Origin of the sequence: Plantibacter sp. MMLR14_011 (assembly GCF_001865025.1) — a bacterium.
In the GTDB taxonomy this organism is placed as follows: Bacteria; Actinomycetota; Actinomycetes; order Actinomycetales; family Microbacteriaceae; genus Plantibacter; species Plantibacter flavus_A.
Genome location: NZ_MJGW01000008.1, coordinates 272712 through 330382, shown reverse-complemented (window position 1 = coordinate 330382; position 57671 = coordinate 272712). Strand labels below are relative to the sequence as shown.

Annotated in this window: 47 protein-coding genes and 1 tRNA gene (2 of these 48 cut by a window edge); 15 read left to right on the top strand and 33 right to left on the bottom strand. The window is 68.4% G+C overall.

All coding sequences use genetic code 11. The features are described from left to right. On the bottom strand, window positions 1–764 hold the 5' portion of the coding sequence (glgA, locus tag BIU99_RS05965) for a glycogen synthase (RefSeq protein WP_071260213.1). 418 nt of this gene lie to the left of the window's left edge; 764 of the gene's 1182 nt are visible here — the first part of the coding sequence; the start codon lies at window positions 762–764; the stop codon falls past the left edge of the window. A 45-nt stretch (window positions 765–809) separates the two neighbouring features. On the opposite strand from glgA, the gene BIU99_RS05960 reads away from it, so the two are divergent. Together BIU99_RS05960 and serB are read left to right on the top strand one after the other, a co-directional pair. After that, window positions 810–2054 carry a glucose-1-phosphate adenylyltransferase gene (locus tag BIU99_RS05960; protein ID WP_064296946.1) on the top strand — a complete coding sequence of 415 codons (1245 nt, stop codon included), beginning with the start codon at window positions 810–812 and terminating at the stop codon, window positions 2052–2054. A 17-nt stretch (window positions 2055–2071) separates the two neighbouring features. Beyond that, window positions 2072–2746 (top strand): phosphoserine phosphatase SerB, encoded by a 675-nt coding sequence (serB, locus tag BIU99_RS05955; RefSeq protein ID WP_071260211.1) that lies wholly within the window; start codon window positions 2072–2074, stop codon window positions 2744–2746. Window positions 2747–2805: 59 nt separating this feature from the next. Here serB and fabG read toward each other — a convergent pair whose 3' ends face one another. After that, window positions 2806–3516, bottom strand: coding sequence for a 3-oxoacyl-ACP reductase FabG (fabG, locus tag BIU99_RS05950; RefSeq protein WP_064296944.1), 711 nt, complete (start codon window positions 3514–3516; stop codon window positions 2806–2808). A 161-nt stretch (window positions 3517–3677) separates the two neighbouring features. On the opposite strand from fabG, the gene BIU99_RS05945 reads away from it, so the two are divergent. From BIU99_RS05945 to BIU99_RS05935, 3 genes are read left to right on the top strand one after another with little or no spacing between them, the layout of a single operon-like run. Further along, the gene (locus BIU99_RS05945) at window positions 3678–3986 is read left to right on the top strand and encodes a DUF3099 domain-containing protein (protein ID WP_064296943.1); all 309 of its coding nucleotides are present in this window, start codon (window positions 3678–3680) and stop codon (window positions 3984–3986) included. After that, on the top strand, window positions 3983–4207 hold the full coding sequence (locus BIU99_RS05940; protein WP_064296942.1) for a hypothetical protein: 225 nt from the start codon (window positions 3983–3985) through the stop codon (window positions 4205–4207). Before BIU99_RS05945 ends, BIU99_RS05940 begins: the two co-directional genes overlap by 4 nt. Beyond that, a complete protein-coding gene (locus tag BIU99_RS05935) occupies window positions 4204–5052 on the top strand; it encodes an SURF1 family protein (RefSeq protein ID WP_071260209.1) in 849 nt (282 codons plus the stop codon). The genes BIU99_RS05940 and BIU99_RS05935 overlap by 4 nt, the downstream gene beginning before the upstream one ends. Before the next feature lie 80 nt (window positions 5053–5132). Here the strand turns inward: BIU99_RS05935 and abc-f are convergent, their stop codons facing one another. From abc-f to sufB, 7 genes are all read right to left on the bottom strand, one after another. Continuing rightward, window positions 5133–6731 (bottom strand): ribosomal protection-like ABC-F family protein, encoded by a 1599-nt coding sequence (gene abc-f / locus BIU99_RS05930; RefSeq protein ID WP_056005615.1) that lies wholly within the window; start codon window positions 6729–6731, stop codon window positions 5133–5135. Window positions 6732–6862: 131 nt separating this feature from the next. Beyond that, a complete protein-coding gene (locus tag BIU99_RS05925) occupies window positions 6863–8029 on the bottom strand; it encodes a MalY/PatB family protein (RefSeq protein ID WP_071260207.1) in 1167 nt (388 codons plus the stop codon). Window positions 8030–8122: 93 nt separating this feature from the next. Next, window positions 8123–8452, bottom strand: coding sequence for a metal-sulfur cluster assembly factor (locus BIU99_RS05920; protein WP_056005622.1), 330 nt, complete (start codon window positions 8450–8452; stop codon window positions 8123–8125). 28 nt (window positions 8453–8480) lie between these two features. Continuing rightward, a complete protein-coding gene (gene sufC / locus BIU99_RS05915) occupies window positions 8481–9257 on the bottom strand; it encodes a Fe-S cluster assembly ATPase SufC (protein ID WP_064296938.1) in 777 nt (258 codons plus the stop codon). Window positions 9258–9261: 4 nt separating this feature from the next. Next, window positions 9262–9585 carry a non-heme iron oxygenase ferredoxin subunit gene (locus BIU99_RS05910; protein WP_064296937.1) on the bottom strand — a complete coding sequence of 108 codons (324 nt, stop codon included), beginning with the start codon at window positions 9583–9585 and terminating at the stop codon, window positions 9262–9264. Beyond that, window positions 9585–10793 carry a Fe-S cluster assembly protein SufD gene (gene sufD / locus BIU99_RS05905; RefSeq protein WP_071260205.1) on the bottom strand — a complete coding sequence of 403 codons (1209 nt, stop codon included), beginning with the start codon at window positions 10791–10793 and terminating at the stop codon, window positions 9585–9587. The genes BIU99_RS05910 and sufD overlap by 1 nt, the downstream gene beginning before the upstream one ends. Beyond that, entirely contained in the window at window positions 10793–12211 is a 1419-nt protein-coding gene (gene sufB / locus BIU99_RS05900) for a Fe-S cluster assembly protein SufB (RefSeq protein WP_056005633.1), read from the bottom strand. Before sufB ends, sufD begins: the two co-directional genes overlap by 1 nt. 307 nt (window positions 12212–12518) lie before the next feature. On the opposite strand from sufB, the gene BIU99_RS05895 reads away from it, so the two are divergent. Beyond that, window positions 12519–13490, top strand: a complete 972-nt coding sequence (locus BIU99_RS05895; protein ID WP_071260375.1) for a heme A synthase — start codon at window positions 12519–12521, stop codon at window positions 13488–13490. A gap of 67 nt (window positions 13491–13557) precedes the next feature. On the opposite strand, the gene BIU99_RS05890 is transcribed toward BIU99_RS05895, so the two are convergent. Continuing rightward, window positions 13558–16107: an RNA helicase gene (locus BIU99_RS05890; protein ID WP_071260203.1), complete on the bottom strand. Its 2550-nt coding sequence runs from the start codon at window positions 16105–16107 to the stop codon at window positions 13558–13560. A gap of 4 nt (window positions 16108–16111) precedes the next feature. Next, the gene (locus BIU99_RS05885; RefSeq protein ID WP_064296933.1) at window positions 16112–17032 is read right to left on the bottom strand and encodes a heme o synthase; all 921 of its coding nucleotides are present in this window, start codon (window positions 17030–17032) and stop codon (window positions 16112–16114) included. A 377-nt stretch (window positions 17033–17409) separates the two neighbouring features. On the opposite strand from BIU99_RS05885, the gene tkt reads away from it, so the two are divergent. From tkt to pgl, 6 genes are read left to right on the top strand one after another with little or no spacing between them, the layout of a single operon-like run. Beyond that, window positions 17410–19500: a transketolase gene (gene tkt, locus BIU99_RS05880; RefSeq protein ID WP_064296932.1), complete on the top strand. Its 2091-nt coding sequence runs from the start codon at window positions 17410–17412 to the stop codon at window positions 19498–19500. Between the two features lie 24 nt (window positions 19501–19524). Beyond that, window positions 19525–20634 (top strand): transaldolase, encoded by a 1110-nt coding sequence (tal, locus tag BIU99_RS05875; protein ID WP_071260200.1) that lies wholly within the window; start codon window positions 19525–19527, stop codon window positions 20632–20634. Continuing rightward, complete coding sequence (locus BIU99_RS05870; RefSeq protein WP_071260198.1) at window positions 20631–22244, top strand: glucose-6-phosphate isomerase; 1614 nt, start codon at window positions 20631–20633, stop codon at window positions 22242–22244. Before tal ends, BIU99_RS05870 begins: the two co-directional genes overlap by 4 nt. 23 nt (window positions 22245–22267) lie before the next feature. Continuing rightward, complete coding sequence (gene zwf, locus BIU99_RS05865) at window positions 22268–23812, top strand: glucose-6-phosphate dehydrogenase (protein WP_064296929.1); 1545 nt, start codon at window positions 22268–22270, stop codon at window positions 23810–23812. Next, window positions 23809–24771, top strand: a complete 963-nt coding sequence (locus BIU99_RS05860) for a glucose-6-phosphate dehydrogenase assembly protein OpcA (RefSeq protein WP_064296928.1) — start codon at window positions 23809–23811, stop codon at window positions 24769–24771. Before zwf ends, BIU99_RS05860 begins: the two co-directional genes overlap by 4 nt. Beyond that, a complete protein-coding gene (gene pgl / locus BIU99_RS05855; RefSeq protein ID WP_064296927.1) occupies window positions 24771–25559 on the top strand; it encodes a 6-phosphogluconolactonase in 789 nt (262 codons plus the stop codon). The genes BIU99_RS05860 and pgl overlap by 1 nt, the downstream gene beginning before the upstream one ends. Window positions 25560–25642: 83 nt before the next feature. Here the strand turns inward: pgl and BIU99_RS05850 are convergent, their stop codons facing one another. From BIU99_RS05850 to polA, 16 genes are all read right to left on the bottom strand, one after another. Next, window positions 25643–26005 carry an RNA polymerase-binding protein RbpA gene (locus BIU99_RS05850; RefSeq protein ID WP_064296926.1) on the bottom strand — a complete coding sequence of 121 codons (363 nt, stop codon included), beginning with the start codon at window positions 26003–26005 and terminating at the stop codon, window positions 25643–25645. A gap of 86 nt (window positions 26006–26091) precedes the next feature. Then, window positions 26092–26340, bottom strand: a complete 249-nt coding sequence (gene secG, locus BIU99_RS05845) for a preprotein translocase subunit SecG (protein ID WP_056005661.1) — start codon at window positions 26338–26340, stop codon at window positions 26092–26094. Between the two features lie 135 nt (window positions 26341–26475). Next, window positions 26476–27279 (bottom strand): triose-phosphate isomerase, encoded by an 804-nt coding sequence (tpiA, locus tag BIU99_RS05840; protein WP_071260196.1) that lies wholly within the window; start codon window positions 27277–27279, stop codon window positions 26476–26478. Then, window positions 27267–28484, bottom strand: coding sequence for a phosphoglycerate kinase (gene pgk / locus BIU99_RS05835; RefSeq protein WP_064296924.1), 1218 nt, complete (start codon window positions 28482–28484; stop codon window positions 27267–27269). Before pgk ends, tpiA begins: the two co-directional genes overlap by 13 nt. Window positions 28485–28620: 136 nt before the next feature. After that, window positions 28621–29628 (bottom strand): type I glyceraldehyde-3-phosphate dehydrogenase, encoded by a 1008-nt coding sequence (gap, locus tag BIU99_RS05830; protein ID WP_064296923.1) that lies wholly within the window; start codon window positions 29626–29628, stop codon window positions 28621–28623. Between the two features lie 124 nt (window positions 29629–29752). Then, window positions 29753–30379, bottom strand: a complete 627-nt coding sequence (locus BIU99_RS05825) for a superoxide dismutase (RefSeq protein ID WP_064296922.1) — start codon at window positions 30377–30379, stop codon at window positions 29753–29755. Window positions 30380–30534: 155 nt separating this feature from the next. Next, a complete protein-coding gene (whiA, locus tag BIU99_RS05820; RefSeq protein ID WP_064296921.1) occupies window positions 30535–31512 on the bottom strand; it encodes a DNA-binding protein WhiA in 978 nt (325 codons plus the stop codon). 124 nt (window positions 31513–31636) lie between these two features. After that, complete coding sequence (gene rapZ / locus BIU99_RS05815; RefSeq protein ID WP_064296920.1) at window positions 31637–32518, bottom strand: RNase adapter RapZ; 882 nt, start codon at window positions 32516–32518, stop codon at window positions 31637–31639. A 34-nt stretch (window positions 32519–32552) separates the two neighbouring features. After that, window positions 32553–34478 (bottom strand): excinuclease ABC subunit UvrC, encoded by a 1926-nt coding sequence (uvrC, locus tag BIU99_RS05810; RefSeq protein WP_079002525.1) that lies wholly within the window; start codon window positions 34476–34478, stop codon window positions 32553–32555. 1 nt (window position 34479) lies between these two features. Further along, window positions 34480–37371, bottom strand: coding sequence for an excinuclease ABC subunit UvrA (gene uvrA, locus BIU99_RS05805; RefSeq protein ID WP_064296919.1), 2892 nt, complete (start codon window positions 37369–37371; stop codon window positions 34480–34482). A gap of 79 nt (window positions 37372–37450) precedes the next feature. After that, complete coding sequence (uvrB, locus tag BIU99_RS05800; protein WP_064296918.1) at window positions 37451–39517, bottom strand: excinuclease ABC subunit UvrB; 2067 nt, start codon at window positions 39515–39517, stop codon at window positions 37451–37453. A gap of 69 nt (window positions 39518–39586) precedes the next feature. Further along, a complete protein-coding gene (coaE, locus tag BIU99_RS05795; protein ID WP_071260194.1) occupies window positions 39587–40216 on the bottom strand; it encodes a dephospho-CoA kinase in 630 nt (209 codons plus the stop codon). Window positions 40217–40337: 121 nt separating this feature from the next. After that, window positions 40338–41795: a 30S ribosomal protein S1 gene (gene rpsA / locus BIU99_RS05790; protein WP_071260192.1), complete on the bottom strand. Its 1458-nt coding sequence runs from the start codon at window positions 41793–41795 to the stop codon at window positions 40338–40340. A 174-nt stretch (window positions 41796–41969) separates the two neighbouring features. Further along, window positions 41970–42956, bottom strand: coding sequence for an epimerase (locus tag BIU99_RS05785; protein ID WP_071260189.1), 987 nt, complete (start codon window positions 42954–42956; stop codon window positions 41970–41972). Beyond that, window positions 42953–44629: a DUF885 domain-containing protein gene (locus BIU99_RS05780; RefSeq protein ID WP_071260186.1), complete on the bottom strand. Its 1677-nt coding sequence runs from the start codon at window positions 44627–44629 to the stop codon at window positions 42953–42955. The genes BIU99_RS05785 and BIU99_RS05780 overlap by 4 nt, the downstream gene beginning before the upstream one ends. A gap of 57 nt (window positions 44630–44686) precedes the next feature. Then, entirely contained in the window at window positions 44687–47347 is a 2661-nt protein-coding gene (polA, locus tag BIU99_RS05775; RefSeq protein ID WP_071260184.1) for a DNA polymerase I, read from the bottom strand. Between the two features lie 55 nt (window positions 47348–47402). Here polA and BIU99_RS05770 point away from each other — a divergent pair, with 55 nt between their 5' ends. Further along, window positions 47403–47825 (top strand): hotdog fold thioesterase, encoded by a 423-nt coding sequence (locus tag BIU99_RS05770; protein ID WP_071260373.1) that lies wholly within the window; start codon window positions 47403–47405, stop codon window positions 47823–47825. A gap of 74 nt (window positions 47826–47899) precedes the next feature. Here BIU99_RS05770 and BIU99_RS05765 read toward each other — a convergent pair whose 3' ends face one another. Continuing rightward, on the bottom strand, window positions 47900–48505 hold the full coding sequence (locus BIU99_RS05765) for an ANTAR domain-containing response regulator (RefSeq protein WP_064296913.1): 606 nt from the start codon (window positions 48503–48505) through the stop codon (window positions 47900–47902). Between the two features lie 54 nt (window positions 48506–48559). Between BIU99_RS05765 and BIU99_RS05760 the strand changes: the two genes are divergently transcribed. Continuing rightward, window positions 48560–48643, top strand: a tRNA-Leu gene (locus BIU99_RS05760). 60 nt (window positions 48644–48703) lie between these two features. Next, window positions 48704–48976 carry a hypothetical protein gene (locus BIU99_RS05755; protein ID WP_124769355.1) on the top strand — a complete coding sequence of 91 codons (273 nt, stop codon included), beginning with the start codon at window positions 48704–48706 and terminating at the stop codon, window positions 48974–48976. On the opposite strand, the gene BIU99_RS05750 is transcribed toward BIU99_RS05755, so the two are convergent. The 5 genes from BIU99_RS05750 to gltB form a co-directional block, all read right to left on the bottom strand. Then, on the bottom strand, window positions 48977–49639 hold the full coding sequence (locus BIU99_RS05750; protein WP_071260372.1) for a histidine phosphatase family protein: 663 nt from the start codon (window positions 49637–49639) through the stop codon (window positions 48977–48979). 60 nt (window positions 49640–49699) lie between these two features. Next, window positions 49700–51040, bottom strand: a complete 1341-nt coding sequence (locus BIU99_RS05745; protein WP_083397211.1) for a CoA transferase — start codon at window positions 51038–51040, stop codon at window positions 49700–49702. A gap of 114 nt (window positions 51041–51154) precedes the next feature. Beyond that, on the bottom strand, window positions 51155–52570 hold the full coding sequence (pyk, locus tag BIU99_RS05740; protein WP_064296910.1) for a pyruvate kinase: 1416 nt from the start codon (window positions 52568–52570) through the stop codon (window positions 51155–51157). Between the two features lie 92 nt (window positions 52571–52662). Beyond that, window positions 52663–54120, bottom strand: a complete 1458-nt coding sequence (locus tag BIU99_RS05735) for a glutamate synthase subunit beta (protein ID WP_064296909.1) — start codon at window positions 54118–54120, stop codon at window positions 52663–52665. Continuing rightward, on the bottom strand, window positions 54113–57671 hold the 3' portion of the coding sequence (gltB, locus tag BIU99_RS05730; protein WP_071260179.1) for a glutamate synthase large subunit. 1004 nt of this gene lie beyond the right edge of the window; the window shows 3559 of its 4563 coding nt (coding positions 1005–4563); its start codon lies off the right edge, out of view; it ends in the stop codon at window positions 54113–54115. Before gltB ends, BIU99_RS05735 begins: the two co-directional genes overlap by 8 nt.

The window sequence follows — 57671 nt, the reverse complement described above, 5'->3', positions numbered from 1 at the left end:
TCGCGCTGCAGCTCCTCGACGAGCCCCTTGACCTCGGTGAGGATCTCGGGGGTGTCGGGAGCGCCGGCGCACAGGATGAGCTGCACGTCGGGCGGCAGCAGGCGGGCCGCGCGGAGCAGGTACGGCAGCCCCTTCTGACGGGTGATCCGACCGACGAAGACGACGGAGGGACGGGACGGGTCGATGCCGAGCGACCGCAGCAGCTCGTCGTCCACGCGTGGCTGCCAGTCGGTCAGGTCGATGCCGTTGTAGATGACCTGCACCTTGGCCGGGTCGAGGCTCGGGTACGACCGCAGGATGTCGCGGCGCATGCCGTCGCTGACCGCCACGACGGCCGCGGCGCCTTCGTAGGCGGACTGCTCGATCCAACTGGACACGCGGTACCCGCCGCCGAGCTGCTCGGCCTTCCACGGGCGGAGCGGCTCCAGACTGTGCGCGGTCACGACGTGCGGGATGCCGTGCAGCAGCGACGCGAGGTGACCGGCACCGTTCGCGTACCAGGTGTGCGAGTGCACGAGGTCGGCTCCGGCGACGTCCTGGGCGATCAGGAGGTCCGTCCCGAGTGTCGTGAGGGCGCCGTTCGCCCCCTGGAGCTCGGCCGGGACACCGTAGGCGACGGTGTCGGCCTCGTCGCGTGGAGCGCCGAAGCAGCGCACGGTCACGTCGATGTCGCTACGGAGGGATTTCACCAGCTCCGACACGTGGACGCCTGCGCCGCCGTAGATCTCCGGCGGGTACTCCTTTGTCACAAGATCAACTCGCATGTCTAGACGCTAGTACAGGTCTCGTCCGGCATCTATTGTGAAGCCATGGCCGCCTCAAAGAAGATCTTCGGAATCGTCCTCGCTGGTGGGGAAGGGAAGCGGTTGATGCCGCTGACCGCAGACCGCGCGAAACCGGCCGTACCGTTCGGCGGGCAGTACCGTCTGATCGATTTCGCGCTGTCGAACCTCATCAACTCCGGACTCACCCAGATCGTCGTCCTCACCCAGTACAAGTCCCACAGCCTCGACCGCCACGTCTCGCAGACCTGGCGGTTGTCCGGCCTGCTCGACTCCTATGTCGCGTCCGTGCCGGCGCAGCAGCGTCTCGGGAAGCGCTGGTTCAGCGGATCCGCCGACGCGATCCTGCAGAGCCTCAACCTGATCCGCGACGAGAAGCCCGACATCGTCGTGGTCGTCGGCGCCGACCACGTCTACCGCATGGACTTCGCGCAGATGATCGAGGCGCACATCGCCTCGGGCAAGAAGGCGACGGTCGCCGCGATCCGTCAGCCCATCTCCCTCGCCGACCAGTTCGGCGTCATCGACGTCGACGCGGACGACCCGACGACCATCGCCCGCTTCCTCGAGAAGCCGCTCGACGCGCCGGGCCTGCCCGACTCCCCCGGTGAAGTGCTCGCCTCGATGGGCAACTACGTCTTCGACGCCGACGCCCTCATGCAGGCGGTCATCGACGACGGCGAGGTGACGAGCTCGAACCACGACATGGGTGGCGACATCGTCCCGTACTTCGTCGATCGCGGCGAGGCGGGCGTCTACGACCTCCAGCGGAACGATGTACCCGGATCGACGGATCGCGATCGCTACTACTGGCGCGACGTGGGGACGATCGAGTCGTTCTACGAAGCCCACCAGGACCTCATCTCGACCCTCCCGATCTTCAACCTGTACAACCGGGACTGGCCGATCTTCAGTTCTCAGCTGAACTCGCCGCCGGCGAAGTTCGTGCGGGACGCGAAGGGCAACCTCGGCCAGACCATCGACTCGATCGTCTCCCTCGGTTCGCTGCTGTCCGGTGCCCACATCGAGCGCAGTGTCCTCGGGCCATGGGCGCTCGTGGAATCCGGCGCCCACGTCTCCGACTCGGTCGTGTTCGACAAGGTCCACATCGAACCGGACGCCGTCGTCAAGCGGGCTATCCTGGACAAGGATGTGGTGGTCACCTCCGGCGCGAGCGTCGGTGTCGACCACGACCGTGACCGCGCTCGCGGCTTCACCGTCACCGAATCCGGTCTCACCGTGGTTGGCAAGGGAGTACGCGTCGTTCCATGAGTACCGAGCGTTCGGCAGTGGCGGATCCAGAAGCAGCACTCCCCCCACAGGCCGGACGAGGCGTCCGGTTCCTCGCGGTCCTCGACGCCGACTCGACGCTCATCGAGAACGAGGTGATCGAGCTCCTCGCCGAGGAGGTCGGCAGCCTCCCCGAGGTCGCCGCCATCACCGAGCGTGCCATGCGCGGTGACCTCGACTTCGCCGACAGCCTCCGGGCCCGGGTCGCGACGCTCGCGGGCCTGCCCGTCGACCGGATCCCGGTGATCGCCGAACGGATCCGGACGACGACCGGCCTGGAGACGCTGATCGGCCGGCTGCATGCGCACGGGTCACGGATCGGTGTCGTGTCCGGCGGGTTCCATGAACTGCTCGACCCGCTCGCCGAGGCACTCGGCCTCGACCATGTGCGGGCGAACCGCCTCGAGACGGCCGACGGTCGGTTGACGGGAGGCCTCAGCGGTCCCATCATCGACGCGGCGGCGAAGGCGGCCGCACTGCAGGAGTGGGCCGACGCGGACGGCGTGCCGTTGGCACGGACGATCGCGATCGGCGACGGAGCCAACGACCTCGAGATGATGGCCGTCGCCGGGCTCTCGGTCGCGTTCAACGCGAAGCCGATCGTCCGCCGCCATGCCGACGTCGTCGCCGGGCGGGTCGACCTCGCCGGCGTCCTCCCGCTCCTCGGGCTCTGATCCGCGCGTCGGGGGTCAGCGCCCGAGGTCGGGTTCTGCTCGGTGCGGTGCTGCCCGGGTCAGTGACCCATGCCGAGGCCGCCGTCGACCGGGATCACGGCGCCGGAGATGTAGCCCGCGTCGTCACCGGCGATCCACGTGACGACCTTCGCGACCTCGTTCGCACTCGCGAAACGCGCTGCCGGGATGCTCTTCTTGTACTCGGCCTGGGTCTCGGCGGGCAGTTCGGCGGTCATGTCGGTCTCGATGAACCCCGGGGCGATCACGTTCGCCGTGATCCCGCGCGCGCCGAGCTCGCGCGTGATGGATCGCGCCATGCCGATGAGGCCGCTCTTCGAGGCCGCGTAGTTGACCTGGCCGGCCGACCCGTAGAGGCCCACGACGCTGGAGATGAGCACGATGCGTCCGAAGCGTGCCTTGAGCATGCCCTTGGACGCGCGCTTGACGACGCGGAAGGAGCCGCCGAGGTTCGTGTCGACCACCTGGTCGAAGTCGTCCTCGCTCATCCTCATGAGCAGGGTGTCCTTCGTGATGCCCGCATTCGCGACGAGCACCTCGACCGGCCCGAGCTCCGACTCGATCTCGCTGAACGCCGCGTCGACGGAGGCTGCATCGGTGACGTCCGCGCGGACCGTCAACGTGCCCGCTGGGCCCTCGCCGGATCGAGCGGTGACGGCGACGCGGTGACCCTGCGCGACGAACTCCTCGGCGATGGCGAAGCCGATCCCCCGGTTGCCTCCGGTGACGAGTACGGTGCGTGGTGCGGTCATGGTCGATTCCTCTCCTGCGGCGATACCGGCCGACTCGTGCGGCGGCCGTCGGGGCGCACGGCGTTCCGGCCGCGGACCCGTACCAGCATATGGGGGTCCTCCGGTTCTCCCGGTGATTTGGGGGCTTCGCCCACCCGCCGAGCGCGTAGGCTGGTCGTGGCATGAAGCAGCAGAGCATCACCTCCCTCCCACCGGCTCCCGAACAGGAGCGCCGGCAGCGGTTCATCAAGTACTCGATCACCATGGGTGTCCGGTTGCTTTGCCTCGCTGCGCTCCCGTTCGTCCAGGGCGGTTGGATGTTCGCGGTCGCGGCCGGTGCCATCTTCCTGCCGTACGTCGCCGTCATCATCGCGAACGCCGGATCGCTGCCGTCGCAGGGGGCCATCGAGCGCCCCACCGGTGTCGTCGTGTCCCAGCGGCCGATCATCGTCGACGACTCGGTTCCGCCTCGTCCCACCGACCAGGCATGATCGGGTTCGGTGCCGAGCCCGACGGCGTGATCTGCTCACGGGCCGGCTGCCGCGCGGCGGCGAGCTGGCGGATCGAGTGGCGCAATCCGAAGATCCACGCGGAGGACCGCGTGAAGGTCTGGACCGCCTGCGACGAACACGTCGACTTCCTGGAGGCCTTCCTCGAAGCCCGCTCCTTCCCCCTCGAGCGGCGTCCGTTGACATCGGCGGTCGGCTCATGAGCGCGGGTTGGCGGTTCGCCTTCAGCCGCCGTTGGCTCGGCTACCTCGGCGTTGCGATCGTGTTCGCGATCGTGTGCGTCCTGCTCTCCAACTGGCAGCTCGCTCGGGCGAGCGAGAAGGAGGAGGAGGTCCAGCGCATCGAGACCAACTGGGACGCGACCCCGATCCCGCTCGACGAAGCGCTGCCGTCGCTCGACTCGTTCAGCGTGGCCGACGAATGGCACCCGGTGTCGATGAGTGGCACCTACCTGCCTGACGAGCAGCTGCTGGTGCGGAACCGTCCCAGGAACAACCAGGCCGGCTTCAACGTCCTCACGCCGCTCCGACTCGCCGACGGAGACGTGTTCATCGTCGACCGTGGCTGGGTCGCCGCGAACGATTCACTCGAAGCACCCGAGTCGGTCCCGGCGCCTCCGAGCGGAGAGGTCTCGGTCGTCGTCCGCATCCGACCCGGCGAACCGACGCTCCCGGGCCGCGGGGCCGCCGACGGACAGGTGGCCACGATCAACCTCCCGCAGATCGCCGAGCTCCGCGGCGAGACGCTCTACTCCGGTGCGTACGGCATGCTCCTCTCGGAGAGCCCGGCGCCGGCCGAAGCGGCGCCGCTCGGTCCGATCAAGCCCGAGCCGAACGAGGGGATGCACCTCTCGTACGCGCTGCAATGGGTGGTCTTCGCGCTGATGGGCTTCATCTTCCTCGCCTATGCCATCCGTCAGGAGTACCGCATCCTGAATTCCGACGACCCGAAGGAGCAGCGGCGTGCGGCTGCACGCGCCGAACGGCTCGCCGCGAAGGCACGGTCCGACGCCGACATCGAGGATGAGATCCTCGAAGCGAGTCGCTGACGCGAGTGCGACGAGCCGTCGACGGACGGGGCGTACCCGGCCGGTGATGCTCACGGACCCAGCGCGCTGGCCCGCTGGCGCTAGGCCAGGCTGACGAGGTCCTGGTAGTCCTTGTTCCAGTGGTCCTCGACGCCGTCGGGCAGGATGAGCACCCGCTCGGGGTTGAGCGCCTCGACGGCGCCCTCATCGTGACTCACGAGCACGACGGCACCCTCGTAGTGGGCGAGCGCGTCGAGGATCTCCAGACGGCTGGCCGGGTCGAGGTTGTTGGTCGGTTCGTCCAGGAGGAGCATGTTCGCGCCCGAGACGACGATCATCGCGAGAGCGAGTCTCGTCTTCTCGCCGCCTGACAGCACGCCCGCGAGCTTGTTGGAGTCGTCGCCGGTGAACAGGAACGAGCCGAGGACCTTGCGCGCTTCCATCTCGGTGATGTTCGGCGACGAGGAGACCATGTTCTCGAGCACGCTGCGCTTCACGTCGATCGTCTCGTGCTCCTGCGCGTAGTAGCCGATCCGCAGGCCGTGCCCGGGCTCGAGCTGGCCGGTGTCGGGCTGGTCCACTCCGGCGAGGATCCGCAGGAGGGTCGTCTTGCCCGCACCGTTGAATCCGAGGATGACGACCTTCGAGCCACGGTCGATCGCGAGGTCGACGGCCGTGAAGATCTCGAGCGAGCCGTAGCTCTTCGACAGGTTGCTCGCCATGAGCGGCGTCCGGCCACAGGGCGCCGGGGTCGGGAACCGCAGCTTGGCCACGCGGTCTTGCGCGCGGACCTCCTCGAGCCCGGAGAGCATCCGTTCGGCGCGAGCCACCATCTGGTGGGCTGCGGCCGCCTTGCTGGCCTTCGCACCGAACTTGGCCGCCTGGAGCTGGAGCGCCGTCGCCTTCTTCTCGACGTTGGTGCGCTCCTTCTTCCGGCGCTCCTCGTCGGCCTCGCGCTGACGCTGGTAGTTCTTCCAGTTCATGTTGTAGATGTCGATGACGGTGCGGTTCGCATCGAGGTAGAAGACCCGGTTGACGGTCTCGCCGACGAGCTCGATGTCGTGCGAGATCACGATGAACCCGCCCTTGTACTGCTTGAGGAACTCACGCAGCCAGACGACGGAGTCGGCGTCGAGGTGGTTGGTCGGCTCGTCGAGGATGAGCGTCTCGGCGTCGGAGAAGAGGATGCGCGCGAGTTCGATGCGGCGGCGCTGTCCGCCCGACAGCGTCTTCAGCTGCTGATCGAGGATGCGATCGGGCAGGTTCAGGTTCGACGCGATCGAGGCCGCCTCGGCCTCCGCGGCGTACCCGCCGAGCGCGTTGAACCGGTCGGTGAGGTTGCCGTACTTCTTCATGGCGGCTTCCGCCACCTTCGGGTCGTCGCTCGCCATGGCCATGCTCGACTCGTGCATGCCGAGTGCGAGCTGGCCGAGACCACGCGCATCGAGGATGCGGGTGCGGGCGAGGTCCTCCGGGTTGCCGGAGCGTGGGTCCTGCGGCAGGTACCCGATCTCGCCACCGCGATCGATCTTGCCGTTCGTCGGGAGGGTCTCCCCCGCCAGCGTCTTGGTCAGGGTCGTCTTCCCGGCACCGTTACGGCCGACGAGGCCGATCTTGTCGCCGGCGGACACGCGGAAGTTCACGTGCTCCATGAGCACGCGTGCCCCCACGCGGATCTCGAGGTCGTGCACACTCAGCACAGGCATAGTCCATTTCTTCGGGTGCGTTTCGACAACGCGGAGGGTGGGGGTCAGCCTCCCAGTATAAATCGTGAATCCGATGCTCAGCACCGCGGCCGTTCCGGCAGGGTCCCGGCGCGGCCGGACGTCCGTCAACGCAGGGCGGAGATCCGTCCGACCGCCTCGGTGAGGAGCTCGGGCGAGCAGGCCAGGTTGAGCCGTGCGTGGCCGACGCCTCCGGGCCCGAACGGGGCTCCCTCCTGCAGGGCCACGCGTGCTTCGCGCAGGATGCGCCGCGCCGGGGGCTCCGTCCAACCGAGCCCGATGCAGTCCAGCCAAGCGAGGTACCCGGCGGCGGGCGGTCGGTAGCCGACCTCGGGCAGCTCGGCACCCAGCAGCTCACCGAGCAGCCGCCGGTTGCCGTCGATCAACGCGAGGAGCCCGTCCAACCAGGGCTCTCCCGCCTCGAAGGCGGCGACCGAAGCCAGCACACCGAACTGGCCCGTCCGCCAGAACACCTCGACCGGCATCCCCGCGACCACGCTCCGCGGTCCGGGTGCGGCGGTGACCATCACCGCGCACTTCAGGCCGGCGAGGTTCCAGGCCTTGCTCGCCGACAGCACGGCGTACCCGTGTTCGGCGGCCTCGTCGGACACGCTGAGATAGGGGACGAACCGCTCGCCCGGTTGGGTGAGCGGAGCGTGGATCTCATCACTCACGACCGTGACCCCGTAGCGCGCTGCCAGTGCGGCGACCGAGCGCAGTTCGTCGATCGTGTGCGGCCGACCGATCGGGTTGTGCGGGTTGCAGAGCAGGAAGGCCTTCGCGCCGTCGCGGAACGCGGCTTCGACACCGTCCAGGTCGAGCCGCCAGCCTCCGGCGGGATCGTCGGCGCGGCTGGACCCGAGCAAGGGGACGTCCACCACGACTCCCCCGGCCTCGGTGACGAGGTCGAAGAACGGCGGGTAGACCGGCGAGGTGATCACGACGCCCTCGCCGGGCGAGATGACGCGACGCATGATCTCGACGATGCCCATGCTGACGTCGGCGGTGGTGAACACGGAGCCGGGATCCACGTCCCATCCCCAGCGTCGCGCTGCGAAGTCGGCGAACGCCTGTGGGAGCCGTGTGCGGCTCGCGACATACCCGGCGTCACCGCGGTCGATCGCCGCGTGCAGGGCATCGCGGATCACGGGTGCCAGGGGGACGTCCATCTCGGCGACGAACATGGGCAGGACGTCGTCGGGGTACTCGGACCACTTCTCGCTCGTCCGGCTGCGCAGGACGTCGATGGGGTCTGCGGACACGATCTCGGTCATGCCTCGACCCTATCCGGGATCAGCCGGACGACGCCGCCGGGAACAGGACGACGGACGGCTGCATTGCAGCCGTCCGTCGTCGTGGAGGTTCGATCAGATCGAGAAGCCGAGGGCACGCATCATGTCGCGCCCGTCGTCCGTGATGCGCTCCGGGCCCCACGGCGGCATCCACACCCAGTTGATGCGGAAGGCGTCGACGATGCCGTCGAGCGCTTGACCCGTCTGCTCCTCGAGGACGTCCGTGAGCGGACATCCGGCGGAGGTCAGGGTCATGTGGATGATGAGCGCGTCGTTCTCGTCATCCCAACCCAGGTCGTAGATGAGACCGAGGTCGACCACGTTCACCCCGAGCTCGGGGTCCATGACGTCCTTGAGCGCCTCTTCGACCTCGTCGAATCGTTGCGGACTGAGCGTTGTTACCATGTCGTTATCTTAGACCGCTGGCGCGGCTTCAGGCACCTTCCGGGGCGACGACGGCGTCCACGAGGAAACGGTCGTAGCCTTCGTTCTCGAGGCGGTCGGCGAGCTCGGGACCGCCCTGCTCAGCGATTTTGCCGGCGACGAAGACGTGCACGAAGTCCGGCTTGATGTAGCGGAGGATGCGCGTGTAGTGCGTGATGAGCAGGACACCGAGGCCCGTGTTCTCCTTGGCGCGGTTGACGCCCTCGGACACGATCTTGAGGGCGTCGACGTCGAGGCCGGAGTCGGTCTCGTCGAGGACTGCGAACTGCGGCTTCAGCAGCTCGAGCTGGAGGATCTCGTGACGCTTCTTCTCGCCACCGGAGAAGCCCTCGTTGACGTTGCGTTCCGCGAAGGCAGGCTCCATGCGCAGGTTCTTCATCGACTCGCGGACGTCCTTGATCCAGCCGCGGATCGCGGGCGCCTCGCCGTCGACGGCGGTCTTCGCCGTGCGGAGGAAGTTCGTGACCGTGACTCCGGGGATCTCGACGGGGTACTGCATCGCGAGGAAGAGTCCGGCACGGGCGCGCTCGTCGACGCTCATCGCGAGGACGTCCTCGCCGTCCAGCGTGATGGATCCGCTGTCGACGGTGTACTTCGGGTGGCCGGCGATCGTGTACGCGAGCGTGGACTTGCCCGAACCGTTCGGACCCATGATGGCGTGCGTCTCGCCCGTCCGGATGGTGAGGTCGACGCCACGCAGGATCGGCTTGGTGCCCTGCTCGGTTTCGACGCTGACGTGCAGGTCGCGGATTTCGAGGACTGACATGGTGCTAGATCTCTTTCGTTGCGGTCGGGTCGATGTAGATGTCGCCGTCGATGAGCTCGACGGTGTAGACGGGGACCGGCTCGTAGGCCGGAAGGGTGAGCGGCTTGCCCGTCGTGAGCGAGAACTGTGAGCCGTGTGCCCAGCATTCGAGGTTGCCGTCCTCGACGAAGCCTTCGGACAGCGAGATGTCGCCGTGGGTGCAGACGTCGCCGATCGCGAACAGTTCGTCCGACGCGTCGCGCACGAGGGCGATCGGCACGCCGTCCACCACGACCCGCTTGGCCTGGTTGACGGCGAGCTCGTCGAACGAGCACACCTTCGTCGCCATCAGTGCTGCGCTCCGCCGGTGCCCTGTCCGTCAGCGCCGAGCAATTCGGCCTCGATGGCTGCCGAGAGGCGCTCCTGCAGCTCGGTGTCACCGATCTGCTGGATGATCTCCACGAGGAAGCCGCGGACGACGAGTCGTCGTGCCTCGTCCTCAGGGATGCCTCGAGCCTGCAGGTAGAAGAGCTGCTCGTCGTCGAAGCGTCCGGTCGCGCTCGCGTGACCGGCACCGGCGATGTCGCCGGTCTCGATCTCGAGGTTCGGCACGGAGTCGGCACGGGTGCCGTCGGAGAGGACCAGGTTGCGGTTCTGCTCGTAGCTGTCGGTGCCGATGGCACGGTTGCTGATGAGGACGTCGCCGATCCACACGGACCGCGCACCCTCGCCCTGCAGTGCGCCCTTGTAGGTCACGCGCCCGCGGGTGTTCGGTGCGTCGTGGTGCATGTAGACCTGCTGCTCGAGGTGCTGACCCGCGTCGGAGAAGTACACGCCGAGCGAGTCGAGGTCCGAGCCCTGACCGGCGAGGTGCAGGGTCGGGTTCACCCGGACGACCTTGCCGCCGAGCGACACCACGACGTGCTTGAGGTGGGCGTCACGACCGATGGACGCGAAGTGGCTGGCGAGGTGCACGGCGTCGTCGTCCCACCACTGCACGGTCACGACGGTCACGTCGGCCTGCTCGCCGACGACGATCTCGACGTTCTCGGTGAGGCGGGCGTCGCCCGCGTTCTCGATGATGACGAGGCCGCGGCTGAACGGCGCGGCGGTGATGACGGTGTGCGCAGCGCGGGCGCCGTCGCCGAGTCCGCTCCGCTCGAGGCGCAGGGTCTTGGACTCCTCACCCGTGACCGAGATCGCCAGTGCCTGGTCGAAGCTCGACCAGGCGTTCGCGGAGGCGCGCTCCTCCGGCACGCCGGCGGAGCCGACGCGCGCGTCGTCGCGACTGATCCACTCGACGCTGAATCCGTCGACGTTGTCGTGCGTGATCGGGGTGGGAGAGCCGTCGAGCTCCCCCGCGGTGAGGTCGGTGAACTGCGCGACCGGGCTGAGCTTCCAGACCGCCTCGCGTCCCGTCACCGCTGGGAAGTCGGCGACATCATAGGAGCTGAAGCGCTCCGAACGGGTCTGCACCGGGATGACGCGTCCTGCGCCGTCGCTGTGAGCCGTGATGCCGTGCTGTCCTTCGGTCTGAGTCGGTGCTGCAGTCGTCATTAACCGACGGATCCTTCCATGCCCATCTCGATGAGCTTGTTGAGTTCGAGTGCGTACTCCATAGGCAGTTCGCGTGCGATCGGCTCGATGAAGCCGCGGACGATCATCGCCATGGCCTCGTCCTCCGGCATGCCGCGGCTCATGAGGTAGAAGAGCTGCTCCTCGCTGACCTTGGACACCGTCGCCTCGTGTCCGAGCTGGACGTCGTCCACACGGATGTCGATCGCCGGGTACGTGTCGCTCCGGGAGATGGTGTCGACCAGGAGCGCGTCGCAGCGCACGGTGTTGGCCGAGTGATGGGCGTTGGCGTCCACCCGGACCTCGCCGCGGTAGCCCGCGCGTCCGCCGCCTCGGGCGATCGACTTGGAGACGATGGACGACTGCGTGTACGGAGCCATGTGGATCATCTTCGCGCCGGCGTCCTGGTGCTGGCCGGGACCGGCGAAGGCGACGGACAGTGTCTCGCCCTTGGCGTGCTCGCCCATGAGGTAGATGGACGGGTACTTCATCGTGACCTTGGATCCGATGTTGCCGTCGATCCACTCCATGGTCGCTCCCTCGGCGGCCGTGGCGCGCTTCGTGACCAGGTTGTAGACGTTGTTCGACCAGTTCTGGATCGTCGTGTAGCGGACGCGGGCGTTCTTCTTGACGATGATCTCGACGACCGCGGAGTGCAGCGAGTCCGACTTGTAGATCGGCGCGGTGCAACCCTCGATGTAGTGCACGTAGCTGCCCTCGTCGGCGATGATCAGCGTGCGCTCGAACTGACCCATGTTCTCGGTGTTGATCCGGAAGTAGGCCTGCAGCGGGATCTCGACGTGGACGCCGGGCGGCACGTAGACGAAGGAGCCACCCGACCATACGGCGGTGTTCAGCGCGGCGAACTTGTTGTCGCCGGACGGGATGACCGTGCCGAAGTACTCCTCGAAGAACTCGGGGTGCTCGCGCAACGCGGTGTCGGTGTCCATGAAGATGACACCCTGCGCCTCGAGCTCCTCGTTGATCTGGTGGTAGACCACCTCGGACTCGTACTGCGCGGCGACGCCGGAGACGAGGCGCTGGCGCTCCGCCTCGGGGATGCCGAGCTTCTCGTAGGTGTTCTTGATGTCGTCCGGCAGGTCCTCCCAGGTCTGAGCCTGCTTCTCGGTGGACCGGACGAAGTACTTGATGTTCTCGAAGTCGATCTCGGAGAGGTCGGCGCCCCACGTCGGCATGGGCTTGCGCTCGAACAGCTGCAGGGCCTTGAGGCGGCGCTGCAGCATCCAGTCCGGTTCGCTCTTCAGTGCGGAGATGTCGGCAACGACCTCCGTGGAGATGCCGCGGCGCGCTGAAGCGCCGGCGACGTCGCCGTCGTGCCATCCGAACTCGTATTGGCCGAGTCCGGCGAGCTCCGGGCGATCGATCAGGATGTCTGACATGTGTCCCTCTTTCCTCCCTGGAGACAACCACCGGCTGGAGGTCGTCATTCCCTCCCATGGCACGCGCCTGATCGGAGCGGATTGGGGAGGGGATGTGCGGGCGGCTTCTTCGCGAACCTACAATGTTCATGAACCATGGCGCTTCTCGCGCGCACCGTGAACCTCATAATCCTACAGCTTCCTGTGGGTTGTGGGTGAGGACGGTGGATACCGCAGCCGTGGCCACCGCGAACCGAAGGATCGACCCGTGTCACACGACTCCAAGACCGCCGGTCGACCGACGCCGGCACCGTCCCTTCCCGACCGGCTGCGTGCCACCCGGTTCTGGCAGTGGTTGCCGACGACGATCGACAAGCGCGTGCGTGTCGTCGCCTGGCTCTCCTTCGCCTTCCAGCTCGTCCTCATCGGGACCGGGGGCGCCGTCCGCCTGACGGCCTCCGGGCTCGGATGCCCGACGTGGCCGCGCTGCACGGACGACTCCTTCGTCAACACGCCGGAGATGGGCATCCACGGGTTCATCGAGTTCGGCAACCGACTCCTGACCTTCGTCCTCGCGGCCATCGTGATCGCCGCGTTCCTCGCGGTGATCCGCATGCGTCGGCAGCGCCCCGACCTCTTCCGACTGACCCTGCTCCAGGGCCTGTCGATCCCCGCGCAGGCGGTCCTCGGCGGCATCACCGTCCTCACCGGGCTGAACCCGTACGTGGTCGGGCTGCACTTCGTCATCTCGATCGTCCTGGTCGCCCTCGCGACGATGCTCGTCCATCGGGTCTACCGCGGCCCTCGCGGTGCGGTGAAGGTCATGCCCGGCTGGTACCTCGGCGTCGTCCACCTGACGAGCCTCTTCGTCGCCGTCACCGTCGTGTTCGGCATCCTGACGACGGGCTCGGGCCCGCACGCCGGCGACAACTCGAAGGAGGTGCCGGCGCCGCGCAACGGGTTCGACCCCGAGTTCCTCCAGCATCTCCACAGCTGGCCCGCCTACGCGACGCTCGCCGGCACCATCGTGCTGCTCGTCGGCGTGATCGCGCTCGGCGCCCGTCGCGGGTCGCGCGGGGTGCGCATCGCGGTCTCCACCCTGCTGGCGGTCGAAGTGGTGCAGATCGTCGTGGGGCTCACCCAGGCCCGCCTCGGACTCCCCGAGGTGCTCGTGGGGCTGCACATGGTGCTCGCCGGGTTGCTCGTCGCCGCGATGACCTGGGTCGTGCTGCAGCAGCGGATCCCGGTCCGGACCGCGTCACGCGTCGAGGAGTCGGCATCCCTCAGCGTCTCCCGCTGATGGCTCAGCTTCGCTCCTGCTGACTGGTCAGCGGGCCTGCTGACGGCTCACTGCACCTGCTGACGACTCAGAGCATCCCGACCGCGGTCACGCGGACGACCGCGGTCCCGGTCTCGTCGGAGGCGTCGAGGTCGATGACCGCGCTGATCCCCCAGTCATGGTCGCCGGCCGGATCGGCGAACACCTGACGCACCCGCCAGACACCGCCCGTGTCGCCGACGGGGCGCTCGTCCTCGTCGTCGACGACCAGCAGCGCCGGGCTCCGTGCTGCAGCACCAGTCGGGAGTTCACCGTGCTCCTCGAAGTACGGATCCATGGCGTCCGCCCAGGTGTCTGCGTCGAATCCAGCCGACGCGTCGAGCTCGCCGAGCGCGTCGTAGTGCTCCAGCGACGCGAGCTGGACCCGGCGGAAGAGTTCGTTCCGGACGAGGACGGTGAACGCCCGGCGGTTGGCGAGGACGCTCCGTGGCGTGGGTGGGAGTGACCGACTCGTCTCCGCATGGCGTTCGGGGTCCGGGTGGGACAGTTCCTCCCACTCGTCGAGCAGACTCGAGTCGACCTGTCGGACGAGTTCTCCGAGCCACTCGATGAGGTCCTGGAGCTCCTCGTCCTTGAATTCGTCCGGCACGCTCTGCCGGATCGCCCGGAAGGCGTCGGAGAGGTATCGCAGGACGAGTCCCTCGGACCTCGAGAGACTGTAGAACGAGACGAACTCGCTGAAGTTCAGTGCGCGCTCGATGAAGTCGCGGACGACCGCCTTCGGGCGGAGCTCGAGGTCGAGTGCCCACGGCTGCGCGGCGGTGTAGCTCGTGAACGCCGCCTCGAGGAGTTCCGCCAGCGGTCTCGGGTGGGTGACCGCCTCGAGGAGCTCCATGCGCTGGTCGTATTCGATCCCCTCGGCCTTCATCGCCTGCACGGCCTCGCCCCTGGCGAGGTGCTGCTGGGCCATGACGATCTGGCGCGGATCGTCGAGCGTCGACTCGACGACCGAGATGACGTCGAGGGCGAAGCCGGGCTCCGCGGGGTCCAAGAGCTCGAACGCGGCGAGGGCGAAGGGCGACAGCGGAGCGTTGAGCGCGAAGTTCGGCTGCAGCTCGACCGTGAGGCCGATGACGACCTCACCCGTCTCGGGGTCGATCGTCTGGGTGATGACGCCTGCCGTGCGGAGGGTGCGGTAGATCTCGAGCGCGCGCCTGGCCAGGGCGAAGCGTCTCGCCCGAGGCTCGTGGTTGTCGAAGACGAGGGAGCGGATGGTGCCGAAGCTGTCACCGCCGCGTGCGATGACGCTGAGCATCATCGCGTGGGTGAGCTGCATGTGGCTGGTCAGTGTCTCAGGCTCGGCCGCGACGAGACGCTGGAAGCTCGGCTCCCCCCAGGACACGAACCCCTCCGGCGCCTTCTTCCGGATGATCTTCCGGCGCTTCTTCGGGTCGTCGCCGGCCTTCTCGATGAGCTTGAGGTTCTCGGTCTCGTGCTCGGGGGCCTGGACGACGACGGTGCCCGCAGTGTCGTAGCCGGCCCGACCCGCACGACCGGCGATCTGGTGGAACTCCCGGGCGTTCACCTGGCGCATCTTCGTGCCGTCGTACTTCGTGAGCGCCGTGAACAGGACCGTGCGGATCGGGACGTTGATCCCGACGCCGAGGGTGTCCGTCCCGCAGATGACGCGGAGGAGACCACGTTGGGCCAGCTGCTCCACGAGGCGTCGGTACTTCGGCAGCATGCCGGCGTGGTGCACGCCGATCCCGCTGCGGACGAGCCGGGACAGCGTCGTGCCGAACGCGGTGCTGAACCGGAAGTCGCCGATGGCGTCGGCGATCTCGTCGCGTTGCTCGCGGGTGACGACCTTGAGGCTGGTCAACGCCTGTGCCCGCTCGAGCGCCGCCGCCTGCGCGAAGTGGACGATGTAGATCGGAGCCTGTCCCGTGTGGAGGAGGTCTTCCACGGTCTCGTGGATCGGTGTGGTCGCGTAGGAGAAATGGAGCGGCACCGGTCGTTCGACGCCGGTCACGATGGCGGTCTCACGGCCGGTCCGGCGCTCGAGGTCGCGCGCGAGGTCGCCGACGTCGCCGAGGGTCGCGGACATGAGGATGAACTGCGTGTCCGGGAGGGTGAGGAGCGGCACCTGCCACGCCCACCCGCGATCGGGGTCGGCGTAGAAGTGGAACTCGTCCATCACGACCTGGTCGATGCCGGCGTCTTCGCCGTGCCGGAGCGCCAGGTTGGCGACGATCTCCGCGGTGCAGCAGACGATCGGCGCGTCGGCGTTCACCGAGGAGTCCCCGGTGACCATCCCGACGTTCTCCGCGCCGAACATCTCGACGAGTGCGAAGAACTTCTCGCTGACGAGCGCCTTGATCGGGGCCGTGTAGTAGCTGCGGCGACCGGAGCTCAGCGCCGCGAAGTGTGCGCCGGCGGCGACGAGGCTCTTGCCGGTGCCCGTCGGGGTGGAGAGGATGACGTTGGCGCCGTCGACGATGCCGATGAGCGCCTCCTCCTGCGCCGGGTACAGGCTGAGTCCGCCGGCCTCGGCCCAGGAGACGAACCGGTCGAAGACGATGTCGGGGCTCTCCCCCGTCGCAGCGATCAGCCGGCCGCGTTCCGCTGCGTCAGCCACCGGGTCAGAACGGGAGCAGCGGGTCGATGCCGACGGCGAGGAACAGGAGGGTCAGGTAGGTGATCGACCCGTGGAAGACGCGCATCGGCGAGACGTGCTCGTGGCGGATCGCGAGGTTGTAGAGGCGGTGGGTCTCGTAGACGAACCAGCCGCCGGACAGGAGGGCGACGGCGCTGTACAGCAGCCCCATGTCGGCCACCGGGATGAGCAGGAGCGAGCAGACGACCGTCGCCCACGCGTACAGGATGACCTGGAGGCCGACCTGCGCGCGACCGCGGACGACGGCGAGCATCGGCACGCCGACGGCCTGGTAGTCACTGCGGTACTTCATGGACAGCGGCCAGTAGTGGGGCGGCGTCCAGAGGAACACGACCGCGAAGAGGATGATCGGTGCCCATGAGAGCGAACCGGTGACGGCGGCCCAGCCGATGACGACGGGGAAGCAGCCCGCGATGCCACCCCAGATGATGTTCTGCTGGGTGCGTCGCTTCAGCCACAGCGTGTACACGAAGACGTAGAAGAGGATCGCGCCGACGGACAGTGCGGCCGCGAGCCAGTTGGTGGTGGCGAGCAGCCAGACCGTCGAGACGACGCCGAGCGTCCACGCGAACACGAGTGCCTCGCGCGGCGTGAGCTCGCCGGTCACGAGGGGGCGCTTCTTCGTGCGGTCCATGACTGCGTCGATGTCGCGGTCGATGTAGCAGTTGAACGCCGCCGCGGAGCCGGCGCTCAACGACCCGCCGATGACGGTCGCGATGACGAGCCACCAGTCGGGCAGACCGCCCTTCGCGAGGATCATGACGGGGATCGTCGTCACGAGCAGCAGTTCCATGACCCGCGGCTTGGTGAGGGCGATGTACGCCTTCGCCTTGCGTCGGAAACCGAGCTTGGGGCTCGACACACGTTCTGCTACAGCGACGTCCATTGCTCCTCTAACGTTCGGTTCACCACGCACTGCTCGCCCGGTGCGCGGTCCGCAGACGATTCTACGACACGCGCGGACGGCTCCCTACTCACGGTGCGCAGACGCGCGGTCCCTCACCGGGTGACGCCCGTACTGCAAGCTCTGCGACGATCCGTGACGTCGCGTGTTCGCGCTCGTCGAACATCGACCCTCGGCTGCAGGGGTTCGCTATGCTGGGAAGTGCTCGCCAGCCACTGTGCACGCGTGCGCCCCCCTTCACCCAGTTCGAAGAGCGGTGTCGTGTGCTCGGACGCCGAAGACGACGTGGGCCGCGAACGCACAGAAGAAGGCTCGACCGCTCGTCGGCCTCCTGTTCCGATGAGAAGGGTCAGTATTCAGTGGCAGATCTGCAGTGGGAAAGCATTGACAGCAAAGCAGTCGACACGGCGCGCATCCTCGCCGCCGACGCGGTGGAGAAGGTCGGCAACGGCCACCCGGGAACGGCGATGAGTCTCGCCCCCGCCGCCTACCTGCTGTTCCAGAAGGTCATGCGACGCGATCCGAAGGACCAGGACTGGCTCGGACGCGACCGCTTCGTCCTGTCGGTCGGGCACAGCTCGCTGACCCAGTACGTCCAGCTCTACCTGGGCGGCTACGGTCTGGAACTCTCCGACCTCGAGGCGCTCCGCACCTGGGGCTCGCTCACGCCTGGTCACCCGGAGTACGGCCACACCGACGGCGTCGAGATCACCACCGGTCCGCTCGGCCAGGGGCTCGCCTCCGCCGTGGGCTTCGCGTACGCGTCCCGCTTCGAGCGTGGCCTGTTCGACCCCGAGGCCGAGGCCGGCACGAGCCCGTTCGACCACTTCGTCTACGTCATCGCCGGCGACGGCGACCTGCAGGAAGGCGTCACGAGCGAGGCCTCCTCGCTCGCCGGTCACCAGCAGCTCGGCAACCTCATCGCGATCTACGACTCCAACCAGATCTCGATCGAGGACGACACCAACATCGCCTTCACCGAGGACGTCAAGGCCCGCTACGAGGCCTACCACTGGCACGTCCAGGTCGTCGACTGGAAGAAGACCGGCGAGTACGTCGAGGACGTCCATGCGCTCAACGACGCGATCGAGGCGGCGAAGGCCGAGACCGACAAGCCGTCGCTCATCATCCTGAAGACCATCATCGGATGGCCGGCTCCCAAGAAGCAGAACTCCGGCAAGATCCACGGTTCGGCGCTGGGCGCCGAGGAGCTCGCGGCCGTCAAGGAGGTGCTCGGCTTCGACCCCGAGCAGAACTTCTTCGTCGCCGACGAGGTCATCGAGCACACCCGCAAGGCGATCGACCGCGGTGCCGAGGCACGTGCCGAGTGGCAGCAGACGTTCGACGCCTGGGCCGCGGCCAACCCGGAGCGCGCTGCGCTGCTCGAGCGTCTCGAGGCCGGCGAACTCCCCGAGGGTGTCGAGTCGGCGCTGCCCGTGTTCGAGGCCGGCAAGGACGTCTCGACCCGCGCCGCATCCGGCAAGGTGCTCAACGCGCTCGGCCCGGTCATCCCCGAGCTGTGGGGCGGTTCGGCCGACCTCGCCGAGTCGAACAACACGACGATCGAGGGCGGTGCGTCGTTCATCCCGAGCGAGCACTCCACCCACGAGTGGACCGGGAACCCCTACGGTCGCGTCCTGCACTTCGGCATCCGCGAGCACGCCATGGCCGCGATCCTCAACGGCATCGTCCTGCACGGCCCGACCCGCGCGTTCGGTGGCACCTTCCTCATCTTCAGCGACTACATGCGTCCGGCCGTCCGTCTCGCCGCGCTCATGAACGTGCCGTCCATCTTCGTATGGACCCACGACTCCGTCGCCCTCGGTGAGGACGGCCCCACCCACCAGCCGATCGAGCAGCTCGCCTCGCTCCGTGCCATCCCGAACCTCGCCGTCGTGCGACCGGGTGACGCGAACGAGGTGGCCTATGCCTGGCTCGAGATCCTCAAGCGTCGCGGCGGCCCGACCGGCATCGCGCTGACCCGTCAGAACATCCCGGTGTTCGAGCGCGGCACGGGCGACGCCACCGGCGAGACCTTCGCTGCAGCGTCGAACGTCGCCAAGGGTGCGTACATCCTCGCCGAGGCGCCGGGTGGAACGCCGGACGTCATCCTCATCGCGACGGGCTCCGAGCTCCAGCTCGCCGTCGAGGCCCGCGAGGTCCTGCGCGGCGAGGGCGTCAACGCCCGCGTCGTCTCGGTGCCCGCACTGGAGTGGTTCGAGGAGCAGTCCGCCGAGTACCGCGAGTCCGTCCTCCCGAAGGCCGTCACCGCACGCGTCTCCGTCGAAGCGGGTCTCGGGCTGACCTGGAAGAGCATCGTCGGCGACGCCGGCCGGACCGTGTCGATCGAGCACTTCGGTGCGTCCGCCGACTACAAGACGCTGTTCCGCGAGTTCGGCATCACCACGGAGGCAGTCGTCTCCGCAGCACACGAGACGCTCGGCAAGTAGCCCGGGCGAAGGAGACAGAAGAACATGACTGAAACCCCAACCGCCCAGCTGTCCGCCGCCGGCGTCAGCATCTGGCTCGACGACCTCTCCCGCGGACGCATCCAGTCCGGTGGGCTGGAGCAGCTCATCGCCGACCGCAACGTCGTCGGTGTCACGACGAACCCGACGATCTTCGCGTCCGCGCTCAGCAACGGCGACGTCTACGCCGAGCAGGTCGCCCAGCTCGCCGCCGACGGCAAGGACGTCACCGAGGCGGTCTTCGAGATCACCACCGACGACGTGGCTGCTGCATCGAAGATCTTCCGTGGCGTCTACGACTCCTCGAACGGGTACGACGGCCGCGTGTCGATCGAGGTCGAGCCGGGCTTCGCGCACGACGCCGCCGCGACGATCGAGCAGGCCAAGCAGCTCTGGGCCAAGGTCAACCAGCCCAACGCGATGATCAAGATCCCCGCGACGGTCGAGGGCCTCGAGGCCATCACCGCCGTCATCGGCGCCGGCATCAGCGTCAACGTCACGTTGATCTTCAGCCTCACCCGCTACCGCGAGGTCATCAACGCGTTCCTCACCGGTCTCGAGCAGGCGAAGGCCGCGGGCCACGACCTCTCGACGATCCACTCGGTCGCCTCGTTCTTCGTGTCGCGGGTCGACACCGAGATCGACAAGCGTCTCGACGCGATCGGCAGCCCCGAGGCGACCGCACTGAAGAGCAAGGCCGGCGTCGCGAACGCCCAGCTCGCCTACCAGGTCTTCGAGCAGGAGTTCGCGAGCGAGCGTGCCACCGCGCTCCTCGAGGCCGGCGCCAACAAGCAGCGTCCGCTCTGGGCGTCGACGGGTGTCAAGTCCGCCGACCTCCCCGACACGCTCTACGTGACCGAGCTCGTCGCCGACGGCGTGGTCAACACCATGCCGGAGAAGACCCTCGAGGCGACCTTCGACCACGGCGTCATCACCGGCGACACCGTCACCGGTTCCTACACGGCTGCGAACGAGGTCCTCGACGCCATCGCCGCACTCGGCGTGTCCTACGACGAGGTGACGGCGCTGCTCGAGCGTGAGGGCGTCGAGAAGTTCATCGTGTCCTGGGACGAGCTGCTCGAGACCGTGAAGACGGCTCTGGAGGCCTCCAAGTGAGCTTCAAGATCCGCGTGAGCGGCGCGGCGGAAGCCGCTGTCGCATCGGTGGTCCCCACGCTCGTCAGCGACCTCGTCGCGTCGCGCATCACGGACCAGGACCCCACGCTGTGGGGTCCTGCGGCCGAGGCCGAGGCGTCCAAGCGCCTCGGCTGGGTCCAGGCGGTCTCCATCTCCCGCCCGCTGGTCGAGCCGATCCTCGCGCTCCGTGAGCAGTTCAACGACGAGGGCATCGACCACATCGTGCTCGCGGGCATGGGCGGTTCCTCGCTCGCACCCGAGGTCATCACGAACACGCTGGGCGGCAACCTCACCGTCCTCGACTCGACCGCTCCCGGTCAGGTCCTCGCGGCCCTGGCGGACCGCCTCGAGACCTCGGTGCTCGTCGTCTCCTCGAAGTCCGGCTCCACGGTCGAGACCGACAGCCAGCGCCGTGCCTACGAGGCCGCGTTCACGGCTGCGGGGATCGACCCCGCCGGCCGCATCGTCATCGTCACCGACCCGGGCTCCCCGCTCGATGCGGCGGCGAACGAGGCCGGCTACCGGGTCTTCAACGCCGACCCCAACGTCGGCGGTCGCTACAGTGCGCTCACCGCCTTCGGTCTCGTGCCGTCCGGTCTGGCCGGTGTCGACATCGGCGCGCTGCTCGACGAGGCCGACGCGGTACTCGGTGAACTCGCGATCGACGACGCTTCGAACCCGGGACTCATCCTGGGCGCGGCGATCGGCGGCACCGTTCCGCTGCGCGACAAGGTCGGTCTCATCACCGACGGGACGCACATCGTCGGATTCCCGGACTGGGCCGAACAGCTCATCGCCGAATCGACCGGCAAGTCCGGTCGCGGTCTGCTGCCTGTCGTGCTCAACCCGCTCGCTCCCGAGCTCGAGTCGAAGCCGGCCGACCTCCAGATCGTCCGCATCGTCGACGACGCCCACGAGTTCCACCTGCTGCGTCACGACCGCCACGAGGGCGAGATCCTCGTCAGCGGCAGCCTCGGCGCGATGATGCTGGTGTGGGAGTACGCGACCGTCGTCGCCGGGCGCCTCATCGGCATCGACCCGTTCGACCAGCCGGACGTCGAGTCTGCGAAGGTCGCCACCCGTGGTCTGCTCGACAACCGTCCGGAGCCCGAGGCACCCGCCTTCGTCGCCGACGGTGTCGAGGTCCGAGGCTCGGCCGGTCTGCTCGACGGCGTGACCACCCTGTCCGGCGCCGTCGAGGCACTGCTCGCGCAGCTGCCCTCCGACGGCTACGTCGCGATCCAGGGCTACGTCGACCGTCTCGCCTCCCCGCAGCTCGAGAGCATCCGAGACCTCGTCGCGGCGAAGGCGGCACGACCCACGACCTTCGGGTGGGGTCCCCGCTTCCTGCACTCGACGGGTCAGTACCACAAGGGCGGCCCCGCGAACGGCGTGTTCCTGCAGATCACCGAGACGGCCCCCGTCGACCTGGAGATCCCCGAGCGCCCGTTCACCTTCGGCCAGCTCATCGAGGCCCAGGCGGGCGGCGACGCCCGCGTCCTCGCCGAGCACGGTCGTCCGGTCCTCACGCTGACCCTCACGTCGCCGGACCAGAACATCGTCACCCTCTTCGACGCCGTCAACGACTAGCGCGTCACTGCACAAGGAGCTTCATGTCCCCGGTGGAAATCACCCCGGAGTCCAACCCGCTGCGGGTGGACACCGACCGACGCCTCAATCGGATCGCCGGTCCGAGCGGCCTCATCATCTTCGGCGTGACAGGCGACCTGTCCCGCAAGAAGCTGATGCCGGCCGTGTACGACCTGGCGAACCGGGGCCTCCTGCCCCCTGGCTTCTCACTCGTCGGGTTCGCCCGACGGGACTGGGAGGACCAGGACTTCATGGAGGTCGTCCACGAATCCGTCAAGCAGTACGCCCGGACCGAGTTCCGAGAGGACGTCTGGAACCAGCTCGCCCAGGGCATCCGGTTCGTCCCCGGTGAATTCGGTGACGACGCGGCGTTCGAGAAGCTGAAGGAGACCATCGAGGAGCTCGATGCGGATCGCGGGACGATGGGCAACCACGCGTTCTACCTCTCGATCCCGCCGAAGGCCTTCCCGCAGGTCACCGAGCAGCTCCGTCGCTCGGGACTCGCGGAACCCGCTGACGGTCAGTGGCGCCGGGTGGTCATCGAGAAGCCGTTCGGCAGCGACCTCAAGACGGCTCGCGAGCTGAACGACATCGTGCAGTCGGTCTTCCCGTCGGACTCGATCTTCCGGATCGACCACTACCTCGGCAAGGAGACCGTCCAGAACATCCTGGCGCTCCGGTTCGCGAACCAGCTGTACGAGCCCATCTGGAACGCCAATTACGTCGACCACGTGCAGATCACCATGGCCGAGGACATCGGCGTCGGGGGTCGTGCCGGGTACTACGACGGCATCGGAGCGGCGCGCGACGTCATCCAGAACCACCTGCTGCAGCTCCTCGCCCTCACGGCGATGGAGGAGCCGATCTCCTTCAACGCGGCAGACCTGCGCGCTGAGAAGGAGAAGGTCCTCGCTGCCGTCCGCCTCCCCGACGACCTCGGGGCCGCGACGGCCCGTGGGCAGTACGCCGGTGGTTGGCAGGGTGGCGAGCACGTGCTGGGCTTCCTCGACGAGGACGGGATGAACCCGGAGTCGACGACCGAGACCTACGCGGCCATGCGGCTCGACATCAACACGCGTCGGTGGGCCGGCGTGCCGTTCTACCTGCGTGCCGGGAAGCGCCTCGGACGCCGCGTCACCGAGATCGCGGTCGTCTTCAAGCGTGCTCCGCAGTACCTGTTCGCGGAGAGCCAGACCTCGGCGCTCGGCCAGAACGCCTTGGTCATCCGCGTCCAGCCCGACGAGGGTGTCACCATCCGCTTCGGTTCGAAGGTCCCGGGTGCCGGCACCCAGGTCCGCGACGTCACCATGGACTTCGGCTACGGCCACGCCTTCACCGAGGCGAGTCCCGAGGCGTACGAACGTCTCATCCTCGACGTCCTGCTGGGCGACCCGCCCCTCTTCCCCCGTCACGAGGAGGTCGAGCTCTCCTGGAAGATCCTCGACCCGATCGAGGAGTACTGGGCCGCTCAGGACACGCCGCTCGAGCAGTACGCTCCCGGCACCTGGGGCCCCTCCTCGGCCGACGACCTCATGAACCGCGACGGACGCACCTGGAGACGACCATGATCGTAGACCTGCCAGACACGACTACGAGCAAGCTCTCGAAGGCGCTCGTGACCATCCGCGAGGACGGCGGCGCCGTCGCCCTGGGTCGCGTGCTCACCCTGGTGATCTCGACGCGGCTCGGAGCCGAGGAGGAAGCCATCGAGGCCGCCAACGAGGCCTCCCGCGAGCACCCCATGCGGGTCATCGTCCTCTCCACGGAGCACGACGACCAGCAGTCCTCCATCGGCGACCGGCTCGATGCCCAGATCCGCGTCGGCGGCGACGCCGGAGCGAGCGAGGTGGTCATCCTCCGCGCCTACGGTGCGGTGGCCGAGAACGAGGAGAGCCTCGTGACCGGTCTGCTCCTGCCCGACGCACCCGTCGTCGCCTGGTGGCCCGGTGAGGCACCCGAACGCGTCTCGACGTCACCGATCGGCCGCATCGCCCAGCGTCGTATCACCGACGCGTCCGCGGCGGCGGACACCCACGCCGCGCTCCGCGGTCGCGCGGCGAACTACGCCCCCGGAGACACGGACTTCGCATGGACCAGGCTCACGCTCTGGCGTGCCCAGCTCGCGGCGGTGCTCGACCAGCCGCCGTACGAGCCCGTCACGGCGATCGAGGTGTCCGGAGCATCGGACTCCCCGTCGACCGAGCTGCTCGCCGCCTGGCTCCAGTTGCAGTTGCAGGTCGACGTGACCCACGAGCTCAGCATGGCCCACGGGTCGAGCGGCATCCACGGTGTCCGCCTCACGCGGGCGTCCGGCAACGTCGTCCTCGAGCGACCCGTTCCCGACATCGCGACGCTGATCCAGCCCGGACAGCCGACGCACGACCTCTCGCTCCCCCGTCGCAGTCTGCGCGACTGCCTCGCCGAGGAACTCCGCACGCTCGACCCGGACGTCTTGTACGGACAGGTCATCACCGTGGGCCTCCCCGGCCTCGGCGAGCCGGTCACGCTCCGCGCTCGGACCAGCTGATGCCGACCGAGCGACGCGTCCTCGTCTATCAGGACCGCGACCAGCTGACGACCTCGGTCGCCAAGCGGTTCCTGTCCCGAACCCGTGAACTGCTCGAGTCGCAGGAGACGGTCCACGTCGTCCTGACCGGCGGGACGGTCGGCACGGGGACGCTCGCCGCCGTGGCGGCGTCGAAGGACCGCGACCGGGTGGACTGGTCCCGGGTGCACCTCTGGTGGGGAGACGAGCGCTGGGTCGCTCGGGACGACGCCGATCGGAACGAGTTGCAGGCACGGGAGGCCTTGCTGGAAGCTCTGCTGGCGCTTCCGGAGCGTGGCCTCGTCGCCGAACACGTGCACGGATACCCGGCGCCGGAGGACGGCATCGACCTCGACGCCGCTGCGGTGCGGTACGCGGACGAGCTCCGTCGGTTCGCGCGACCCGGCGAGGACCACCCCCGGTTCGACATCACGTTCCTGGGTGTCGGTCCCGACGGTCACGTCGCGTCGCTCTTCCCGGAGCGGGCCGAGGTCTCGGTCACCGACACCTCGGTGGTCCCGGTGCGGAACTCCCCCAAGCCGCCGTCGGAACGACTCAGCCTGACGCGGCCGGCCATCAACTCCTCCGTGCGGGTCTGGCTCGTCCTCGCCGGCACCGACAAGGCGTCGGCACTCGGCCTCGCCCTCGCGGGTGCCAGCTACAACGAGGTCCCCGCCGCCGGGGCCAAGGGACGCAAACGGACGGTGTTCTTCGTCGACCAGGATGCTGCCGCCGAGGTCCCAGATTCGTTGATCCTGCCGGAGTACTAGCAGAGGCCGGCCGCCGAGCCGGTGCCAGCATGCAGAAAGGCCGTTCCCCGAGGGGAACGGCCTTTCCGCATTTGTGGTCCTGGTTACTTCGCTGCCGTACCGCGGCGTGCACGGAGCTGCTGGAGTGCTTCTTCGAGCAGCTGCTCGGCTTCTTCCTCCGTGCGCCGTTCCTTCACGTAGGCGAGGTGGGTCTTGTACGGCTCGAGCTTCGCGACCTCCGGCGGGTTCGCCTTGTCGCGACCGGCCGGCAGACCGGACGTCGGGCAGTCGATCGTCTCGGGGATCTCCTCGTCGGGGACGTTCGCCGCGAAGTGGCGGACCGTCTCGTTGCCGAGGGCGTCCCAGTAGGAGATGGCGATGCGGTCCGCGTGGTAGCCGTGGTCCTGCTCGCCCATGGGACCGGCGCCGACGCGTGATCCCCTGATAGCGCTTCCGCCTGATGCCATGGTGTTTCCTCTTTCTCGTACTGTCGAGAGTGGTTCGGGTGTGGTGCGTCGAGTTGCGTCCCCGGGATCGGGGCTTCGCGGCCGGTCTAGGCGGCGGCGAACTTCGTCAGGAGCCCGATCACGACGATGCAGGCGCCCCAGGTCAGGCCGAGGATGACGGTGAAGCGGTTGAGGTTGCGCTCGGCGACCCCTGACGAACCGAGGTTGCTGGAGGAGCCGCCGCCGAACATGTCGGACAGACCGCCGCCGCGGCCCTTGTGCAGCAGGATCAGGAAGGTGAGCAGGAGGCTGGTGATGCCGAGCAGCACCTGCAGGATGACCTGGAGAATCTCCACGTGAGACCTTTCGCATTCGCGTTCAGAGGGGCTGAACCGCCGTCCAGTATACCTCGACGGTTCAGCGGACACGGCTCGGCCCGCGGCTGGTGCCGCGGGCCGAGCCGTGTCGGTACTGCTGGTGCAGCAGGTCGGTCAGAGTCCGACGTGCTGCGAGAAGCGGGCGATCCCGGCGAACTCGTCGGCGAGCAGGCTCGCACCGCCGACGAGGGCACCGTCGACGTCGGGTTCGCGCATGAAGCCGGCGATGTTCGAGGCCTTCACCGAACCGCCGTAGAGGATCCGCGTGCGCTGCGCCGCCTCATCGCCGAGGACCTCGGCGAGCGTGCTGCGGAGAGCGGCTGCGACCTGCTGCGCCTGGTCGGGCGTCGCCGCCTGACCGGAACCGATGGCCCACACCGGCTCGTAGGCGACGACGATGTCCGCGTCCGATGCGAGTCCGTCGATGGCAGCCTTGAGCTGCGCCACGGGGACGGCCGACGGGCCGTGTTCCTCGAGGTCTTCGGCGGTCTCACCGATGCAGATGACGGGGACGAGGCCGTGTCGCACGGCTGCGGCCGCCTTCGCCTGGACGACCTCGTCGGTCTCGTTGTGCAGGGTGCGGCGCTCGGAGTGTCCGACGAGCACGTAGCGGCAGTCGAGCTTCGCGAGGAACGCTCCGGAGATCTCACCGGTGTAGGCGCCAGCGTCGTGCTGCGACAGGTCCTGCGCGCCGTAGGCCAGCTTGAGCTTGTCGGCGGCGACGATCGTCTGGACCGAGCGGAGGTCCGTGAACGGCGGGAAGATGGCCACCTCGGCGTCGGCGTAGTCGTGCTTGCCGTCCTTGAGCGTCCAATCGAGCTTCTGGACGAGCGCGATCGCCTGGAGGTGGTCCAGGTTGAGCTTCCAGTTGCCGGCGATCAGGGGCACACGCGTGCGCCCGGGGGTTACTGCTGCCATCCGAGGACCTCCAGTCCAGGCAGACGCTTGCCCTCGAGGAACTCGAGGCTGGCGCCGCCACCAGTTGAGATGTGACCGAACTGGTCATCATCGAAGCCGAGCGCACGAACCGCTGCGGCCGAGTCACCGCCACCGACGACGCTCAGGCCGTCCGTGCGGGTGAGTGCTTCAGCGACCGCGCGCGTACCGGCGGCGAAGGGCGCGAGTTCGAACACGCCCATCGGGCCGTTCCAGAACACCGTCTTGGACGCGGCGACGATCTCGGCGAACGCTGCAGCCGTGTCCGGTCCGATGTCGAGTCCGAGCCCTGCGGCACCGAACGGGGTGTCCTCGATGGCGTCGGCCGGGCGCACGACGTGCTCGGCGTCGGCGCCGAACGCCGAGGCGACGACGACGTCGGTCGGCAGGACGATCGTCACGCCGAGCTCGTCGGCCTTCGCGAGGTACCCGCGGACGGTCTCGATCTGGTCCGCTTCGAGCAGGCTCGAACCGACGGCGTGCCCCTGGGCGGCGAGGAAGGTGAACAGCATGCCACCGCCGATGAGCAGCGAGTCGACGCGCGGCAGCAGATGGCCGATGACGCCCAGTTTGTCGGACACCTTCGAGCCGCCGAGGACGACCGTGTAGGGGCGCTCCGGGGTCTCGGTGAGACGGTCGAGGACCTCGAGCTCGGCGGCGATGAGCAGTCCGGCAGCGCTCGGGAGCAGCTTGGCGAGCTCGTACACGCTCGCCTGCTTCCGGTGGACGACACCGAAGCCGTCGGAGACGACGACGTCGCCGAACGCGGCGAGCTTGGCGGCGAACGCCTCGCGTTCGCCGGCGTCCTTGCTGGTCTCGGCGGAGTTGAAGCGCAGGTTCTCGAGCAGCACGACGTCGCCGTCGGTCTGTGCGGCGACGGCGTCGGTCGCGGCACTGCCGACGGTGTCGGCGGCGAAGGTCACGGGCTTGCCGAGGAGTTCGGACAACCGCTGCGCGACGGGCGCAAGGCTGTACTTCGCGTCGGGTGTACCGTCGGGCCGGCCGAGGTGCGAGACGATGACGACACGCGCACCCTGGTTGATGAGCGCGTTGAGGGTGGGGAGTGCCGCGCGGATGCGGCCGTCGTCGGTGATGACGCCGTCCTTCAGCGGGACGTTGAGGTCGAGGCGGACGACGGCTCGGCGACCGCTGAGGTCGCCCAGCGAGTCGAGGGTGCGAAGGGTCATGAGGAGGGTCTTTCTCTGCGCTGAGCCACGACCACCGACGAAGCCGAACGGGCGCCCTGAAGATGATTCAGGACGCCCGTTCGGACCATACGGTGTCTGGCTGCTCGGGTGAGGAGTGCGGCAGACAGCCGGTTGGTTAGAGGCGGTCCGCGACGTACTCGGTGAGGTCGACGAGGCGGTTCGAGTAGCCCCACTCGTTGTCGTACCACGAGGCGACCTTGACCTGCGAGCCGATGACCTTGGTGAGGCCGGCGTCGAAGATCGAGGAGTGCGGGTCGGTCACGATGTCGCTCGAGACGATCGGGTCCTCGGTGTACTTCAGGATGCCCTTGAGGGGGCCCTCGGCGGCGGCCTTGTACGCGGCGTTGATCTCCTCGACCGTGGCCGGGTTGGTCAGCTCGACCGTGAGATCGGTGATCGAACCGGTCGGGACCGGGACGCGCAGGGCGTAGCCGTCGAGCTTGCCGACGAGCTCCGGGATGACCAGGCCGAGTGCCTTGGCTGCACCGGTGGAGGTCGGGATGATGTTGACGGCGGCGGCGCGTGCACGACGGAGGTCGCTGTGCGGGCCGTCCTGCAGGTTCTGGTCGGCGGTGTAGGCGTGGACCGTGGTCATGAGGCCACGCTCGATGCCGAAGTTGTCGAGCAGGACCTTGGCGAGCGGCGCGAGGCAGTTCGTCGTGCAGGACGCGTTCGAGATGATGTCGTGCGTCGCGGCGTCGTAGGTGCCCTCGTTGACGCCGAGGACGATCGTGGCGACGTCGCTGCCCGTGGCGGGAGCCGACACGAGGACCTTCTTGGCGCCGGCGGTGATGTGCTTGCGGGCGTCGTCGGACTTCGTGAAGCGACCGGTCGACTCGATGACGATGTCGACGCCGAGCTCGCCCCAGGGGAGGTCGGCGGGGTCGCGCTCCGCGAGCACGATGATGGGCTTGCCGTTGACGATGATCTTGTCGCCGTCGAGCTCGACCGTGGCGTCCAGACGACCCGTGATGGAGTCGTACTTCAGGAGGTGGGCGAGCGCCTTGTTGTCGGTGAGGTCGTTGACAGCGACGATCTCGAGGTCGCTGCCCTTGGCGAGGGCGGCGCGGAAGAAGTTGCGGCCGATGCGGCCGAAGCCGTTGATGCCGATCTTGACGGACACAGATGACTCCTGATACTGAGGCGCCAGACGGCGCGATTGTACGGTCTGCTCGGAGTGAGCGCCCTCCCCGAGTGAGGAGGAAGGTGGTCCGTCCCGGCCCGTGGGACCGGGACGGACCGGTCAACTACGACAGTACCAGCAGGCCGTTGGTCTGCTTGCGCGCGACCTCGAAGCGTGCCTGGACGTCGGCCCAGTTGACGATGTTCCAGAACGCCTTGACGTAGTCGGCGCGGACGTTCTTGTAGTCGAGGTAGTAGGCGTGCTCCCAGACGTCGAGCAGCAGCAGCGGGACGGTACCGGCCGGGAAGTTGCCCTGCTGGTCGAAGAACTGCTGGATGTTGATGCGCTGACCGAGGGTGTCCCAGGTGAGCGCGGCCCATCCGGATCCCTGCACGCCGAGCGCCGCGGCGGTGAAGTGCGCCTGGAACTTGTCGAAGCTGCCGAAGTACTCGTCGACGGCCGACTCGAGCTCGCCGGTCGGCTTGTCGCCGCCGTCCGGGGAGAGGTTGTTCCACCAGATGGTGTGGTTGACGTGACCGCCGAGGTTGAACGCGAGGTCCTTCTCGAGCTTGTTGACGTTCGTGAAGTCGTTGGCGTCGCGGGCCTCAGCGAGCTTCTCGAGGGCCGTGTTCGCACCGGCCACGTAGGTGGCGTGGTGCTTGTCGTGGTGGAGCTCGGTGATGGTCGCACTGATGTGCGGCTCGAGCGCACTGTAGTCGTACGGCAATTCGGGCAGTGAGTAAACAGCCATTCTTCGTGATCTCCTCGTGTTGTCCCGTGCGCTGTCTGCACACGGCTCTGAGCGTCATCACCCAGTCTAGTGAGCGGCAACCGTCGGGGGTCGGGGCTTGTTCCCAGCATGACGAACCGCGACGATGGCGGGTCGGCGAGGATTCACGAGCTGGTTCAGTCCTCGTAATCCGCCGGGAGGTTGGCGTCCGTGCCCGGGATGCCGAGATCGCTCGCGTGCTTGTCCGCCATGGCGAGCAGGCGTCGGATGCGGCCGGCGATGGCGTCCTTCGTCATCGGAGGGTCGGCGAAGTGGCCCAGTTCGTCGAGGCTGGCCTCACGGTGGTCGAGGCGCAGGGCACCGGCGTACTGCAGGTGGTCGGGGACCTCGTCGCCCAGGATCTCGAGGGCGCGCTCGACGCGCGCGCAGGCCGCCACGGCCGCCTGCGCGGAGCGGCGAAGGTTGGCGTCGTCGAAGTTGACGAGACGGTTCGCGGTCGCCCGGACCTCCTTGCGCTGCCGCATCTCCTCCCAGGAGGTGACGGTGCCGGTGGCACCCATGAGCGACAGCATGCCGCTGATCGCGTCGCCCTCGCGGATGACGACCCGGTGGATGCCGCGGACCTCCCGCGCCTTCGCGGAGACACCGATGCGGCCGGCGGCACCGACGAGCGCCATCGCGGACTCGTTACCGGGGCACACGACGTCGAGCGACGCAGATCGGCCGGGGTCGGTGAGGGACCCGGTGGCGAGGAACGCCCCCCGCCAGACGGCGGCGAGTTCGTCGCGCGACCCGGTGGTCAGCCGGTTCGGCAGCCCGCGGACCGCACGCCGTCGTGCGTCGAGGAGTCCGGTCTGTCGGGCGAGGGTCTCGCCTCCCTCGATGACGCGCACCACGAACAGGCTCGGTTTGCCCGAGCTGCCGGGGTTCTGCACCAGGATCTCGCTGCGGATCCCGTAGAGCTCGCCGATGTCGCGACGCACCCGCTGGGCGAGGGTCGGACTGTCGAGTTCGGCTTCGATCGCCACGCGTCCGGAGATCGTGTGGAGTCCGCCGGAGAAGCGGAGCAGGGACGCGAGCTCGGCCGCTCGGACCGAGTTGCGGGTCTCGCGGACGAGCGCCAGTTCGTTCTTGACGTCGGCGGTGAGGGCCACGGTGGTTCCTATCTGTCGTGATCGCGCCGTCGGAGTGCGGCGTCGATCCTGCATGTTCGCGATCCGGAGGCGTAGTGCCTCGGACCGTTCGGGCTCCGCCGCGGCTGCGTCGGGCCCGTGGGCGTCATTCGCGCCCGAGGTCTCGGTGCCGGACGTGCACGGCGACGCCGGACTGGTTCCGCAGTCGGTCGGCGAGCTCGAGGGCGACCGCGACCGAGCGGTGCTTGCCCCCCGTGCAGCCGACGGCGATGGTGACGTGACGCTTGTTCTCACGCTGGTACCCCGCGAGGACGGGCTCGAGGGCGTGGGCATAGCTCTCGAGGAACTCGGCGGCTCCGGTCTGCGAGAGCACGTACTCGCTGACCTCGGGGTCCTGACCGCTCAACGCACGCAGCTCCGGAACCCAGAACGGGTTCGGGAGGAACCGCATGTCGGCGACGAGGTCCGCATCAGGCGGCAGGCCGTACTTGAACCCGAAGCTCAGCACGGTGACCTGGACACCCGGTGTCTCCGCGCCGGCGAAGAGCTCACGCGTGGTCGTGGCGAGCTGGTGGATGTTGAGGTCGCTCGTGTCGATGATGACGTCACTCGACTCACGGATCTCGCTCAGTCGGTGACGCTCCGCCACGATGCCGTCGAGGATCGTGCCCTCGCCCTGCAGCGGGTGCGGCCTGCGGACGGCTTCGAACCGGCGGACGAGCGCCGCGTCGGTCGCCTCCAGGAAGATCATGCGGAGGTGCGTCCCGCCCCGGAGCGCCGGCACGATCTCCTGCAACTCGCTGAAGAAGTCGCGGCCCCGGACGTCGACCACCGCGGCGATCCGCGGCAGACGTGATCCGGCGCGCTCGGCGAGGTCGACGAGGGGACGGAGCATCTGCGGGGGCAGGTTGTCGACGACGTACCAGCCGAGATCCTCGAGCGCGTTCGCGACGGTGGAGCGTCCGGCGCCGGACATCCCCGTGACGATGAGGACTTCCTGCTGGTGCTGCGGCTGGCCCGGGGTCATCGACACGCTTTCCTCGAAGGTCTGAAGTCCCAGCCTACCCATTCCGCGAGGCCTGCGAGGGCTGTGCGGAGCCGGAGGTCAACGCCTCGTGCACCGTGGCCGCCAGTTTGTCGCCGATGCCCTTGACCTCGGTGATCTCGGCCGGCGTCGCGGTCTTCAAGCGGGCGACGGATCCGAAGTGTTTGAGCAGCTCGCGGACCTTCGCCGGACCGAGCCCGGGGATCTCGCCGAGGACGGTCGAGATGTCGCGCTTCCGCTTCTGGCGCTGGAAGCTGATGGCGAACCGGTGCGCCTCGTCGCGGACCCGCTGGAGGAGGAACAGCGCTTCGCTCCCCCGCGGCAGGATCACCGGATACGGGTCCTCGGGCAACCAGATCTCCTCCAGTCGCTTCGCCAGTCCGCACAGGGTGATCCCGGTCAGGCCGGACTCCTCCAGCGCACGCGCGGCGGCGGCGACCTGCGGTTGCCCGCCGTCGACGATGAGGAGCTGCGGCGGATAGGTGAACTTCCGGCGCTTGCGTTCCCCCGTGGTCTCGTCGACCGTCTCGACGGGCTCGGACGACGTGAGGTGCGCGAGTCGCCGGGAGACGACCTGGTAGATCGAGTCGGTGTCGTCGGTGGACTCGGCGACGCCGAAGCGGCGGTACTCGTCTTTCCGGGACAGCCCGTCCTCGAAGACCACCATCGACGCGACGATGTTGGTACCGCTCAGGTGCGACACGTCGAAGCACTCGATCCGCAGCGGCGCCTCGGGCATCCCGAGCGCATCGCGGATGTCCTCGAGCGCCTGCGTCCTGGCCACGAAGTCGGAGCTGCGCCGGGTCTTGTAGAGCATGAGGGCCTGCTTGGCGTTGACGACCGCGGTCTCCATGAGCGTCGCCTTCTCGCCGCGCTGGGCGACGCGGAGGGCGACCTTCGAGCCGCGGCGTTCGGCCAGCCAGTCCTCGAGGCTCTCGGCGTCGTCCGGCAGTTCCGGAACGAGCACCTCTCTCGGGACCTCGGTCCCGCTCGCGGCGGCGTACACCCGTTGGACGACGCTGTCGACGAGCTCGGCGGTCGACATGTCGAGCTCCTTGTCGACGGTCCACGACCGCACACCGCGGATGCGGCCGCCACGGACGATGAACTGCTGCACCGACGCGGCGAGCTCGTCGTGGTCGATGCCGAACAGGTCGGCGTCCACGGCGTCGCGCAGAACGACCGCGCTCTTCGCGAGCACCTGGTCGAGCGCCTGGAGCTGATCCCGGTAGACGGCCGCGGACTCGTAGTCCTGGCGGGCCGCGGCGGCCTTCATGTCGGCGGTGATGCGCGTCGTGAACCGGCGGTCGTTGCCGACCATGAACGAGACGAAGTCGTCGACGATCGCGCGGTGTTCCTCGATGGTGACCTTGCCGGAGCACGGCCCTCCGCACCGCCCGATCTGCCCGGGGAAACAGGGCTTCCCCGAGGCCATGGCCCGCTTGTACGCCGAGTCGGAGCAGGTGCGGATCGGGAAGACCTTGATCATGAGGTCGACCGTGTCGTGGACGGCCCAGATCTTCGGGTACGGGCCGAAGTACTTGGCCCCCGGGATCCGGGTGTTCCGGGTGACCATGACGCGCGGTGCCTCGTCACCGAGGGTGACCGCGAGATATGGGTACGACTTGTCGTCGCGGAACTTCACGTTGAACGGCGGGTCGTACTCCTTGATCCACGTGTACTCGAGCTGCAGCGCCTCGACGTCGCTGCCGACCGTCGTCCAGGTGACCCCGGTCGCGGTCGTCACCATGCGGCGCGTGCGCTCGTGGAGGGTGTGCAGGGGCGCGAAGTAGTTGCTGAGCCTCGCCCGGAGGTTCATCGCCTTGCCGACGTAGAGCACCCGGCCCGAGTCGTCGCTGAAGCGGTACACGCCGGGCATGGTGGGGATCTCCCCCGCCTTCGGCCGGTACGCCAGACCACTTCCGCCGCGGACGGCCGCCACGTCAGCCCGCCTTGCGGCTGCCGCCGGCCTCTGCCTCGAACAGTTCGTTCAGGAAGAAGCCCGTGTGGCTGCCGGGGACCGTCGCGAGGTGCTCGGGTGTTCCCGTGGCGAGGACCGTCCCGCCACCGGCTCCACCCTCGGGGCCCATGTCGATGAGCCAGTCGGCGGACTTGATGACGTCGAGGTTGTGCTCGATCACGATGACCGTGTTGCCCTTGTCGACGAGCCCGCCGAGGACGAGCAGCAGCTTCCGGACGTCTTCGAAGTGCAGACCCGTGGTCGGCTCGTCGAGGACGTAGACGCTGCGCCCGTTGCTCCGCCGCTGCAGCTCCGTCGCGAGCTTGACGCGTTGGGCTTCGCCGCCGGACAGGGTCGTGGCGCTCTGGCCGAGACGGACATAGCCCAGGCCGACCTCGACGAGCGTCTTGAGGAACCGGTGGATCGAGGAGATCGGCTCGAAGAAGTCGGCAGCCTCGGCGATCGGCATGTCGAGCACCTCGGCGATGTTCTTGCCCTTGTAGTGGATGGTCAGGGTGTCGCGGTTGTACCGCGCTCCCCCGCACACCTCGCAGGCGACGTAGACGTCGGGCAGGAAGTTCATCTCGATCTTGATCGTGCCGTCGCCCGAGCAGGCCTCACAGCGGCCGCCCTTGACGTTGAAGCTGAACCGCCCGGCGAGGTAGCCGCGGACCTTGGCCTCCTGCGTCTCCGCGAAGAGGTTGCGGATCTTGTCGAAGACGCCGGTGTACGTGGCGGGGTTCGAGCGAGGGGTGCGGCCGATGGGCGCCTGGTCGACGTGGACCACCTTGTCGAGGTGCTCCAGACCCGTGACCCTGGTGTGCTTGCCGGGCAGCTTGCGCGCGCCGTTCAGCTTGTTCGCCAGGACCCGGTACAGGACGTCGTTGACCAGCGAGGACTTCCCGGAGCCGCTCACGCCGGTGACGGCAGTGAGGACTCCGAGCGGGAAGTCCGCGCTGACCTTCTTCAGGTTGTTCGCCTGCGCTCCGATCACCTGGATCTGACGCTTCGTGTCGATCGGGCGACGCTTCGCCGGGATCTCGATGGCCTTGCGGCCGGAGAGGTAGTCACCGGTGAGGGACTCGGTGTTGGCCTCGAGCGCCTCGTACGATCCGGAGTGCACGACACGGCCGCCGTTGACGCCCGCGCCGGGACCGATGTCGACGATCCAGTCGGCGGTGCGGATGGTGTCCTCGTCGTGCTCGACGACGATCAGCGTGTTGCCGAGGTCGCGGAGGGCGACGAGGGTCTCGATGAGTCGGCGGTTGTCGCGCTGGTGCAGGCCGATGCTCGGTTCGTCGAGGACGTAGAGCACGCCGGTGAGGCCCGAGCCGATCTGCGTCGCGAGGCGGATGCGCTGCGCCTCACCACCCGAGAGGGAGCCGGCGGTCCTGGCCAGGTCGAGGTAGTTGAGCCCGACCTGGATGAGGAAGTCGAGACGCACCTTGATCTCACGGAGCACCTGCGCCGCGATGTGGGCCTCGCGGTCGCTCAGTTCGAGGCGGTCCATGAACTTCCGGGCGTCGGAGAGGCTCAGCTCGGCGACCTCCGCGATGCTGTGATCGTGGATCAGGACCGAGAGCACCTCGGGCTTCAGGCGACGACCGCCGCAGACCTGGCACGGGACTTCGCGCAGGTACTCCGACCACCGCACCCGTTGGCTGTCGGTGTCGGCCTGGAGGTACTGCCGCTCGATGTAGGGGATGACGCCCTCGAAGCCCGAGGAGTAGCTCATCTCACGGCCGAAGCGGTTCTTCCACTTGACCTTGACCTTGAAGTTGTCGCCGCGGAGTACCGCCTCCTGGACCTTGGAGGGCAGGTCGCGCCAGGGGGTGTCGAGCGAGAAGTCGAGGTCGCGGGCCAGCCCGTCGAGCAGCTTCTCGTAGTACTGGTAGAGCCCCTTGCCCTGCGTGGTCCAGGGCACGATGACGCCCTCGTTGATGCTGAGTTCCTCGTCGCCGAGGAGCAGCTCCGCGTCGACCGACATGCGCGTGCCGAGGCCGGAGCACTCCGGGCAGGCACCGAACGGGGCGTTGAACGAGAACGTCCGCGGCTCGATCTCGGTCAGCTGCAGCGGGTGGTTGTTCGGGCAGGAGAGCTTCTCGGAGAAGGTGCGCCAGGCTTCGTCGCCCTCCTCGTCGACGAAGTTGATCGTCACGAGGCCGTCGGTGAGCTGCAGTGCCGTCTCGAGGGAGTCCGTCAGGCGGCCGAGGATCTCGGGCCCGGCGACGAGGCGGTCGACGACGACCGCGATGTCGTGCTTGACCTGCTTCTTGAGCGTCGGCGGCTCCGCCAGCTGGATCGCCTCGCCGTCGACGATGGCGCGTGCGAAGCCCTTGGCCGAGAGCTCCTTGAAGAGGTCGACGAACTCGCCCTTCTTCTGGCTCACGACGGGGGCGACGATCTGGTACCGGCGTCGCTCCTCGAGCTCCATCAGCTGGTCGGCGATCTGCTGCACCGTCTGGCGTTGGATGACCTCGCCGCAGACCGGGCAGTGCGGGACCCCGATGCGCGCCCAGAGCAGCCGCATGTAGTCGTAGACCTCGGTGATCGTCCCGACGGTCGACCGCGGGTTGCGGTTCGTGGACTTCTGGTCGATCGAGACCGCAGGGCTCAGGCCCTCGATGAAGTCGACGTCCGGGCGGTCGACCTGACCGAGGAACTGGCGGGCGTACGCCGAGAGCGACTCGACGTAGCGTCGCTGGCCCTCGGCGAAGATCGTGTCGAAGGCGAGCGAGGACTTCCCCGAGCCCGAAAGACCCGTGAAGACGACGAGCGAGTCGCGTGGGATCTCGAGGTCGACGTTCTGAAGATTGTGGACGCGGGCACCGCGGACGCTGAGCGTGGAGTGGTGATCTACCTTGGCAATTGACACCCTTCGAGTCTACGCAGCACCACCGACACCGGACTCCCGAGCGGTGTCGGTGGTACTGCGCTCTCAGCGAAGCGGCGGACTAGATGTGCCCGGCCTTGGCCATCTGTCGGAGTTCCTGCTTGAGTTCGGAGACCTCGTCGCGGAGGCGGCCGGCGAGTTCGAACTTGAGTTCGGCCGCGGCGGCCAGCATCTGGGCGTTGAGGTCGGCGATGATCGACTCCAGGTCGTTCGCGCCCTCGGCGGCGATGCCCTCCCGACGCAGGTTCGGCGTCGGACTCTTCTTCTTGCCGTTGTCGCGTCCGGCGAGCAACGCCGCGGTGTCCGCACCTTCTCGGGCGAGCGCCTCGGTGATGTCGGCGATGCGCTTGCGCAACGGCTGCGGATCGATGCCGCGCTCCTCGTTGTAGGCGATCTGCTTCTCCCGGCGACGGTCCGTCTCCTCGATCGCGCGCTTCATCGAGTCGGTCAGGACGTCGGCGTACATGTGGACTTCGCCGGATACGTTGCGGGCGGCACGACCGATGGTCTGGATGAGCGAGGTCGACGAGCGGAGGAAGCCCTCCTTGTCGGCGTCGAGGATCGCCACGAGCGAGACCTCCGGGAGGTCGAGCCCCTCGCGCAGCAGGTTGATGCCGATGAGGACGTCGTAGACGCCCTGCCGGAGTTCGCTCAGCAGCTCGACCCGCCGGAGGGTGTCGACGTCGGAGTGCAGGTAGCGGACGCGCACGCCGGCCTCCGTCAGGAAGTCGGTGAGCTCCTCCGCCATCTTCTTGGTGAGGGTGGTCACGAGGACGCGCTCGTCGCGTTCGGCGCGGACCCGGATCTCCTCGAGGAGGTCGTCGATCTGGCCGTTGGAGGGCTTCACGATGATCGCCGGGTCGACGAGGCCGGTCGGGCGGATGATCTGCTCGACGATGCCGTCCGCGATGCCCATCTCGTACTTGCCCGGCGTCGCCGAGAGGTACACCGTCTGGCCGACGCGGTTCTTGAATTCGTCCCACCGGAGCGGGCGGTTGTCCATCGCGCTCGGGAGTCGGAACCCGTGCTCGACCAGGGTGCGCTTGCGGGAGGCGTCGCCCTCGAACATCGCGCCGATCTGCGGAACGGTGACATGCGACTCGTCGATGACGGTGAGGAAGTCGTCTGGGAAGTAGTCGAGGAGGCAGTTCGGTGCCTCGCCGGCCGAGCGGCCGTCGATGTGGCGCGAGTAGTTCTCGATGCCGGAGCAGAAGCCGATCTGCTGCATCATCTCGAGGTCGAACGTGGTGCGCATGCGGAGTCGCTGCGCCTCGAGGAGCTTGCCCTCGCGTTCGAGCGACTGGAGCCGCTCCGCCAGTTCTTCCTGGATGGTGCCGATGGCGCGCTGGATCGTCTGCGGGCTGGCGGCGTAGTGGGAGGCCGGGAACACCGACACCGCGTCGAGCCTCTTCACGACGTCGCCGGTGAGCGGGTGCAGGGCGTAGAGGGCCTCGATCTCGTCGCCGAAGAACTCGATGCGGATCGCGAGCTCCTCGTAGACCGGGATGATCTCGATGGTGTCGCCGCGCACACGGAAGTTGCCGCGCGAGAAGTCGACGTCGTTGCGGTTGTACTGCATGCCGACGAACTTGCGGATGAGGCGGTCGCGCCCGATGTTCTGCCCGACCTGCAGCGCCGCCATCGCCTCCAGGTACTCCTCCGCCGCACCGAGACCGTAGATGCACGACACGGTCGACACGACGATGACGTCGCGACGGCTCAGCAGCGAGTTGGTGGTCGAGTGCCGCAGCCGCTCGACCTCGGCGTTGATGGACGAGTCCTTCTCGATGAAGGTGTCGGTCTGTGGGACGTACGCCTCGGGCTGGTAGTAGTCGTAGTAGGAGACGAAGTACTCGACCGCGTTGTTCGGCATGAGTTCGCGGAACTCGTTCGCCAGCTGGGCCGCGAGGGTCTTGTTGTGCGCCAGGACGAGCGTCGGGCGCTGGACGGCTTCGATGAGCCAGGCGGTCGTCGCGGACTTACCGGTACCGGTGGCACCCAGGAGGACGACATCGGTCTCGCCGGCGTTGATGCGCCCGGACAGCTGCTCGATGGCGGCGGGCTGATCGCCGCTCGGCTCGTACTCGCTGATCACCTCGAAGGGGCGGACGGCGCGTGTTGGTTCCATGCTCCGAGTCTACGGAGGACCACCGACACCGCCGCCCCGCTTCGCCCACAGCGGAGCGGGGCGGCGCGCTCAGACGCCGTCCTGGCGGTCGGGCGCCGGTACGGCCATCGCGGCGGCGCGGTGCCAGACCGCGTCGACCTGGCTGAGGGTGTGCTCGAGCGAGCCGGAAGTGTCGATCACCACGTCGGCGACGGCTGCGCGCTGCTCCTCGGTCGCTTGGGCCGCGATGCGTCGTTCCGCCTCGCCCCGGTCGAGCCCGCGGAGGTCGACGAGCCGACGGGCGCGCTCCCCCTCCGGAGCTGCGGCGACGACCACGAGGTCGAACTCGTCGGCGCGGCCGGTCTCGACGAGCAGCGGGACGTCGTAGACGACGACGGCACCGGGGTCGTTCGAGGCTTCGGCGATCCGGGCCTGTGAACGCCGTTTGACCTCCGGGTGCACGATGGCGTTGAGGTCGGCCCGCGCCTGGTCGTCGGCGAAGACGATCGAGCCGAGCGCCGCGCGGTCGAGTGCTCCGTCGGGCCCGATCACGTCGGCACCGAAGCGCTCCGCGATGGCGGCCAGTCCCGGGGTCCCCGGCTCGACGGCCTCTCGTGAGAGGACGTCCGCGTCGATGACGACGGCGCCGTGTTCAGCGAGCCGGGCCGCGATGGTCGATTTGCCGGAGGCGATCCCGCCGGTGAGGCCGATGAGGTACATGTCAGCCAGCGTACCCGCGGAGCGTGCAGCGCCTTCGACGAGCGCCCCTCGCACAACGCAGCAGGGGGCCGCCCGAAGGCGACCCCCTGCTGGACACCGACGCTGGTCGGTGCTGATGGGACTAGTTGCTCGAGAGCTTCTCGCGGAGGGCCGCGAGGGACTCGTCGTCAGCGAGCGTGCCGCCGCCGGCGGAGTCGCTCGAGAACGAGGAACCGGCCGACGAGGACACGGTCGAGGAGGAAGCCTGGTTGGCCTCTTCGACGGCTGCGGCAGCGACCTGCTTCTTGTGCGCTTCCCAACGAGCCTGGGCGGCAGCGTAGTCCTGCTCCCACTTCTCGCGCTCGGCGTCGAAGCCTTCCTTCCACTCCTGCGTCTCGGCGTCGAAGCCCTCGGGGTACTTGTAGTTCCCGAGCTCGTCGTACTCCGTGAGCATGCCGTAGAGGGCCGGGTCGAACTCGGTGCCCTCGGGGTCGACACCCTCGTTGGCCTGCTTGAGGCTCAGCGAGATACGGCGACGCTCGAGGTCGATGTCGATGACCTTCACGAAGACCTCTTCGCCGACCGACACGACCTGCTCGGCGAGCTCGACGTGCTTGCCGGAGAGCTCCGAAATGTGCACGAGGCCCTCGATGCCGTCTGCGACGCGGACGAACGCACCGAACGGGACGAGCTTGGTGACCTTACCCGGTGCAACCTGGCCGATGGCGTGGGTGCGGGCGAAGACCTGCCACGGGTCCTCCTGGGTCGCCTTGAGCGACAGCGAGACGCGCTCGCGGTCCAGGTCGACCTCGAGGATCTCGACGGTGACTTCCTGACCGACCTCGACGACCTCGCTGGCGTGCTCGATGTGCTTCCAGCTGAGCTCGGAGACGTGGACCAGACCGTCGACGCCGCCGAGGTCGACGAACGCGCCGAAGTTGACGATCGAGGAGACGACGCCCTTGCGGACCTGTCCCTTCTGGAGGTTGTTGAGGAAGGTGGTGCGGCTCTCGGACTGCGTCTGCTCGAGGAGCGCACGGCGCGACAGGACCACGTTGTTGCGGTTCTTGTCGAGCTCGAGGATCTTCGCCTCGATCTCCTGGCCGAGGTACGGCGTGAGGTCGCGGACGCGGCGCAGCTCGATGAGCGAAGCCGGGAGGAAGCCACGGAGGCCGATGTCGACGATGAGGCCGCCCTTGACGACCTCGATGACCGAACCGGTGACGACGCCGTCGGATTCCTTGATCTTCTCCACGTCGCCCCAAGCACGCTCGTACTGCGCGCGCTTCTTCGACAGGATCAGACGGCCTTCCTTGTCCTCCTTCTGGAGAACGAGAGCCTCGATCGTGTCGCCGACGTTGACGACCTCGGAGGGGTCGACGTCGTGCTTGATGGAGAGTTCACGCGAGGGGATGACACCCTCGGTCTTGTAGCCGACGTCGAGGAGGACCTCGTCGCGGTCGATCTTCACGACGGTGCCCTCGATGAGGTCGCCGTCGTTGAAGAACTTCAGAGTCTTTTCGACCGCTGCGAGGAAGTCCTCAGCAGATCCGATGTCGTTGATTGCGACCTGCTTGGGGGCGGTCGTTGCGCTTGTCATGTAGTAATTGCTCCAGGTGGACAATGATTCAGGCCGGCCTCGCGCACGGCTCCGGACCCGTGGATGACCACGGACGTTGATCGAAGCGATGCTGTTGTGTGAACCGATCCGGGGATCGGTGTCGCTCTGCGAGACGGGCAGGCGGATAGGACGTCACAATTGTGACAGTCCAGTCTAGCGATTTTCCGGGTGTGCAGGCAAGCCGCGGTGGGAGAGGATGTCCCGCAGCGCTGGATCGAGCGTCGGGTGCTCGAACCGGTAGCCCGCCTGCAGCAACCGCTCCGGCATCGCCCAGCGACTCTTCAGGACCAGCTCGCTCTCGGTCCGCAGGACGGACATCCCGATCTCCAGCAACCAGCGGGGTGCGGGGAGGCCGACCGGCATCCCGAGCACGTACCGCACGGTCCGCATGAATCCGCGGTTGTCGGTGGGGTTCGGTGACGTCACGTTGACGACGCCGTCGAGTTCGGGATGGCCACGGAGGAACCGGACGATCCCGATGACGTCGTCCAGGTGGATCCAGCTGAACCGCTGCCGCCCGCCCGGCGTCCCGAACCGGTGATCCGTGCCGGCGGCACGACGCGATCGGGAAGTGGGCCAGTGACCGTCCAGTTGGGGTCCGCCGAGGCCGAGACGCGCCAACCACCTGAGCGGGGTGAGTGCTCCGCCGTCCCCCAGGACGATCGCGATGCGGAGGGCGACCCGTCGTGTCCCGGGCAGCTCGTCCGCGAAGAACGCCTGCTCCCAGGCGGTCGCGACGTCGACGGAGAACCCGGAACCGATCTCACCGTCGGCCTCCGTCATCGGGCGGTCGTCGGCATGGCGGTAGATCGTGGCGGTCGACGCATTGATCCAGAGCGGCGGAGGCGAAACGGCTGCACGCACCGCCCGCGCCAGCTCCGTCGTCGTGTTCACGCGGGATCGGAGGATCTCGGCGCGGTTCGACGGGGTGTAGCGACAGTTCACACTCTTCCCGGCGAGGTTGACCAGGAGGTCCGCGCCGTCGACCAGCCGGGCGATGCCCGCGTGGTCACCCCATCGCGCGTCGGCGGCACCACGCCCGATGACGGAGACGGTGGCGCCGTCGGCCCGGAACGACTCGACCAGACGACGCCCGATGAACCCGGACGCGCCGGCGACGACGATCCGTTCAGCCGTCATCCGAGCATCGCCGTCCGCAGCGTGTCGAGCCCGACGCCACCGAGGTCCAGTGCCCGACGGTGGAAGTCCTTGATGTCGAAGGCGTCTCCGGCGCGGCGGGCCGCGTCGTCGCGGAGCTGTTCCCAGATGCGCTGGCCGATCTTGTACGAGGGCGCCTGGCCGGGCCAACCGAGGTACCGGTTGACCTCGAACCAGACGAACTCCGGCGACATGTTGACGTTGCGACCCATGAAGTCGAAGGCGTACTCGGCGGTCCAGGTCCCGCTGCCGTCCGGAAGCGGCTTGCCGAGGTGTACGCCGATGTCGAGGACGACGCGGGCCGCGCGCATCCGCTGACCGTCGAGCATGCCCAGGCGGTCCGCCGGGTCGTCGAGGTATCCGAGCTGTTCCATCAGGCGCTCGGCGTAGAGCGCCCATCCCTCGGCGTGGCCGGAGGTGCCGGCGAGCTGTCGGCGCCAGAGGTTGAGCGTCTTCCGGTTGACGACGGCCTGCCCGATCTGCAGGTGATGTCCTGGCACACCCTCGTGGTAGACGGTCGTGAGCTCGCGCCACGTGTCGAACTCGGTGACGCCGGCGGGGACGGACCACCACATGCGGCCAGGGCGTGAGAAGTCGTCCGTCGGGCCGGTGTAGTAGATCCCGCCCTCCTGCGTCGGCGCGATCATGCACTCGAGCGCGCGGATCTCCTGCGGGATGTCGAAGTGCGTGCGCCCCAGCTCCTCGACCGCACGGTCACTCGTCTCCTGCATCCACCGCTGGAGCGCGTCGGTGCCGTGCAGCTTGCGCACCGGATCCTGTTCGAGGAATGCGACCGCCTCCTCGACGGACGCGCCGGGGAGGATCTCGTTCGCGATCGCCTCCTGCTCCGACACCATGCGCGCCAGTTCCTCGATGCCCCACTCGTAGCTCTCGTCGAGGTCGACCGTCGCGCCGAGGAAGCGGCGGGACTGCAGCGCGTAGAGCTCGCGGCCGATGGCGTCCTCCTGGGTCGCAGCAGGCAGCAGTTCGTGCGCGAGGAAGTCCGCCAGACGGTTGTAGGCGACGGCTGCGGCGCCGGCACCCGTCGAGAGTTCGGCGGCGAGGGACGCCGGGAGCTGACCGTCCGCCGGTCCGGCGTTGGCGGCGAAGCCGATGAAGAATCCGTCGTCGGCGCCGGTGCGGAGGACCTGCTCGTGCACCTCGGCCACCTGGCGGCGTGCCGGGGTGATCCCACGGGCGATGCCCTCGCGCAGGGTCTCGATGTACCCGTCGACCGCGTCCGGCAACGCGCCGAGGCGGGTCCGGATGGTGCTCCAGTCCTCGACCGTCGCGGTCGGCATCAGGTCGAAGACGTCGCGCAGTTCCTGCGACGGCGACGCGATCACGTTGAGGTCGCGGTACTGGAGACCGGCCTCCGACGAGGCGAGGTCGAGCTCCAGTTCCGCCGAGAGGTCGGTCTGGGTGACGCGGTCGACGGCGTCGACCGGTGCGGCGGACCGCAGCTCGCGAAGCGTGCGCGACGCGGCTTCGACGTACGCCTCGTGCCCGGCCGGCGAGTAGTCGCCGTACCGTCCGCCGACGTCCGTGCGGCCGATGTAGGTGCCGACCTCCGGCTTCAGCTGGACGAGGGTCTCCACCCAGCTCTCGGCGATGGCGTCGATCGGTGTGCTCTGACGAAGTTCTTCGTGGGACATGACGACGAGCCTAGTCCGCACCCGTCCGCCGCCCGGGTGCGGACCCGCAGGGCGCGCTCAGTGGGCTGCGGCGTCCCAGTCGTGACCGCGGCCGATCTGGACCTCCAGCGGTACCGACAGTTCGGCGGCACCGGCCATCTGTGCTCGGACGATGCGCTCCAGGGCGTCCCACTCCCCCTCGGCGACCTCGAAGATCAGTTCGTCGTGCACCTGCAGCATCATCTGCGAGCTGAGGGATTCGGAGCGCAGCTCGGACTCGATGCCGATCATGGCGCGTTTCATGATGTCGGCGGCCGAACCCTGGATCGGGGCGTTCAGCGCCTGGCGTTCGGCGTTCTCCCTGACCAGTCGGTTGGGGCTCGAGAGCTCGGGGAAGAGCCTGCGACGACCGAAGATCGTCTCGGTGTAGCCGTCGAGTTTGGCCTGCTCGACGACGTTGCGCAGGTAGTCGCGGACCGCACCGAAGCGCTCGAAGTAGTCGACCATGAGCTGCTTCGCCTCAGCGCTCGAGATCCGCAGCTGCTTCGAGAGCCCGAACGCACTCAAGCCGTAGGCGAGTCCGTACGACATCGCTTTGACCTTGTTGCGCATCGCGGGGGTCACATCCTCGGCGGCGACGCCGAAGATGCGCGCGCCGACGAAACGGTGGAGGTCCTCGCCGGACTTGAACGCCTCGATGAGGCCGGCATCGCCGGAGAGGTGCGCCATGATCCGCATCTCGATCTGCGAGTAGTCGGCGGTCAGCAGGGTCTCGTACCCGGAGCCGGCTTGGAAGGCGGCGCGGATGCGGCGTCCCTCCTCGGTGCGCACGGGGATGTTCTGCAGGTTCGGGTCGGTCGAGGAGATCCGACCGGTGCTGGTCCCGATCTGGACGTACGTCGTGTGGATGCGGCCGTCGGGCGTGATCGCCTTGTCGAGCGTCTCCACGATCTGGCGGAGCTTCGTCGCATCGCGGTGCTCGAGGAGGAGCCCGAGGAACGGGTGCGGGCTCTTCTCCTGGAGATCGGCCAGGGCGCCGGCGTCGGTCGAGAAGCCCGTCTTGTTGGCGCGTGTCTTCGGCATGGCGAGCTGGTCGAAGAGGACCTCCTGCAGCTGCTTCGGTGATCCGAGGTTGACCTCGCGGCCGATCTCCGCATACGCGTTGCTCGCGAGCTCCGCAGCCCGGTTCCCGAGCTGCTCGGACAGGCCGCTCAGGATGTCGTGGTCGACCGTCACCCCGGTGAGCTCCATGTGGGCCAGCACCTGGAGGACCGGCAGTTCCATGTCGAGCAGCACGCCGAGCGACCCGGCGTCGAGCGCCGTGCGAGTGGCCTCGGCGACCCGGAGGGCGTACCAGGCGGTGCCACCGACCCCCACGGGGTCGGTCTCGGGGACGAGCTGGTTCGGGTCGGCGACGGGCATCGTCTCGTCGAGATAGCGCGTGATGAGGTCGGCGATCGTCTTGTCGCCGCCGCTCGGACGCAGGAGCCAGCCGGCGACCGCGGTGTCGTAGCCGAGACCGCCGACCGTCAGGCCGGCGCGCGTGACCGCCTGGAGCTGCGGCTTGGCGTCGTGCATGATCTTCGGGGCGTCGCTCGCCAACCACGCCTCGAGCGGCGCGTAGTCGGCCTCACCGGGACGCCAGGCGAGCGAGACGATCTCCGTGGGGGTCGCGAGGCCGGCTGCGACCGGGAGGCCTCCGTCGAGGTCCAGGTGGAGGCCGATCCCGGCGGGATGTGCGGCGACGGCACGGGTGATCCACGCCTCGAGCTCTTCGTCGAGCAGCTCCTTCTGCGGTGGCATGACCACGCCGCCCGCCTGCGGTGCGGACACATCCGTGTTGGCCTCGAGTCCGTCGAGTTTGAGGACCCGATCGAGCAGCGTGCGGAACTCGAGCCGCCCGAAGACGGCCGCCACCGCGTCCGCGTCGATCGGTCGGCGTTCGAGGTCCTTCGGTCCGACGGACAGTTCGACGTCGGTGAGGAGCCGGTTGAGTCGGCGGTTGCGGACCGCGTTCTCCTTGTGCTCGCGGAGGCTCTCCCCCACCTTGCCGGTGATCTCGTCGGCGCGCTCGAGGATCTGTTCGAGGGAGCCGAACTGGTTGAGCCACTTCACGGCGGTCTTCTCGCCGACCTTCGGGATGCCCGGGAGGTTGTCGCTCGTCTCACCGACGAGCGCCGCGATCTCCGGGTACTGCTCCGGCCGGATGCCGTAGCGCTCGAAGACCTTGGCTCCGTCGTACCGGGTGAGCGCGGAGACGCCCTGGCTCGACGGGTACAGCAGGGTGACGTCGTCGGTGACGAGCTGGATGGTGTCGCGGTCGCCGGAGACGACGAGGACCCGGAAGCCCTCCTCGGCGCCCTGCTTGGCGAGGGTGGCGAGGATGTCGTCGGCCTCGTAGTCCTCTTTGCTGATCGTCGTGATGTTCATCGCCTTGAGCGCCTCTTCGAGCAGCGGCACCTGCCCCTTGAACTCCACCGGGGTCTCACCGCGCGTGCCCTTGTACTCGGGGTACTCGCGGGTGCGGAAGGAACGGCGCGAGATGTCGAACGCCACGGCGATGTGGCTCGGGTTCTCGTTCTTGAGCAGGCTGATCAGCATGGAGATGAAGCCGTGGATGGCGTTCGTGTGCTGACCGTCGCGGGTTTGGAAGCTGTCGACCGGCAGGGCGTAGAACGCCCGGAATGCGAGCGAGTGGCCGTCGACGACGAGGAGGGTAGGCTTTTCTGATTCCGACACGCGCCCAGCCTACAAGCCGGTGCCGACACGGCTCAGGCCCGATCCGAAGGTGGACATGACGAACGAGACCGACGACGCACTCGAGTTCTTGCGGACGAGGGGCAGCGGCGCACTCGCCGCCAAGATGGGCATCGAGTTCACCGAGTTCACGGTGCAGCGATCCGTCGCCACCATGCCCGTCGAGGGCAACACCCAACCCGCAATGCTGCTGCACGGTGGGGCGTACGTCGTGCTCGGCGAGTCCCTCGGCTCGATGGCCGCCAACCTCTTCGCGGGCCCGGGCAAACTCGCGGTCGGCATCGACATCAACGCGACGCACACCAGGTCCGCCACCGAGGGCGTCGTGACGGGTGTCTGCACCCCGATCCACCTCGGTCGCTCGCTCACGGTGCACGAGATCGCCGTCACCGACGAGCAGGGACGACGGTGCTCCACGATCCGCATCACGAACCTCATCAAGGACGCACCGACCCGCTGACGAACCCCGCACCGGACACAGCAGAGCGGCCCGCCCCCGAGGGGACGGGCCGCTCTTGCGACGAGGGAGGAGCGCTACTTCTTGGCGCTGAGCTGCTCGATGATGGCCTGCGCGACATCGTGCATGGTGAGGCGACGGTCCATGGAGGCCTTCTGGATCCAGCGGAACGCCTCGGGCTCGGTGAGGCCCATCTTCTCGTTGAGCAGGCCCTTCGCCCGGTCGACGAGCTTGCGGGTCTCGAAGCGCTCGACCATGTCGGCGACCTCGGCCTCGAGGGTGATGATCTGCTGGTAGCGCGAGAGGGCGATCTCGATCGCGGGAAGGAGGTCGTTCGGCGTGAACGGCTTCACGACGTAGGCGAGGGCGCCTGCCTCGCTCGCCCGCTCGACGAGCTCCTTCTGGCTGAAGGCCGTGAGGAGGACCACCGGGGCGATGTGCGCCTTACCGATGCGCTCGGCCGCGGAGATGCCGTCGAGCTGAGGCATCTTGACGTCCATGATCACGAGATCCGGACGGAGTTCCGTCGCGAGGGCGACAGCGGTCTCGCCGTCGCCGGCCTCGCCGACGACCTCGAAACCGTTGTCGCGGAGGATCTCGACGATGTCGAGGCGGATGAGGGATTCGTCCTCAGCGACGACGACGCGCCGTGGGGCTGCGGGAGGGGTCTCTTGCTCGGTCACCCTCAAATCCTACGGTACTCTGATGCAGGTTGCTGTTCGCCGTGCGGCGGACGCGCCGGTGTGGCGGAATGGCAGACGCGGAGCACTCAAAATGCTTTGTCGAAAGACGTGTGGGTTCGAGTCCCACCACCGGTACCAGGAACGAGCTGATGGCCCACCGGGTGCACTCGACCTGCCGACACGATGGGACCCGACACCATGACCGCAGAGCACACCGACCCGCGCCAGGACGTCCACGACGCCAGCACCGACGACCGGCTCCAGGGCATCCTCGTGCAGGTCGCAGCAGACCGGTCCCTCACCCCGGACCTCGACGTCCGGGCAGCGCTGGCGGACCGTCTCAGCGACCAGGGCATCGACGTCGACGCGGCCGAGCTCGACCGTCTCGTCGGTTCACTGCCTGGTCAGCCCGGCGAGGAGCCCGGACCGTTCCTCACCGACGGCGCGACCTCGGCGGACGACGCGAACTGATCAGAAGCCGCGCTCGACGGCGGCGGCCGGACCGTCGGCCTCCGTCGTCAGCTCCGGTCCGCCGACGGCGTCGCCCGTCCAGGTGTCGACCCGCCAACCGGTCGTCGTGTCCCCGTCGACGATGATGACGCCCGTGTTCGTGATGGGGTGCGTGCCGATGAAGTGTCCGTCGACGTTCGCCCCGCGCAGCCCGAGCCAGGACCGGAGCATCGCTCCGTGGCTCACGACCACCACGCTCTCCAGTCCGGAGCCCTCGAGCTCCTCGATCACGGCGTCGAAACGCGCGAACACCTCATGGCCGTTCTCGCCGCCCGGCATCCGGGTGTCGAGGTCGCCCATCGCCCACGCCACGATGGTGTCGATGTAGACCTGGACGGCCTCGGGCGACCCGAGCATCTCGTTGTCGCCGGCGCTGATCTCCCGGAGTCCGTCACGGACGATCACGGGAAGCCCGCTGACGTCGGCGACAGGTGCGGCGGTCTGTTGCGCCCGCACCGCGGTGGAGGCGTAGACGGCGTCGATCCGCTCCCCCACGAGCGCTTTGGGGAGGGCGGCCGCCTGCGTCTCGCCGAGTTCGGTGAGGACGGCCCCGGGGATCGCGGTGTCGAGCAGGCCGGCGACGTTGGACGAGGTCTGACCGTGTCTGATGAGGATGAGGCGCATGTCTCCAGGGTAGGCGAGCGACCGGACGGCGGTCATCTCCCGGTGCGGAGTGTGCCGGGATCAGCTGCGCGGGGTCCACTGCGGTTCGGCGCTCCCCAGGACGGCCGCCGGGGACGCGTGGTCGTCGAAGGCGCTGAGCGCGGGGCGGGCCGTCGTCACCGCACCGTGGGTGACCAGGCACCGCGCTCCCGGGAGGTCGGACGGCTGAGGATCCTCGGTTCGCGAGAGTCGCTGGAGCGCAGCACTGACACGCGCGAGCGACACCGACGACCGGCCGGCATCACCGCCACCGACGACCCTCGCCACGTCGTCGACGATCGCCGCCGCCAGCAGGTATCCCGCGCTGTGGTCGAGCGCCTGCGCCGGCAGGGCACCCGGGACGCCGTCATCGTCCTCGACCAGTGCGATGCCCGTCGCGGCCTGGACCAGGCTGTCGAACCCGCGTCGATCACCCCATGGGCTCGTCGTACCCCAGGCGTCGACGGAGCCGGTGACCAGACCGTCGCGACCTCGCAGACCGAGGCGCTCGAGGGCGTGTGGCCGGTACCCCGTCACCAGGATGTCGGCCTCGTCGCTCAGCGTCTGCAGTGTCGCGAGGCCGCGCGGTGTCGACGCGTCGAGGGTCGCCGTCCGCTTCCCCTGGCCGCTGTCGGTGTGCTGCCAGGGGATCTCGGGGACCTGCGGTGGATCCACGCGCAGGACGTCCGCACCGAGGAGCGCGAGGGTCCTCGTGGACACGGGACCGGCGATCACCCGCGTCAGGTCGAGGACGCGGAGGCCGCGCAAGGGTTGCCGGCGCGTGGGCCGCACCCACGAGGCGATCCTCGAGCCGCTGGAGCCACCGTGGCGCCTGACGAGCGGTCCGTCACCGACCGAGGCCTGCGGTGTGGACGACCATTCGGCAGCGCTCCGGACGGCGACGAGCAGTGCGCCGACCCCGGCGGCCTCCGATTCCAGGTCGAGGGCCGAGCGGGAGGCGATCGCCGAGGCGAGCTCTGCGCGGGTGGCCTCGTCGCCGATCCCGAGCATGGCGCTCAGGCGGCGGCGATGGTGCGGGTAGTTCGCGTGCGTGCGCACCCAGCCGTCTGCCGCGGCGAAGAAGCCGGACAGTGGCGCGAACGCGTCCACGGCTGCTCCGTCGATCCGCAACAGGCGGTCGCTCTGGTAGGCCGCGGCGATCCGCTCGAGGTCGAGAGCCGTGTGCATCGGCTCGTATCCGAGGGCGATGCGGAGTCGGTCGGCGGCATCCTCCACGGCGCCGACGGCGACCGCGGCGAGCTCCAGGACGGCGAATCGGGAGGCCAGGAGTCCCGCCGCACCGGTCGCCTCACGGTCGACGCCTCCCGGCTCCAGGCCCACTGCGCTGCGGAGGGTGTCGTCGACGAGGACGGAACGGTTCATGGGCATCAGGCTAGACCCACGGCGTCCGGAATCGCGGTGCCACCGCACACCCGGCGGACGACGAAGGCCGTGGTCCCCGTACGGGAGGACCACGGCCTTCGCTGCTGTCGACGACTAGAGGACGTCGCCCACCTTGTGGACGCGGATGTCGTTCGTCGTCCCGGGGATGCCGGGAGGGGAACCGGAGATGATGATGACCGGCTCACCGACGGCGGCCTTGCCCGTGGCGACGAGGACCTCGTCCACCTGGGCGACCATCTGGTCGGTGTGCGTCACGCGCTCGACGACGAAGGACTCGACGCCCCAGTTCAGCGCCATCCGACGACGGATGGCCGGGTCGGGCGTGAACGCCAGGATCGGGATCCGGTTGCGGAGACGGGCCATGCGGCGGACCGACTCCCCCGACTCCGTGAAGACGCAGAGGAACTTCGCCTCGACGAAGTCCGCCACCTCGACGGCCGCCAACGTGATCGCTCCGGCCTGGGTGCGCGGCTTCGTGCCGAGCGGCGGAACGCGGTCGAGACCGTGGATCTCGGTCGACTCGACGATCCGGGCCATGGTCTGGACCGTGATCACCGGGTAGGCGCCGACACTCGTCTCGCCACTGAGCATGACCGCGTCAGCACCGTCGAGCACCGCGTTCGCGACATCGGAGGTCTCCGCGCGGGTCGGGATGGGGCTGGAGATCATCGACTCGAGCATCTGCGTCGCGACGATGACCGGCTTCGCCATGCGGCGAGCGAGCTCCACCGCACGCTTCTGCACGATCGGGACGGCCTCGAGCGGGAGCTCGACACCGAGGTCGCCACGGGCGACCATGATCGCGTCGAACGCCTCGACGATGCCCTCGAGGTTCTCGACGGCCTGCGGCTTCTCGATCTTGGCGATCACGGGGACCTTGCGGCCCTCCTCCGCCATGATCTCGTGGACACGGTCGATGTCGGCTGCGTCGCGCACGAACGACAGGGCGATGAGGTCGGCGCCGAGACGCAGTCCCCAGCGGAGGTCCGCTTCGTCCTTCTCGCTGAGCGCGGGGACGTTGACGGCGACGCCGGGGAGGTTGATGCCCTTGTTGTTCGACACGGGGCCGGCGACGATGACGCGCGTGGTCACGACGGTGTCGTCCGCTTCAACGACCTCGACCTTGACCTTGCCGTCGTCGATCAGGAGGAAGTCGCCCGGCTTGACGTCCTGGGGCAGGCCCTTGAACGTCGTCGAGGAGATCTCCTTGGTGCCGAGGATGTCCTCGGTCGTGATCTTGAAGATGTCGCCGACGGCGAGGTCGTACGGGCCGCCCTCGAACTTGCCGAGGCGGATCTTCGGGCCCTGCAGGTCGACCAGGACGGCGACGGCACGGCCGGAGTCCTCGGTGGCCTTGCGCACGTTGGCGTAGATGGCCTCGTGCACGTCGTAGCTGCCGTGGCTCAGGTTCATCCGGGTGACATCGACCCCCGCATCGATGATGGCCCGGATGTTCTCATAGCTGGAGACTGCAGGCCCCAGCGTTGCGACGATCTTGGCTCGTCTCATGTGTGTGTGTTCTCCATGATTTCTGCGCGCGAGGCGCTTCGGTACTCACTGCTCGGCATGATGCGTCCGACGCTTGTCGTCCGCTTGAAAGCCTAGAGGGAGATGGGCTGGTCCGTGGGACGGACCGGGAAGGGAAGCTGGGTCTCGCCCTCGAGGTACTGGTCGACGGCCGCCGCCGCAGCGCGGCCCTCGGCGATCGCCCACACGATGAGGGACTGGCCACGACCGGCGTCACCCGCGACGAACACGCCGGGCTGGTTGGTCTGGTAATCGTGCTCCCGCGCCACGTTGCCACGCCCGGTGAAGGGGAGCTGGAACTGCGACTCGAGGGTCTCGTCCTCCGGGCCCGTGAATCCGAGTGCGAGCAGGACGAGGTCGGCCGGGATCTCCCGCTCGGTGCCACTCTTCGGCACGCGACGGCCGTCGATGAACTCCGTCTCGGCGACGCGGATCGCCCGCACCTCGCCGGCCTCGTTGGCGAGGAACTCGACGGTCGACACCAGGTACTCGCGGTTGCCGCCCTCCTCGTGTGCGCTCGCGACCTCGAAGAGCGTCGGCATCATGGGCCACGGCTGGTGCTCGGGCCGCTCCCCCGCCGGCTGCGTGCCGATGGCGAGATTCGTGACGGAGGCGGCACCCTGACGGTGCGCCGTGCCGATGCAGTCGGCACCGGTGTCGCCGCCGCCGAGGACGACCACGTGCTTGTCCTCCGCCGTGATCTGGTCGGCGACCGTGTCGCCGGCGCCGACGCGGTTCGCCTGCACGAGGTACTCCATCGCGAAGTGGACCCCGGAGAGGTCACGACCGGGGATCGGCAGGTCGCGCGGCACCATCGCGCCGGTGGCGATGACGACGGCGTCGTAGCGGGCGCGGAGCTCGTCCCAGCTGATGTCGACCCCGATGTTCACGCCGGCGCGGAACCGGGTGCCCTCGTCCTGCATCTGCTTCAGCCGGATGTCGAGGTGCTTCTTCTCCATCTTGAAGTCGGGGATGCCGTAGCGCAGCAGACCACCGATGCGGTCGTCGCGCTCGTAGACCGCGACCGTGTGCCCGGCACGCGTCAGCTGCTGGGCTGCGGCGAGACCGGCCGGACCGGAACCGACGACGGCGACCGTCTTGCCGGTCAGCCGCTCCGGCGGGTGGGACTCGACCCAACCGTTGGCGAACGCCTGGTCGATGATCGACACCTCGACCTGCTTGATGGTCACGGCGGGCTGGTTGATGCCCAGCACGCACGAACTCTCGCACGGCGCCGGGCAGAGACGGCCTGTGAACTCCGGGAAGTTGTTCGTGGCGTGCAGCCGCTCGATGGCCGAGCGTCCCTCGCCTCGCCACATCAGGTCGTTCCACTCCGGGATGAGGTTGCCCAGCGGGCAGCCCTGATGGCAGAACGGGATGCCGCAGTCCATGCAGCGACCAGCCTGCTTGCGGACGGTCGCGGGGTCGCTCTGCTCGTAGACCTCTTTCCAGTCCATGATGCGGACCGGCACGGGCCGGCGCTTCGGGAGCTCGCGCTCCGGTACCTTCAGGAATCCCTTGGGATCAGCCACCGGTCACCTCCAGGATTCGGTTCCATACGATGTCGCCGTCGGGGTCGAGCCCCTCGTCGAGTGCGGTCTGTCGGGTCGCCAGGACCGCCGCGTAGTCACGCGGGAGGACCTTGACGAACCGGGCGAGTGAGTCTTCGATGTCGGCGAGCAGCCGGCCGGCCAGCGGAGAACCGGTCTCCACGACGTGCCGTTCGAGGAGGTCGCGGACGATCTCGGCGTCGGCACTGTCGAGTTCGGACAGGGTGAGCTCCCCCGAGGCGAGGGAGTCGCGGTTGACCTGGTCGCGTTCGAGGTCGAACACGTAGGCCGTGCCGCCGGACATGCCCGCACCGAGGTTCCGGCCGGTCTGACCCAGGATGACGGCGAGACCACCCGTCATGTACTCGAGCGCGTGGTCACCGACGCCTTCGACGACCGCCGTGGCGCCGGAGTTGCGCACCAGGAACCGCTCGCCGACGATCCCGCTCAGGAACATGGTGCCCTGGGTCGCGCCGTACCCGATGACGTTGCCGGCGATCACGTTCTCCTCGGGCGCGAAGGCTGCGCGCTCGGATGGCCGGACGACGATCTGTCCGCCGGACAGGCCCTTGCCGACGTAGTCGTTCGAGTCGCCGATGAGCCGCAGCGCGATGCCGCCGGGGAGGAACGCGCCGAAGGACTGCCCGGCCGAGCCGCGCAGGGTGATGTCGATGCTCCCTGCCGGGAGCCCGTTCTCGCCGTGCCGCCTGGTGACCTCGTGGCCGAGCATGGTGCCGACCGCCCGCTCCGTGTTGCGGATGGGCAGGTCGACCGAGAAGTGGCCACCGTGTTCGAGCACGTCCGAGGCGGCCGTGATGAGCTGCTGGTCGAAGTGCTTCTCGAGCTCGTGCTCCTGCGGCCGGCGGTTGATCCGCGGCTCGTCGTCGGCGAAGACGGGACCCACGAGGACCGGGGCCAGGTCGAGCCCGGACGCCTTCCAGTGGTCGATCGCCCGGTCGGCGTCGATCAGTTCGTTGTGGCCGATCGCCTCCTCGAGCGTCCGGAACCCGAGCTCGGCGAGGTACTCGCGCACCTCCTGGGCGATGAACTCGAAGAAGTTCACGACGAACTCCGGCTTGCCGGTGAACCGCTCGCGCAGCACCGGGTTCTGCGTCGCGACGCCGACCGGGCAGGTGTCGAGGTGGCACACGCGCATCATGACGCACCCGGAGACGACGAGCGGTGCCGTCGCGAAGCCGAACTCCTCGGCGCCGAGCAGGGCCCCGATGACGACGTCGCGTCCGGTCTTCATCTGACCGTCGACCTGCACCACGACCCGGTCGCGCATGTTGTTGAGCATGAGGGTCTGCTGCGTCTCAGCGAGACCCAGCTCCCAGGGCGTGCCCGCGTGCTTCAGGGAGTTCAACGGGCTTGCGCCGGTTCCGCCGTCGTGACCGGAGACGAGGATGACGTCCGAGAGCGCCTTCGCGACGCCCGCGGCCACCGCACCGATGCCGGACTGGCTGACCAGCTTGGTGTGGATCCGGGCCTTCGGGTTCGCACGCTTCAGGTCGAAGATGAGCTGCTTGAGGTCCTCGATCGAGTAGATGTCGTGGTGCGGCGGCGGCGAGATGAGGCCGACGCCCGCGGTGGCGTGCCGCGTCCGCGCCACCCACGGGTAGACCTTCGTCGGCGGCAACTGCCCGCCCTCACCGGGCTTCGCGCCCTGGGCGAGCTTGATCTGGATGTCGTCGGCGTGCGTGAGGTACATGCTCGTCACGCCGAACCGGCCGGAGGCGACCTGCTTGATCGCGCTGCGGCGCGTCGGGTCGAGGAGCCGGTCGACGTCCTCGCCACCCTCACCGGTGTTCGACTTGGCACCGATGCTGTTCATCGCGATCGCCAGCGTCTCGTGCGCCTCGCGCGAGATGGAGCCGTAGCTCATCGCGCCGGTCGAGAACCGCTTCACGATCGAGGCGACCGACTCGACCTCGTCGAGCGGGACGGGCGGGCGGGCACCGGTGCGGAGGGTGAACATCCCGCGGAGCGTCATGAGCTGTGCCGCCTGGGAGTCGACCATGTGGGTGTACTCGCGGAAGATGTCGTACCGGCGCGTCTTGGTCGCGTGCTGGAGCTTGAAGACCGTCTCCGGGTTGAAGAGGTGCGGCGAACCGTCGCGACGCCACTGGTACTCACCGCCGGACTGCAGGCGCTCGTGGGCCGTCGATGCGGCGTCCTCGGGGTACGCGTACCGGTGACGCTTCGCGTTCTCCTCGGCGATCACCTCGATGCCGACACCGCCGAGCTTCGTCTCCGTGCCGGTGAAATAGCTGTCGACGAGCTGCTGGCTCAGGCCGACGGCCTCGAAGGCCTGTGCTCCGGCGTAGGAGGACACCGTCGAGATGCCCATCTTCGACATGATCTTGAGCACGCCCTTGCCGAGCGCCTTGATGACGTTCTTGACGGCCTGCTCGCGGGTGACGCCCTGGATGAGGCCGCTGCGGACGAGGTCCTCGCAGCTCTCCATGGCCAGGTACGGGTTGATGGCGGAGGCGCCGTAGCCGATGAGCAGCGCGACGTGGTGGACCTCGCGCACGTCGCCGGCCTCGACGACGAGCCCGACCTTCATCCGGTTCTCGGCGCGGATGAGGTGGTGGTGCACGGCGGCGAGCGAGAGCAGCGACGGGATCGGCGCGAGGTCGGAGTTCGAGTCACGGTCGCTCAGGACGATGAACTCCGAGCCTGCGAGGATCGCCTGGTCGACCTCGTCGCACATCTCGCGCAGGCGTGTCTCGAGTCCGGCCGAGCCGTCCTCGACGCGGTAGAGCGCCTTGACGGTCGTCGTCAGCGGGCTCGCCGGGTTCGGGTCGATGTGCTGGATCTTGGCGAGCTCGTCGTTGTCGATGACCGGGAAGTCGAGGACGACCTGCTTGGCGTGCTCCGGACCCCAGGAGAGGAGGTTGCGCTCCGGGCCGAGCCCGAGCTTCAGCGAGGTGACGACCTCCTCGCGGATCGAGTCGAGCGGCGGGTTGGTGACCTGGGCGAACTGCTGCACGAAGTAGTCGAACAGCAGCCGAGGGCGGTCGGAGAGCACCGCGATCGGGGTGTCCGACCCCATCGCGCCGAGCGGCTCCGCACCGTTCTGGCCCATGGGCTGCAGGAGGATGCGCACCTCCTCCTCGGTGTACCCGAAGGTCCGCTGGCGGCGGGTGACGGACGCCGGCGTGTGCACGATGTGCTCGCGCTCCGGCAGGTCGCTCAGGTTGATGCGTCCGGCGTCGAGCCAGTCGCCCCAGGGTGCCGAAGCCGAGAGCTCGTCCTTGATCTCGTCGTCCTCGATGATCCGCCCGGCCTCGGTGTCGACGAGGAACATCTTCCCGGGACGCAGGCGGCCCTTGCGCTTGACCCGGCTCGGGTCGACGTCGAGGACGCCGATCTCGCTACCCAGGACGACGAGACCGTCGGTCGTCTCCAGCCACCGACCGGGACGCAGGCCGTTCCGGTCCAGGGTCGCGCCGACGAGTGAGCCGTCCGTGAAGGTGAGGGCGGCCGGACCGTCCCACGGCTCCATCTGCATGGAGTTGAACTCGTAG

What these genes read in the sequence shown, in the direction of transcription:
- BIU99_RS05960 (WP_064296946.1), top strand. Translation starts at nt 810, where the DNA reads ATGGCCGCCTCAAAGAAGATCTTCGGAATCGTCCTCGCTGGTGGGGAA.
- BIU99_RS05935 (WP_071260209.1), top strand. Translation starts at nt 4,204, where the DNA reads ATGAGCGCGGGTTGGCGGTTCGCCTTCAGCCGCCGTTGGCTCGGCTAC.
- BIU99_RS05755 (WP_124769355.1), top strand. Translation starts at nt 48,704, where the DNA reads ATGACCGCAGAGCACACCGACCCGCGCCAGGACGTCCACGACGCCAGC.
- BIU99_RS05825 (WP_064296922.1), bottom strand. Translation starts at nt 30,379, where the DNA reads ATGGCTGTTTACTCACTGCCCGAATTGCCGTACGACTACAGTGCGCTC.
- pgl (WP_064296927.1), top strand. Translation starts at nt 24,771, where the DNA reads ATGCCGACCGAGCGACGCGTCCTCGTCTATCAGGACCGCGACCAGCTG.
- BIU99_RS05910 (WP_064296937.1), bottom strand. Translation starts at nt 9,585, where the DNA reads ATGGCGACGAAGGTGTGCTCGTTCGACGAGCTCGCCGTCAACCAGGCC.
- pgk (WP_064296924.1), bottom strand. Translation starts at nt 28,484, where the DNA reads ATGACCCTTCGCACCCTCGACTCGCTGGGCGACCTCAGCGGTCGCCGA.
- uvrB (WP_064296918.1), bottom strand. Translation starts at nt 39,517, where the DNA reads ATGGAACCAACACGCGCCGTCCGCCCCTTCGAGGTGATCAGCGAGTAC.
- BIU99_RS05860 (WP_064296928.1), top strand. Translation starts at nt 23,809, where the DNA reads ATGATCGTAGACCTGCCAGACACGACTACGAGCAAGCTCTCGAAGGCG.
- coaE (WP_071260194.1), bottom strand. Translation starts at nt 40,216, where the DNA reads ATGTACCTCATCGGCCTCACCGGCGGGATCGCCTCCGGCAAATCGACC.
- BIU99_RS05925 (WP_071260207.1), bottom strand. Translation starts at nt 8,029, where the DNA reads ATGACCGAGATCGTGTCCGCAGACCCCATCGACGTCCTGCGCAGCCGG.
- BIU99_RS05745 (WP_083397211.1), bottom strand. Translation starts at nt 51,040, where the DNA reads ATGAACCGTTCCGTCCTCGTCGACGACACCCTCCGCAGCGCAGTGGGC.
- fabG (WP_064296944.1), bottom strand. Translation starts at nt 3,516, where the DNA reads ATGACCGCACCACGCACCGTACTCGTCACCGGAGGCAACCGGGGGATC.
- rapZ (WP_064296920.1), bottom strand. Translation starts at nt 32,518, where the DNA reads ATGACCCCGGGCCAGCCGCAGCACCAGCAGGAAGTCCTCATCGTCACG.
- sufB (WP_056005633.1), bottom strand. Translation starts at nt 12,211, where the DNA reads ATGTCAGACATCCTGATCGATCGCCCGGAGCTCGCCGGACTCGGCCAA.
- pyk (WP_064296910.1), bottom strand. Translation starts at nt 52,570, where the DNA reads ATGAGACGAGCCAAGATCGTCGCAACGCTGGGGCCTGCAGTCTCCAGC.
- sufC (WP_064296938.1), bottom strand. Translation starts at nt 9,257, where the DNA reads ATGTCAGTCCTCGAAATCCGCGACCTGCACGTCAGCGTCGAAACCGAG.
- sufD (WP_071260205.1), bottom strand. Translation starts at nt 10,793, where the DNA reads ATGACGACTGCAGCACCGACTCAGACCGAAGGACAGCACGGCATCACG.
- tal (WP_071260200.1), top strand. Translation starts at nt 19,525, where the DNA reads ATGACTGAAACCCCAACCGCCCAGCTGTCCGCCGCCGGCGTCAGCATC.
- BIU99_RS05850 (WP_064296926.1), bottom strand. Translation starts at nt 26,005, where the DNA reads ATGGCATCAGGCGGAAGCGCTATCAGGGGATCACGCGTCGGCGCCGGT.
- BIU99_RS05940 (WP_064296942.1), top strand. Translation starts at nt 3,983, where the DNA reads ATGATCGGGTTCGGTGCCGAGCCCGACGGCGTGATCTGCTCACGGGCC.
- tpiA (WP_071260196.1), bottom strand. Translation starts at nt 27,279, where the DNA reads ATGGCAGCAGTAACCCCCGGGCGCACGCGTGTGCCCCTGATCGCCGGC.
- BIU99_RS05770 (WP_071260373.1), top strand. Translation starts at nt 47,403, where the DNA reads ATGACGAACGAGACCGACGACGCACTCGAGTTCTTGCGGACGAGGGGC.
- BIU99_RS05780 (WP_071260186.1), bottom strand. Translation starts at nt 44,629, where the DNA reads ATGTCCCACGAAGAACTTCGTCAGAGCACACCGATCGACGCCATCGCC.
- BIU99_RS05945 (WP_064296943.1), top strand. Translation starts at nt 3,678, where the DNA reads ATGAAGCAGCAGAGCATCACCTCCCTCCCACCGGCTCCCGAACAGGAG.
- BIU99_RS05785 (WP_071260189.1), bottom strand. Translation starts at nt 42,956, where the DNA reads ATGACGGCTGAACGGATCGTCGTCGCCGGCGCGTCCGGGTTCATCGGG.
- zwf (WP_064296929.1), top strand. Translation starts at nt 22,268, where the DNA reads ATGTCCCCGGTGGAAATCACCCCGGAGTCCAACCCGCTGCGGGTGGAC.
- BIU99_RS05750 (WP_071260372.1), bottom strand. Translation starts at nt 49,639, where the DNA reads ATGCGCCTCATCCTCATCAGACACGGTCAGACCTCGTCCAACGTCGCC.
- BIU99_RS05920 (WP_056005622.1), bottom strand. Translation starts at nt 8,452, where the DNA reads ATGGTAACAACGCTCAGTCCGCAACGATTCGACGAGGTCGAAGAGGCG.
- BIU99_RS05885 (WP_064296933.1), bottom strand. Translation starts at nt 17,032, where the DNA reads ATGGACGTCGCTGTAGCAGAACGTGTGTCGAGCCCCAAGCTCGGTTTC.
- rpsA (WP_071260192.1), bottom strand. Translation starts at nt 41,795, where the DNA reads ATGACAAGCGCAACGACCGCCCCCAAGCAGGTCGCAATCAACGACATC.